Here is a 57,467-nt window from a genome sequence, read left to right as displayed (position 1 = left end):
GATGGCACCGATCAGGTAGGACTGCGCGCGGTCGAGGTGGCCGTCGTTGAACAGGGCCATGCCGATCGCCCGCATCGCCCGGGCCGCCCACCACGTCTCGCCCAGGTCGGTGAAGATCTCCAGCGCCTGCTCGGCGCCCACCCGGCCCTGCTCGTGCCCGCCGAGACCGCCCTGCACGGCCGCGCGGTCGAGCAACGCGATGCCCAGGGCGCGCCGGTCGCCGGTGTGCCGCGCGGCCTCGCAGCCCGCCTCGGCCACGGCGTGCCAGTCGGTCCAGTAGGCGCGCAGCGAGTGGCACAGCGAGCAGAACGCCCTGGCCAGCCCCGAGGTCAGCTCCCACAGCTCCAGATTCCTGGCCAGGTTGATCATGGCGAGCAGCGAGAGCCGCTCGGCGTTGAGCCAGTCGCCCGCGTGCGTCTGCCCCTCGATGCCGGAGCTGCGCCCGCCGCGGCTCCAGTCCTGCGGCCAGCGTTCCTGGGCCGCCTCCTCCGCGCGGCGGCGGTAGCCGTACAGCACCCGCTCGATCGCGGCCCGGCGCCGGCCCTGGTCGTCCTCCTCAGCCAACTCGGTGGCGAACAGCCGGACCAGGTCGTGCAGGCGGTAGCGCATGGCGCCGGTCTGGTCGACGCCCGAGCTCTCGGCGAGCTGCGCGTCGATCAGCGCCTCCAGCTGGTCGGCGCCGTCGAGCCCGGAGATGTCGAGCAGCTCGCCCGCCACCCAGCCGGGCACGTCTGGCGAGGTGAGCGCGGACAGCAGACGCAGCAGGCGACGCTGCATGCCGGTGCAGTCGTCGTAGCTGAGCTGCACGGAGGCGCGCACGCTCTTGTCGACGGTCTGCGCGAGTTCGAGCTGGTCGAGACGGCGGCGCTCATCGGCCAGCCGATCGGCCATCTCGCGCAGCGCCCAGTGCTCGCGGGTGGCCAGCCGGCCGCCGCAGATGTTGATCGCCAGCGGCAGGTAGTCGCAGATCCGGACGATCTCCTTGGCCGAGGCGAGGTCGTCGACCACCCGGTCGCCGCCGGCCAGCCTGGCCAGCAGCTCCACACCGTGGGCCTCGCTGAACACGCCCAGCTGGGTGTCGTGGGTGCCGTTGAGGAACAGCGGCTGGCGCGAGGTGACCAGCACGGCGCAGCCCGGCTCGGCCGGGATCAGCGGCTTGACCTGGTCGGCGCCGTGCGCGTTGTCGAGGCCGATGAGGATCCTGCGGTCCTTGGTCCAGGTCAGCCAGAGCTTGCGCAGCTCGTCGAGACCGCCGGGATCGGTGGTCAGCCGGACGCCCAGCGCGCGCAGGAACCCGATCAGCACCTCCTCCGGGCGCACCGGGGCGTCGACGCCGCCCCGCAGGTCCGCGTAGAGGCGCCCGTCGGGGAACGCGCCGGCGACCTCCTGCCCGAACCTGGCCGTCAGCGCCGACTTGCCGACGCCGCCCCGGCCGTACACGGAGACGACCAGCGGCGGTGAGACATCTCCGGCCTTGGACTTGCGCCGCTCGCCGAAGACCGTCCGCAGCTCGGCGAGCGACTCGACGCGCCCGGTGAAGTGCTCGGGCACGGGCGGCCACTGGTCCGGCGGACGCGAGGACGGCTCGGCCGTGATCTCGCGCTTGGGCCGCGCCTCGGTCGTGGCCCAGGTGGTGAGCCCGACGAGGAGCGCCGCGATCATCGTCACGCCCACCTTCGCGACGGGCGGGATGTCCCAGTCGACGGAAGCGGCCAGGACGCTGGCCGCCGCGGCCGCGATGCCGGCCGAGACCGGCGCGGCCCATGGAACCCTCCTACGCCGCGAACGCGGCTTCTCCGGCAGCTGCCCTGTCAAGGACCACCTCCGGGGGTGATTCAAGCGGATGGGGTACGGCCTGCGCCAGCCGTACCCCGTCCTTAAGCTAAAGGCCGATCACCGGGCAGGTGGCCGTCACCGTCTTGGCCGGGTCGCTCTCCGACGTCGCGGTGAGCTTGACCTTGCCGAGCCGGTCACCACCCGAGGCGCGCACGGCGTTGACCGTGACCACCTCCTGCTTGCCGAAGTCGACTGCGGCCAGGGCGTTGGGCAGCTGGGCGGTCCAGCCCTTGCCCTGCACCTCGGCCTTGAGCCGGTAGACGTCGGAGTTGAGGTAGGCGCTGACGTCCTCGGGGTGCTGCCCCTGCGCCGAGGCCGCCTTACCGGTGTTGAACAGCGGGAACTTACAGGTCGTCACGCCCTTGCCGGCCGGGATCCCGGCCGCGGGCAGCAGCTTGACGCCGCGCTTCTGCGGGCCCGCGCCGTCGAGCGAGCGGATCGCGACCGTGTACGACAGCGTGCCCTCGCGGTCGCGCTTCAGGTCGGTCACGTAGAAGTGCAGGCGGTTGGCCTGGTCGACGTACTCGTACTGGCTGCCGGAGCCGGTGCCCGCGTGGAAGAGCGCGTCGGACAGCTGGCGGTAGTCGCCGATCGTGATCGGCACCTTGGTCCCGTCGGGCATGACGTAGTCGGTCATCCCGATGTCCTGCGGGTTGGCGTCGATCACCCACTCGAACGGAGAGCGGTCCTGGTTCTTGGTCTTGGCCACGAGCACGCCGGAGTCGGGGGTGAAGGAGTCGGTGCCGACCCGGTCGACGACCTCGACCGTGTAGTTCTCGTAGCCGCCGCCGTCGCAGAGCGGGCTGGTCTGCGTGCTGCAGGCCGGGCCCTTGTCGCCGGTGTCGAAGGAGATGTTGACGCCCGACAGCTCGTTCTGGCCCGGCTGCACCTCGCGGGCGATGACCCTGGCCTTGACCAGGCCCGACTCGTCGAGGGCCTCACGTGACAGGCGCAGCACGTTCTGCTCGTCGACCATCGCCAGCTTGATCTTGTTGCGCAGCATGTGCTGGGCGCCCATGGAGGCGCCGGAGGTCGGCGGGATCAGCCAGCGGGAGTGCGGGCCGCCGGGGCCGTTGAAGCTGCCCCGGCTGAGCATCTCCCAGATGCCGGTGTAGGCGCGGCGGGCCGGGACGCCGTAGGGGTTGTTGTAGTTGTCCGCTACACCGAGGATGTGGCTGAACTCGTGGGCGTACACGGCCATGCCGGAGCTCTCGGCCTGGACGGAGTCGACGCCGAGGTTGGCGTTGGGCCAGAAGGTGGAGCCGGCCTGCCAGGAGGTCCAGTCGACGTAGCGGGTCTCGGCCCAGTTCGGCAGGGCGGGGTCGGGCGGACCCCACTCGTCGGTCACATCCTCCTTGGTAGGAAATTTCATCATCCCGAACTCCTGCCAGGTGGACGACTCGTCCTGGCCGGCGCTCACGTAGAAGATGAAGTCGAACTGCTTGGCCGCCTCTTCGCCGATCGCGCCGATGAACGCGGCGTGACCGTCGGTACGCAGGTTCTTGTCGCACGAGTCGCCCGCCGGGCAGGCGGTGCCGCCCTGGAACTCCATGGCGTACTCGTGGTCCTTGCCCGGCATGGTGTACGGGCCGAAGCCGGTCAGCTCGACCCCGTAACGCCCACCGGAGTCCTCCATCCAGTACTCGTGGATGGTGTGACCCTTGTTGAGGTCGTTCGGGGTGTTGAGGAAGTCCTGGTAGAACTTCGCCACCTGGTCACGCGGGATGTCGTGGGCCTCGGCGCTCGGGTTCTTGAAGATCGTCGAGCCCTTGGGCTGGGTGACCACGAACGGCTGGTTCGGATAGTCCAGGAGCACCAGCGCGCCCTTGAAGGTGCGCTTGGAGCCCTTGACGGCCGGGTCGTTCCAGCGGGTGCCCGGCACCTTCTTGTAGTCCGCCCACGTCATGTGGTCGGGGTTCTCCCAGTTCTGCGGGTCGATGGGCGCGATGCCGCCCACCGAGCGGCTACGCAGCGACTGGGCGTCCGAGGGCGCGTCCTGTTGCCAGGGCTGGGTCTGCGGCCAGTGGTTCTGCCGCCAGGGGTACTCGGGATCGTCTGTGGGGGGTGCTGCGGAAGCCGGGGTCGCCACAAGGCTCATCGGAATCAGCACGAGGGCCGCCAGCAGACCTTTCAGCAGCTTCTTGGGGGCAATCACGGATCGACGTTATAGACGAAGTTGACGGAGATCACCGATCAGTTGTAGGGAAGACTTGTGGCGTGTCCTCCTACAAATGACGAAATATCCAGGTGACGTGGTGGCGGATCTCCAGCGGACCGTGGACGAGCTGGCCGCTCGCCTTGACAGACCGCTGTTGCTGGAGGACCGCGTGCAACGCGTCGTCGTCTACAGCGAGCAGAACGGCGCCATGGACGACGTCCGCCGCGAGTCGATCCTGCGCCGGCACTCCACCCCCGAGGTGCGCCAGTGGGTGCGGTCGGCTGGGATCCACGAAGCCACTGGGCCGTTACGCATCCCGGGCGCGCCGCACCTGGGCCTGCTCCCCCGGGTCTGCGTTCCGGTGCGGCACGAGGCCGGGCTGCTGGGCTTCCTCTGGTTCATCGACTCCGGCCCGGCCATGTCCGGCGCGCGGATGGCCGAGGCCGCCGCGGCGGCGCCCGCCCTGGCCCTGACGCTCTACCACGAGAGCCTGGCCACCGGGCTGGCCTCGCACCGGGAGCTGGAGGCGGTCACCGGCCTGCTGCTCGGTGAGCGGGACTCGGCCAGGCAGCTGATCGAGGCCGGCGCCTTCCCGCAGGCTCAGCCGGTGACCGTACTGGTGGCCAGACCGCTGTCGGACGAGCCGGACGAGGCGCTGCGGCTCGCGCTGGAGCAGGGCCTGCTCGCGCTGCGGCGGCGGCTGAGCGGGCACCACCCCCTGCACCTGGTCCGCTACGACCACGCCGTGCTGCTGACCGCGGGCGGCGCGATGGCGGCCGACGAGCTGCACGCGGCGATGTCGATCCCGGTGGTGGTCGGGATCGGGCGGGCCAGGCCGGCGCTCGCCGAGGCCGCCGAGTCGTACACGGAGGCGCGGCACGCGGCCGAGGTGGCCGCCCGGGTGCCCGATCTCGGGCGATCGGTGGAGTGGGCCCGGCTCGGCGTCTACCGGATGCTCACCCATCTTCCGCACCACGAGCTGCATCCGGGGCTGGCGGAGCTGCTCGCCGACGAGCAGTATCTGCCGCTGCTGGAGACGCTGGAGACGTACCTGGATCTGGCGGGCAGCGCGGTGGCCACGTCGCGGGCGCTGCGCCTGCACCGCACCTCCCTGTACTACCGGCTGCAGCGGCTGGAGGAACTGGCCCGCACCGATCTGAAGGACGGCGGCGAGCGGCTGGCCCTGCATCTCAGCCTCAAGCTCGCCCGGCTCTCCGGCAGCTACCGGCCCAGGGAGGCGCGGCCCGGCACGTGATTGCATGCCCGGCCCAGCTCACGTTTAATGCCCAGAAGGAAAGCCCCCGCAGGTAAAGACCAGAAGGTTTAAGCCCAGCGGGTAAATCCAGCAGGTCATCCGACGGGAGGTCCTCTTGCCGTCCGCGAAGCGTGCCACATCTGGCCGAGCGCCGAAACTCGGCAGGCGCACGCCCGCGCCCATCGTCCTCCACTCCGCCCCGCTGGTGCTGCCGATCGGCGCCGACCCGCTGCGCGGCGCCGCGATCGCGGTCCGGGGCGAACGCGTCCTCCAGGTGGGGCTCCGGGAGGAGCTGCTCGCCTACTTCCCCGTCACCCGGGAGCAACGCTGGCCGGGGATGATCGTGGCGGGGCTGGTGGACGCCTGCGCCACGGCGGCCGTGCCGCCGCCCGGGGTGACCGCGAGAGCCGGCGTCGCCGCCGACCCGGCCGAGCCGGCCCGGCTGCCCGGCGTCTCCTACGTCGAGGTGTCGTACGAGTCCGAGCAGGTCTGGGAGGAGACCGGGCGCGACGCGGTCATCACCGCCATCCGCGAGGTCGATCGGCCGCGTACGGTGGGCATCGCCGCCTACACGCCCGACCCGCAGGTCCTGGAGGACGTGGCGGTGCTGGCCAGGACGTTCGGCCTGCGGCTGCTGGCCGACCTGGACCGCCATTCGCCCGCGGCGCTCGACGAGGCGGGCATCCTGGGGCCGCACTGCCACGTGGCCTGCGACCGGCCGCTGGATCCCGGCGAGCGCAAGCTGCTGCGGCTGCGCAAGAGCGTGGTCGCCCTCTGCCCGTCGCCGCCCGACGACCTGCCGGCGCTCCTGGACGAGGGCAACCGCGTCGCCTTCGGCACCCGCGCCCCCGCCCCGGTGGCCGATCTGCTCACCCTGGCCAGATCCATCAGGCAGTACGCCAAGGGGCGCGGGCTGCGATCCCCGGGCCTGGACCGCAGGCTGGTCGAGGCCGCCACGCTGGGTGGGGCGCGGGCGCTCGGCATGTCGAGTGGGGCGGGCCGGATCGGGGCGCTGGGGCCGGGCAGCCGGGCCGACTTCGCGGTGTTCGACGCCCGCGGCCGTTACCCGTACGCCGCCCTGCTGAGCGGGGCACCCTGCCTCGCCACAGTCGTCGGCGGCGCGGTCATCGGTGGCGCGGTCGTCGGTGGCGCGGTCGTCGGTGGTACCGTCGAAGACGGCGCGGTCGGCGAGAGCTGAGTGGCGCCTAGCGTGGCTGGCCGTCGACCACCCCGAGCAGCTCCTTGAGCTGGTCGCGCTGGTCATCGGACAGGACCGCGAACAGGTCCTGACCCGCCTGTCTGCGCGCCTCTCGCGACCGCTCCTGCATCTCGCGGCCCGTCGGCGTGATCACGACCAGCGTGGAGCGCCGGTTGGCCGGGTCGATCTCCCTGCGCACCAGGCCCGCCCGCTCCAGGGTGTCGATGACCGGCGTGACCGAGCGCGGCACGATCCTCAGCTCATCGGCGAGCTGCACCATCCTGAGCGGCCGGTCGGCGTCGGCGAGCGCGCGCAGCGCCCGCGCCTGCCCCGGGTTCACGCCGAGGGGGGCGAGGCGATGCGCGTAACCGTGCCGCAGGCGGCGGCTGACCCGGTGCAGGAGCTCCGACAGCTCCACGTCCTCCATGCCGGATAGCTTAGCCGGAATAAGTATGAGTTAACCTCTGTTTGAGGGAGCATCTGATTAGGAGGCCTACTTGGCCGAGGAACCACGCGCGCCCTTGCGGCGCATCATCAAACTCTTCCGCGCCTACCGGGGGCGGCTGGCCGTGGTCGGCGCCCTCATCCTGCTGTCGTCACTGGTCTCACTGGCCTCGCCGTTCCTGCTGCGCGAGGTGCTGGACGTGGCGATCCCCTCCCGCGACGCCATGCTGCTCGCGCTGCTGGCCCTGGGCATGATCCTGGTCGCGATCATCACCAGTGTGTTCGACGTACTGCAGACGCTGGTGTCCACCACGGTCGGCCAGCGGGTCATGCACGACCTGCGTACCGCCGTCTACGGCCACCTGCAGCGCATGTCGCTAGCCTTCTTCACCCGCACCAAGACCGGTGAGGTCCAGTCCCGCATCGCCAACGACATCGGCGGCATGCAGTCGGTGGTCACCTCCACCGCCACCTCGCTCATCTCGAACCTGACCACCGTGATCGCCACGGTCGTGGCCATGCTGGCGCTCGACTGGCGGCTGACCCTGATCTCGCTCCTGCTGCTGCCGGTGTTCGTGGGGATCAGCCGCAAGGTCGGCGAGGAGCGCCGCCGCATCACCACCGAGCGGCAGCGGAAGCTGGCCGTGATCTCGTCGATGGTGCAGGAGTCACTGTCGATCAGCGGCATCCTGCTCGGCCGTACGATGGGCCGCTCGCCCGCGCTCACCGAGCGCTTCGCCGACGCCTCCGACGAGCTGGCCGAGCTGGGCGTGCGGTCCAGCATGGCGGGGCGCTGGCGGCAGTCGTCGATCCAGATCGTCATGGCCGCGATGCCCGCGCTGGTCTACTGGGCGGTCGGCTACACCGGCGTGATCTCCGTCGGCACGCTGGTGGCGTTCACGACGTTGCAGGTCAGCCTGTTCAGGCCGGCGGTGTCGCTGCTGCGGCTCGGGGTCGAGGTGCAGAGCTCGCTCGCGCTGTTCGGGCGCATCTTCGAGTATCTGGACCTGTCGATCGACATCCACCCGGGCACGCGTACGCTGAGCGACGTCCGCGGCGAGGTCCGCTACGAGCGGGTCGACTTCTCCTACGACTCCCACGACGAGGAGCCCACGCTCAGCGACGTGGACATCACCGTGCCGCCGGGCACCAGCCTGGCCGTCGTCGGCGAGACCGGCTCCGGCAAGACGACGCTCAGCTACCTGCTGCCCCGGCTCTACGACGTGACGGGCGGCCAGGTGACCATCGACGGGGTGGACGTCCGCGACCTCACCTTCGAGACGCTGGCCGAGACGGTCGGCGTGGTCTCCCAGGAGACGTACCTGTTCCACGCCACGATCGCCGAGAACCTGCGCTTCGCCCGCCCGTCGGCCACGGACGAGGAGCTGGCGGAGGCGGCCAGAGCGGCGCGCATCCACGACCACATCGCCTCGCTGCCCGACGGCTACGAGACGCTGGTGGGCGAGCGCGGCTACCGGTTCTCCGGGGGTGAGAAGCAGCGGCTGGCCATCGCCCGCACCCTGCTGCGCAACCCGCCGGTGCTCGTGCTCGACGAGGCGACCAGCGCTCTCGACACGCAGACGGAGCGGGCCGTACAGGAGGCGCTGGACACGCTCGCCGAGGGCCGTACCACGATCATGATCGCGCATCGCCTCTCCACGGTCCGCGACGCGGACCAGATCGTCGTCCTGGACGGCGGCCGGGTCGTCGAGCGCGGCACGCACGACACGCTGATGTCGCTGGAGGGCCACTACGCGGCCCTGGTGGACCGGGACCGCCCACTCGAACCGGTCTGACCTTCTTTCACCGGGCACCCGCCCGCAGTGCCCGCGCTGGACCGCAGCGCCTCCATCTGGCCGCTGAACTCCGGCCGGCCGGCGTCCATCCCTGGAGAACGCCTGACGGCACACCGTAATCTCGGACAGGTGCACACCACCAGATACGCCCCCAACGGCATGGTGTCCAGCGTCGACCACCTCGCCTCCTCCGCCGGAGTGGCGGCGCTGGAGCGCGGCGGGTCGGCCGCCGACGCGGCCATCGCCGCCAACGCCGTCCTGGCCGTAACGGCGCCGCACATGTGCGGGCTCGGCGGGGACCTGTTCGCCCTGATCCACGATGGTTCGGGATCGGTCAACCCCGGGCAGGCGGGCGTAGTCGGCCCTAGGAAGGCGGGCGCGGTCGGCCCTGGGCAGGCGGGCGCGGTGAGCGCGCTCAACGCGTCCGGGAGGGCCGGCTCGGGCGCCGACCCGGACCGGCTGCGCGCCGAGGGACACCGGCGCATGCCGCACCAGCACGACATCCGCTCCGTGCCGGTGCCCGGCTGCGTCGACGGCTGGCTCGCGCTGCACGCCAGGCACGGCCGCCTTCCGCTCGCCGACCTGCTCGAACCGGCGATCCGCCTGGCCCGCGACGGCTTCCCCGCCTCCCCGCTGATGCTCGCGGGCGCGCGCGTGGCGTCCCAGAGCCCCGGCAGTGGCGACTTCGCGACCGTACGCAGGGCGGGCGACCGCGTGTCGCGACCCGGTGTCGCCCGTACGCTCAAGGCCATCGCCGCGTCGGGACGCGAGGGCTTCTACGGCGGCGAGTTCGGCGCGGGGCTGCTCGAAATCGGCGGCGGCGAGTACGCGGAGTCCGATCTGTCCAGCCCGCTCGCCGACTGGGTCGAGCCGCTGAAGGTGCGCGCCTTCGGCCACGACGTCTGGTCGATGCCGCCGAACTCCCAGGGCTACCTCCTCCTGATGTCGCTCGGCATCGTCGAAGGGCTGGGCCTGCCGGTCTCACCGGGCCACGCCGCCTGGGCCCATCTGCTGGCCGAGGCCGCGCGCATCGCCGGGCACGACCGTCTCGACGTACTCCATGAGAGCGCGAAGGACCTGCTCACCCCCGATGAGATCGCCCGGCGGCGCTCACTGATCGACCCGGCGGCGCCGCTGAGCGTGCGGGCCCCGAGCGCCGACGGCGACACGACCTATCTGTGCGCGGTGGACGGCGACGGCGTGGGCGTGTCCTTGATCCAGTCGAACGCGGCCGGGTTCGGCAGCCTGCTGTTCGAGCCACGCACCGGGATCAACCTCCACAACCGGGGCATCGGCTTCTCGCTCACGCCCGGCCATCCCGCCGAGTACGCTCCCGGCCGCCGCCCGCCCCACACCCTCGCGCCCGCGCTGATCACCCGCCCGGACGGCTCACTCCGCTCGGTCGTCGGGACGATGGGCGGCGACGCGCAGCCGCAGATCCTGCTCCAGATCATCACCCGGCTGCTCAGGTACGGGGAGACGCCCGGTCAGGCCGTCTCCGCGCCCAGATGGCGGTTGAGCCCCGGCGACACCGGCTTCGACACCTGGGCCGCCCCGGCCGACCCGGTCATCGACCTGGAAGAGGGCGCCACCTGGGCGGACGGCCTGTCGGCGCTCGGACATCAGGTGTCCGCCCGGCCGTACGGGAGCCTGTTCGGGCACGCGCACGTCATCGACGTACGCCCGGACGGGATGCTGGCGGGGGCGGCCGATCCACGCTCACTCATCGGCGCCGCGCTCGGCCGGTAACGGTATTACCAGGGGCAGGGTTCGGGGCGTGGCGCTGGGTAGGAGAGCGCGTATGACCGAACAACCTCCGGACAGGTACGGCTTGAGCGACGAGCAGCGGATCGAGGTCGACGAATGGACTGACGACCTCGGCCTCAGCCACGACATAGAAGAGGACGACCCCGCGCACGAGGACACGCTCGACGAGCGACTGCGGCGCGAGGCGCCCGACCGGGAACGCGCCCCCCGCCCCTCGCACCGGCTCACCCAGCCCGACGAGGGGCTGGCACCCGACACGGAGAGCGAGGAGTGGGGCGAGGATTGGGGGCAGGACGACGGCGACCTCTCCGCCGAGGAACGCGCGGTCCGCGTCGACCCCGATGACGAGCTGAGGTGAGCCGCTCCAGCGCGGACGGCAGACCGTCGTGACGAACTCAGGCGAGCCGTTCCGGCGCGGGTGGTCGGGCGGGATGAGGAACTCAGGCGAGCCGCTCCAACGCGGGCAGCAGGGCGGGCAGATCGTCGACGATCATGTCGGCGGCCCGCGCCTGCGGCCGCTCGGCGTGCAGATACCCCCAAGGGCCCCGGCGCAGCAACGCCGTGCGCATGCCCGCCCGAGAAGCGGGGAGCACGTCGTTGTCCAGCCGGTCCCCCACATAGAGGATCTCGGCGGGCTCCCGCCCGGCGATGGCCGCCACCTTGGCGAAGAACTCGGGAGCGGGCTTGGACACCCCCCAGCCCTCAGAGGTGTGCACCGAGTCCACGGGTAGGTCCATGGCGACCAGCGCGCCATAGGCCCTGGCCGGCTGGTTGCCCGCGACGATCACCTGGAATCCCGCCTCACGCAGGGCCTTGAAGGCCGCGCGGACGTCGGGGTAGAGATCGTCGGCGTCGAAGTGGTTGCGCAGGCTGTGGGGCTCGTCCCGCTCCCAGGCCGCCATCTCGGCCTCGATGTCGAGGCCGGGCCGTACGAGCTGGAACGCCTCGCTGTGGGAGCGGTCGAGCGCGGCCATTCCGCCGAGCGCGCCCATCAGCACAAAACTGCTCACGCCGAGCCGGTCGGCCCAGCGGGACCAGATGCGGGTCTCGTCGATGAGCGTCTCACCGACGTCGAACACCACTGCCTTGATCATCAAGCCTCCTGGATAGTCCCCCTAACTGTACGGATTCCTCATCGATCTCCAGCAAAGGGACATGTCATCCGTGAAACGGGCGACGCCAAGGACCGGCAACTCGAAGAGCACCGGGCGCCGACGTGTCAGGGACGTCTCGGGACTGAGGGGCTTGAGCTTCCTGGGTTTTGGAGTGTGTTCGAGTCGGGCACGTGGAATACTTAGCGTGCCCGTTCGAATACGAAGGGACAGATTCGCATGGTCGCCATGGCTATTCGGGACGACGAAGACACCGAGCAGGAACAGGTCAGCAACAGCCTTCTGCCGTCTACCGCCCGAGAGTTGTTCGATGCCCTCCCCGAACTCCCCGGCCTCCGGGCAGAAGTCATCGAAGGGAACTTGATCGTGAGCCCAGTAGGCAGCCCTGAACACAGCTGGATCGGCTCCGACCTCTTTGTAGCCCTCCTGCCGCTCAGAGATGAACGCGGCTGGCGAGCCTCTCTGGGCACCCTGAACATCTGCATCGACGGTTCACGAGACTCTCTTGTGCCGGACTACGTGCTAGCACCCCGCGATTGCCCGCGCTGGGGTACCTACGAACTGCAGTCTCAGCACCTCTTCATGGTGGCGGAAGTCGTCTCGCCGAGCAGCGTTCATCGAGATCACCATGAGAAGCCGCAGATCTATGCACAAGGCGGAGTGCCGGTCTACCTGTTGATCGATCCGATCGCCGCTCAACCAGCCGCCACCGTGTTCAGCGAGATCAAGGATGGCGTCTACCAGCAAGCGGCCAGAGCAGTCATGGGGGCTCCACTGCACCTGCCCAAACCGATCGACTTCGAGCTCGACACCTCCATCTTCAAGGCCTAAGCCGCTCCAGACAGAGGGACGAACTCAACGGTGACCGCCTCTCGCACGCCACACGCGAAATTTCACTGGATCGGCGATCAGCGCATGCCCGCGACCGCGCGGGAGATGTTCGACGCCCTCCCCGAACTCCCCGGTTTCCGGGCCGAGGTCATCGACGGGAACCTGATCTTGACTCGCGTTGGGACTCCCGAGCACGCCGACTGCGCGATGGCGCTCTTCCGGACGCTCATACCTGTCCTGGACGAGCATGGTTGGGAAGTATTTACCGGCAACGTCGATGTGTGCATCGAGGGGCCACAAGATCCCGTCGAGCCCGACTTCGTCCTGGCTCCAGTCGACTGCCCCCGCTGGGACGAAAGAGAACTGCTGTCCTCAGGCCTGATCATGGTCGCCGAGGTCGTCTCCACCAGCAGCGCCCGAAGAGACCGAGAAGACAAGCCCCCGCTCTACGCGACCGGCGGCGTGCCGATCTACCTGCTGATCGACACCATCGCCAAACCACCGTCCGTCACCGTCTACAGCGGCATCGACGACGGCGTCTACCGGACCACGGCCACCGTGCCCGTCGGGACCCCGCTCCGGCTGCCGGCCCCGATCGACGTCGAGCTCGACACCTCCATCTTCAAGGCGTGAGCCGCTCGCTCAATCTTCAAGGCGTGAGCCGCTCCATCTATCTCAAAGCGTGAGCTTCTCCATCGCCTTGGCGATGCGCTTCTCCGACACCGGCGTGGGCGTGCCCAGCGTCTGGGCGAAGAAGCTGACCCTCAGCTCCTCGATCATCCAGCGGATCTCCAGCACGTCCGGATCTGAGCGTCGCGCCGGGTGGAGCCGGGCCAGCAGGTCCTCATAGGCGTCCTCCACCTTGTGCACCCGGTCCATCCACTCCTCGTCCCGCCACGGCTCCTCGGGGAGCTTGGTCAGGCGGCGTTCGATGGCTCGGATATAGCGGAGTATGTCGGGTAGGCGGCGATAGCCCGTCGCGGTGATGAAGCCCGCGAAGACGAGTTTGCCCAGTTGGTCGCGGACGTCCGAGGTGGAGGCGCTCTGCCGTAGGGCGTCGAGACGGGTGCCGATCGCGTGCCACACGGTCAAGATCTGCTCCGTGCGCCCCAGCACCTCGGCCGAGGTCTCGTGCACGTGCGCGCGTACGTGCTGATAGAGCCGGTCGAACGAGACCGGGTCCCAGGCGGGGCCACCCAGGTCGAGCATCAGCTTGTCGATCGCCGCGTTGACCACGTCGTCGAAGAGCGCCACGGCGCCCCCGTGCGGGCTGCGCGAGAGGGCCAGTTTGGCCTGGTTGGACAGGCCGCCCAGCAGTGACTTGGCCGGGTTGGTGACGTTGAGCAGGAGCAGGCGGCGGGTGCCGGGCCAGTGGGAGCGGCGCTGCTCGGCCTCCGTCTCGAAGATCTTGATCGACACGGAGTCGCCGTCGTCCACCAGCGCCGGGTAGCCCTTCATGCGGCCCTGCTCGAAGACCTTGGGCAGGGTGCCGAAGCTCCAGGTGTGCAGGCCCGACTGCTCCAGGTCGTCGGCGGCGGCCGAGAGCGTCTTCCGCAGGCGCGGCGCCAGGCGCCGCTTAAGGGCGTCGAGGTCCTTGTCCTCGGCGATCGTGCGCTTGCGCTCGTCGATCACCCGGTAGGTGATGCGCAGGTGGTCGGGGACCTGGTCGAGCTGCCAGGCGTCGTGCGGCACGCGTACGCCGGTCAGCCGCAGCAGCTCCCGCTCCACGGCCTCCAGCAGGGGTTCGCCGCCTTGGCGTACGCCTTCGAGCACCTGCTTGGCGTAGTTGGGGGCGGGGACGAAGTTGCGGCGCAGGTGCTTGGGTAGCGACCTGATCAGAGCGGTGATCAGCTCGTCGCGCAGGCCGGGGATCTGCCAGTCGAACCCGTCGGAGCTGACCTGGTTGAGCACCTGCAGCGGTACGTGCACCGTGACGCCGTCGGCGTCGGCGCCGGGCTCGAACTGGTAGGTCAGCTTCATCCGCTGGCCGAGCTGCCGCCAGGCGTCGGGGTAGTCGTGGACGCTGACGTCGGCGCCCTCGTTGACCAGCATCTCGGGCGAGTAGGTCAGCAGGTCGGGCTCGGTGGTCCTGACCTTCTTCCACCAGGAGTCGAAGTGGCGCGCGGACACGACATCGGCGGGGACGCGCTGGTCGTAGAAGTCGAACAGGGCCTCGTCGTCGACCATGATGTCGCGCCGGCGGGCCCGGTTCTCCAGCTCCTCGACCTCTTCGAGCAGCTTCCGGTTGTCCTGGAGGAAGCGGTGGTGACTGTCCCAGTCGCCTTCGACGAGCGCGTGCCTGATGAACAGCTCGCGTGACAGGTCAGGGTCGATGCGGCCGTAGTTGACCTTCCGCCCGGTCACCAGCGGCACCCCGTACAGGGTGACCTTCTCCAATGCGATCACCGCGCCCTGGTTCTTCTCCCAGTGCGGCTCGGAGTAGGTACGTTTGACCAGGTGCTGGGCGAGCGGCTCGACCCAGTCGGGTTCGATCTTGGCGTTGACCCTGGCCCACAGCCGGGAGGTCTCGACGAGCTCGGCCGACATCACCCACTGGGGCTGCTTCTTGGCCAGCGCGGAGCCGGGGAAGATGGCGAACCGGGCGTTGCGGGCGCCGATGTACTCCTGGATCGGGCGGCGCCCGTCGGGGGCCCGCTTCTCCATGACGTCCTTGACGCCGATGTGCGACAGCAGGCCCACCAGCAGCGCGGCGTGCACCTGCTGCGGGTCGGCCTGCTGGCTCCCCGGCTGGGCGCCGAGGGACTGGCGGATCTGGCTGTAGATGTCCTGCCACTCGCGTACGCGCAGGTAGTTGAGGAACTCCGACTTGCACAGGCGGCGGAAGGCGCTGGAGGACAGCTCGCGCTGTTTGTCCCGCAGGTGGTTCCACAGGTTGAGATAGGACAGGAAGTCGGACTCCGGGTCGGCGAAGCGGCGGTGCTTCTCGTCGGCCTGCTGCTGCTTGTCGACGGGCCGCTCGCGCGGGTCCTGGATGGACAGCGCGGCGGCGATGACCATGACCTCGCGCAGGCAGCCGTTCTTCTCAGCCTCCAGGACCATCCGGCCCAGGCGCGGGTCGACGGGCAGCCCGGCCAGCTTGCGTCCGATGCCCGTGATGCCGCCCTGGCCGTCGAAGGCGCCCAGCTCGTGCAGCAGGCTCACGCCGTCGCGTACCTGGCGGCGGTCCGGCGGCTCGACGAACGGGAACGCCTCGATGTCGCCCAGCCCGATCGAGGTCATCTGCAGGATGACCGAGGCGAGGTTGGTGCGCAGGATCTCCGGGTCGGTGAACTCCGGCCGCTTGAGGAAGTCCTCCTCCTCGTAGAGCCGGATGCAGACGCCGTCGGAGGTACGGCCCGAGCGGCCCTTGCGTTGGTTGGCGCTCGCCTGCGAGATGGCCTCGATCGGCAGGCGCTGCACCTTGGTGCGGTGGCTGTAGCGGGAGATGCGCGCGTAGCCCGGATCGACGACGTATTTGATGCCCGGGACGGTCAGCGACGTCTCGGCCACGTTGGTGGCCAGCACGATGCGGCGGCCGGTGTGGCGCTGGAACACGCGGTGCTGCTCGGCGGCGCTGAGCCGGGCGTACAGCGGCAGCACCTCGGTGTTGCGGAAGTCGGCCTTGTCGAGCGCGTCGGCGGCGTCGCGGATCTCCCGCTCGCCCGACAGGAACACCAGGATGTCGCCGGGACCCTCGGTGACCAGCTCGCGGCAGGCGTCGACGATGCCCTGCGTCTGGTCGTCGTCCTCGTCGAGCGGCCGGTAGCGCACCTCGACGGGGTAGGTGCGGCCCGAGACCTCGACGATCGGGGCGTCGTCGAAGTGGCGGGAGAATCGCTCCGGGTCGATCGTGGCGCTGGTGATGATCAGCTTGAGGTCGGGGCGCTTGGGCAGCAGCTGCTTGAGGTAGCCGAGGATGAAGTCGATGTTGAGGCTGCGCTCGTGCGCCTCGTCGATGATCAGCGTGTCGTACTGCTCCAGCAGCCGGTCGTTCTGCAGCTCGGCCAGCAGGATGCCGTCGGTCATCAGCTTGACCAGGGTGCGGTCGCTCGCCTGGTCGGTGAAGCGCACCTTGTAGCCGACCGCCTGGCCCAGCTCGGTGCCCAGCTCTTCGGCGATGCGCTCGGCCACCGTACGGGCGGCGATGCGGCGCGGCTGGGTGTGGCCGACCAGGCCCCTGACACCGCGGCCCAGCTCCAGGCAGATCTTCGGGATCTGGGTGGTCTTGCCGGATCCGGTCTCCCCGGCGATGATCACGACCTGGTGGTCGCGGATGGCCGCGAGGATGTCGTCCTTGCGCTGGGATACGGGGAGATTTTCCGGATAGCTAATTTCTGGTACGGCTTCGCGGCGCCGGGCGAGGCGTCGCTCGGCGCGTTCCACGTCGGCGAGGATCTCCGCGGTGATCTTGTCCCGGGCCTCGCGGGAGCGTACCCGGCGCACGCCGTCGAGCCTGCGCCGCAATCGCCGCTGGTCGCGCGGCATCAACTCGGGCAGGCGGGACTGAAGCTCGGTGAGTGGAGAGGACAACGCAGAGGTTCCCATACTGCTATCAGGATATTTGAGCTCCGCGTCCCCGGAGCCAACCCACCATGCTGCCCGACGGCGCCGGTGTCCGCATCCGAATATCCGTCGACGGTGATCGCCCAGGTAGGGCCCGCGCTCGCTGGTTGACCGTGATCGCCCAAGACGGGCCCACTCTCCCCAGAGTTGTCGCCTTGGACGACCACGGTCACTAATGAGACTCCCGAGAAGCCCATCAGGTTGCGCTCCGGACCAACCTTTCTTGATCACCCAGGTCGGAGCGTTGCGAAGAAGACGGTCTCACCGTCTCGTACCGGCGCCCGGCCTGCTCCACCGGAGGAGCGTCTCCCTGGACAGACGCCAGCCACGGGCGGCGGGTGGGGCTCACCGTGCCGTGCCGTAAAAAATAGCTATTTGACGGCGAGAGCCGCTCCTATGATGCCCGCTTCGTTGCGCAGGCGAGCGGGAACGACGGCGGTGTCCACGTGCACGTACGGAAGGAACTTGTCCGCCTTCTTGCTCACCCCGCCGCCGATGACGAACAGCGACGGCGAGAAGAGCATCTCCACGTGCCGCAGGTACTCCTCCACCCGCCCGGCCCACTTCTCCCACCCGAGGTCGTGCTCCTCACGGGCGTGATCGGAGGCGCGGCGCTCGGCGTCCTTGCCGTGGAGCTCCAGGTGCCCCAGCTCGGTGTTGGGTACCAGGACGCCGTCGACGAACACCGCGCTGCCGATGCCCGTCCCGAACGTCAGCATGATGACGGTCCCCATCCGGTCCCGGCCCTCGCCGAACCTCATCTCCGCGACGCCGGCCGCGTCGGCGTCGTTGAGTACGGTCGCGCCGTCGAAGAGCTTCCTCGCGTCGACGCCGATCCAGGAGCGGTCGACGTTCGCGGCCGTCATGATCACGCCGTCCACGACCACACCGGGGAACGTGACGCCGACCGGGCCCGTCCAGTCGAAGTGCTTGACGATCTCCACCACGACCTCGGCCACCTCACGCGGCTTGGCCGGCTGCGGCGTGGGGATGCGCAGGCGCTCCTCCGTCAGCCGCCCCGACGCGGTGTCCACGGGGGCGCCCTTGATCCCGGATCCGCCGATGTCAATGCCCAAAACTTCCATGTACCTCAACTCCCCAGGAAAACGCCCGATTGACGTCCAAGGCCAATATTTCTGACCGTTACTGAACCGCACTTGCGTCCCCCACGTATCTCCGGCCACAAGCGCTAACAAGGAGGCACGGATGCGGCTCCGCATCATCACACTCTGCGCTGGTGCGGTCGTCTTGAGCACGACCCTCACCGCCCCCGCACAGGCAGCGACGAATACCAAGTTTGACGTCGTGAATCTCATTTCCGACATCCAGGGGAAGGCAGCAGTCCACGATCCTAAACTGGTCAACCCGTGGGGACTGGCCATGGGCAAGACCCTGTGGGTCTCCGACACGGGCACCGGCACCGCGACCGTCTACTCCGGAGCGGGCAGGAAGGAGGCGACCGAGGTGGCCATTCCCGGTGGCGCTCCGACCGGCCAGGTGTTCAACTCGGGCGAGGGCTTCACCGTCAAGGGCAAGCCCGCCACGTTCATCTTCGCCAGCCCGAGTGGCGCGATCACCGGCTGGAACGCCGAGGTGGACCCGAAGAACGCGATCATCGCGGCCTTCACCCGGGGCGCCGACTACAAGGGCCTCGCGATGGTGAACACCGACGACGGCGACTTCCTGCTGGCCGCCGACTTCGCCAACGGGCGCCTCGCCGCGTGGAACTCGGAGTTCGAGAAGATCAACCTGTCCCGCAGGGCGTTCAGGGACCCCTCGGTCCCCTCCAACTACCACCCGTACAACGTGACGTTCAGCGGCGGCAGCGTATGGGTCGCCTATGCCCTGCGGGACTCGCAGACCGGCAAGTCCATCGCGGGCTCCGGCAAGGGTTTCGTCAGCCGCTATAACGTGAACGGGCGCCTGGTCGGGCGCATCGCGCGTACCGGGCTCAACGCCCCTTGGGCCGTGACCGCCGCGCCGAAGCAGTTCGGCGCGTTCGCCGGATCGGTCCTGGTCGGCAACTTCGGCGACGGGACGATCCACGCCTACCGCGGCAACCGCCACCTGGGCGCGCTGCGCGATGGCAACGGCAGGACGGTCCAGTTGCCGGGCCTGTGGGACCTCGAGCCGGGCACCGCCGCCACCGGCGGCGAGAACGCCCTGTGGTTCTCCGCCGGCATCGACAAGGCCCAGCACGGCCTGGTGGGCGTGCTCCGGCCCGCCGGCACGGGATCGCAGGTGAGCACGCCTTCGTCGAGCCCCACGCCGACTAACCACTCGTCGCACAAGCCGTCGACGACGTCCAGTCAGTCTCCGTACGGGAGTTACTGACCGGACCCGCTGAACGTTTCCGGCACGGCAGGCGCGAGCCGTGCCGGAAACAAGCTCTTGTTTTTGTACGAGTTATGTAGGTCGTTTATGCGGCTTGGACGGGATAACACGCATCCCGTGCAAGTCCATATGCATTTATGATCATTCTTCCCAACGGACCGTCTCCTTCCACTCGGCCGAAGGGGGTTTCGCTCCAAGAGACCTCAGCCACGACGGGACGTTTCCCTTTCGCTCCCCCGGAGGGGGCATCCCTCGCAAGAACCCCAGCCACCACCGGTCGGCACAGGGATCGAGACGGTCGTGTGACGAACCCCCCGGGGAACCTCGGTCGCTAGTCGAAGAGCCCGGTGAGCGCGGGAGTCAGGTCGGCGATGCTCCGGTAGTGCACACCGGTCATCCCCAGGGCCGTGGCGCCCGCCACGTTCTCCAGCCGGTCGTCGACGAACAGGCAGCGCTCCGGCGCGACGCCCGCCAGCTCTGCCGCGAGCTCGTAGATCCGCCGGTCGGGCTTGGCCACCCCCACCCGGGCACTGCTGACCACCGCGTCCGCGAAGTAGGCCAGCCCGAGCCGCTCCAGGTGCTCCTCCAGCGTGTCCATGGCGTTGGTGACCAGCACCACGGGCACCCGCCCCTGCGTCCGCGCCAGCAGCCCCCTGACCTCCTCGTCCACCCAGAACGGCACCGCCGCGAACTCGGCGGCGGCCCGGCGGGCGCGCTCGTCGCCGCCCAGCGCCACAGCGATGGACTCGACCCACTGGGCCTCGGTGATGTGACCGAGCGTGGCGGGGCCGATCAGGTCCGGGTCGAAGGCGGTCTTGCGCAGGGGCAGGCCATAACGGGCCTCAATGTCGGCCTGAACCGCGTGGTCGAAATGGCGGAGCACTCCATCGAGATCACAGAGAACCGCGTCAAAGGGGGTCACAGCCACCCATTGTGCCGTGCCAGCTGGGCGGCCTCGATCCTGTTGCGGGTGTTCGTCTTGCCGATGGCGGACGACAAGTGGTTGCGTACCGTGCTCTCCGAGAGGTGCAGCCGCGCCGCCACGTCCGCGATCGTGGAGCCGTCGAGCGCCGCGGTCAGTACGTCGCGCTCGCGATCCGTGAGCGGGCTGGGCCCGGCGTTCAGCGCGGCGGCGGCCAGGGCAGGATCGAGGATCCGCTCCCCCGCCACCGCCCGCCGGATCGCCGCGGCCAGCTCCTCAACCGGCCCGTCCTTGACCAGGAACCCCGCCGCCCCCGCCTCCATCGCCCGCCGCAGGTAGCCCGGCCTGGCGAACGTCGTCAGAATCAGCACCACGCACTCCGGCAGCGCGGCACGCAGTACGGGCAGCACGTCGAGCCCGCTGCGGCCGGGCAGCTCGATGTCGAGCAGCGCCACGTCGGGCCGGTGCTCCGTGGCGGCCGGCACGATCGCGTCGCCGGAGGAGACCTGGGCGACGATCTCCAGGTCGTCCTCCAGCCCGAGCAGCAGCGCCAGGGCGTCGCGCATCATCCCCTGATCCTCGGCGATCATGACCCTGATCACGACGCCTCCCCTCGCGCTGCGCGCCTACTTCCAGAAGGCCAGCTGGTGCTCGGCAGCGTAGTCGACCGGCCGGACGGCCCCCGGCGCCAGGGACAGGGTGCCGGACGAGACTCGCGGCCAGGCGGGCAGCCCGCGGCCGTTCGGGTCGCCGGTGCGGGCGAAGTTCGTCCAGTAGCTCATCATCTGCCCGGACAGCTTCTCCTGGGCGGGCGACAGCTTGGCCTTGGTCTCCGGGAAGATGTACGGCAGGTCGCCGGCGTGGTAGGCGCCCCAGTCGAAGTCCGCCTCCAGCGGCAGGAACATCGGCGCCTTCCGGTCGGCGAACTCGTAGCCGTAGACCGGCGCCTTCTTGGCCAGCAGGGCGTTCTGCTCATGGGTGGCCCGGGCCCACATACGATCGGTCAACACGGTAGCCCAAGCAATACTTGGCGACTTATAGCGATTTACCGGATATTTCCGGGCAATTCTCTCAGCCTTCGCCCCGAACGCATCTTTTAGCAATTTCCGGTAATCCGGAGAGGTGCCCTGGACGTCGTAATTCATCCCGACAAAGATCCGGTGTTCGTCCTTCGTCGTCCCGGCCAGGACCGGCATCGGGCTGGTGTGCCCCTTCCGCATCGCGTCGGCCGGCGACTCGGGCAGGACGTCGTTGCCGTACGCGTACGACTGAAAGGCGTTCATGATCTGCGGGACCTCAAGGATCTTCTTGACCGGCAGCGCGCGCAGGCACGCCAGGTCCGAGCAGCCGAGCTGCTTGGCGTACACCTCTCCTATAGCGCTCACCTGTGCGGCGGGCCGCCACGCGAAGGACGGCAGGGCGGGCACGCCCGGCACCATGCTGTTGGCGGGCATGTCCATCAGGGTCTCGCCGCTCTGCATGATCGCGCGCTGGAACAGGCCCTTCGCGCCCGGCGAGGATAGCTGGCCGCCGATCGACAGCGCGCCGTAGGAGACGCCGAAGGCGGTCACGTTGCCGGGGTCGCCGCCGAAGACCGCCGCGTTCCGCTTGACCCAGCGCAGCGCCTCCTGCTGGTCCTGCAGGCCGTACGTGCCCGAGTCGCGCAGCCCCGGATAGCCGAACCCGCTGAACACGCCGAGCCGGTAGTTGATCGTCACGACCACCACACCCTTGGCGGCCAGCTTCCGCGCGTCGGAGAAGTGGCCCGCGCCGACCGCGCCGTCGCCGTGGATCCACACCATGACCGGCCGGCCCTTCCCGGGGACGGCGGGCGTCGTGACGTTCAGGAACAGGCAGTCCTCGTTGTCGCTGCTGGTCGGCGCGTAGACGGTGCCGACCTGCGGGCACATGGCGCCCGGCTTGGTGGCCGCCCGCACTCCCTGCCACGCGGGCGCGGGCTTCGGCGCCTCCCAGCGCGCCGCCGTGGCGTACTTGATGCCCTGGAACAGGCGGTTCGTCGTGGTCACCGTGCCGCGCACGGTTCCCGACGCGGTCTCGACGACCGCCGGATCCGCGACGGGCCCGGGTTCGCCGACGGACGTTTCGGCGCACCCCGTGAGGAGTACGGCCAGCGCTAGCAGAATCTTCATGCCTCCACGGTCTCGAGGCCGGGGCGCCGGCAGAAGATTCGCCTGTACGGGATCGCCCAGGACAAAAGTCCTGACGCAACGGTCGGCATTACCATCTCCGAGACAGGATTCGGTACTGAAACGGTGGGCATGAACGATCACCAGCTGCCACGTGAGGTGTGCCAGCTGTTCGCCGACGGCGGCAGAGGGCGGCTCCTGCCGGTCGGTCTGCCCGAGGGCGACGTCGTGTGGCCCGACCCCGGCTACACGCACCAGGGCGAGGCGTCCAGGCCCGCGTTCTGGATGAGCGACGAGGCCGTGACGGGCGACGACTGGGCTCGGTTCCGGGCCGCCCACGCGCGCAGCGGTCTGTGGCCCGTTCTGCTGGACGAGTCCGCGCAACCCTGGTCGATCGGGCAGATCGTGCCGGACGAGGCGCTGATGATAGATCACTTCACGGCCGAGGGGTTCATGGCCGAGGTGTGGCAGGAGTGGGTCTCCCAGATGCCGCCGGACGCCCTGGCGGAGCTGGAGCCGTTCGGAGCGCTCTGTCCGGGTCCTGCCCCGCCGGGCGTGCTGATAGCCGATCCGGGGGCCGTCGCCGACTGGTACGCCCGTGAGCTGTCAGCCAGGGGCCTGCCGCTCGGCCTGGTCGCCGCGCATCGGGGTGCCGACGCGCTGGCCGTGATGGGCTGGCAGGGGGCTTTGCACCACAACGAGTGGATGGTGCCGATGGCGGCGGTGGTGCGCAGCTGGGAGGACCGGTTCGGGATCCGGGTGGTGGGGGTCGGCTTCAACACGCTGGAGCTGAGCGTCGCCGCGCCGCCGGTCGAGCCCGAGCACGCGCTGCATGTGGCGGCCGAGCACTGGACCTTCTGCCCGGACAACGTCGTCCAGGGGCCGGGGGATCTCCAGAGTTACGCGGAGCAGATCATCGGGCGGCATTACTGGTCGTTCTGGTGGGACTAGGCGGGGGTTCGTCACGCGACCGTCTCGATCTCTGTGACGGTCTGCGGTGGCTGATGTCCTTAGGAGGGAAACCCCCTCCGGGGGAGCGAAAGAGAAACGGCCTGCGGTGGCTAGGGTCCTTCGGGAGGGACACCCCTCCGAGGGGAAAGAAGGAGCCGGTCCGTCATGGCTGGGATCCCCAGGGAGGGATACCCCCTCCGGGGAGCGGAAGGAAACGGCCTGCGGTGGCGGAGATCCCTAGCGAGGGACGCCCTTGCGGGGGAGGAGGAAAACGGTCCGAGGGTCCGGCCGGTTTGGCGGGCCGGACCCTTGGGTGCGGGCGTCCGTGTGACGGCCGCGCGGGCGCCGTGGCCGGCGGATCAGGGAAGGCGGGCCACGGCGCCGTAATTGCCCGACGAGCTCGGCTGGTCCGCGCACACGGAGTCGCCGTCGGGCCGCCAGAGCGGGACCCACACCAGGCCCGGTTCCAGCAGCTCGAGCCCGTCCAGGAGGGTCGCCACCTCCGCACGTGAGCGGATCACGTGTCCAGGCAGCGTCATCGCGAGCAGGTCGTTGATGGCGGGCAGCAGTTCGGCGGGGATTCCGTCGAAGGTGGTCTGCAGGATCGCCAGGTAGCTGCCGTCCACGACGGCGTGGCGCAGGCGTTTGATCACGAAGGAGGCAAGCTCGTCGTCGGTGAGGCTGTGGGTCGACAGAAGCAGCACGCCAACGGGCCGCTCCCAGTCGATGAACCGGGCCACGACCTCGTCGGCGAGCATCTCGTCGATCTGTCGTATGTCGCCCTCCACCACCCGTACGAGGTCGTTGAGCGGCTCAATGGTGACGCGGGCACTGGCCAGTATCAAAGGGTCGTTCTCGACATAGACGACGCGCACATCGGACGCGGCGGACGCGCCACGGGCGACGTCGTGTAACTGACGTCCGGGCGGCAGCGCGCTGGGCACGCCACTGCCGATGATCAGGAACTGGTCGATGCCGGAGCCGGCCAGGTGGGCGACCACCCGCGCCAGGTAAAGCAGAACTGCTCGCGCGGCGGAACCGGTGACCGGAACCGCCTCGTCGTAACGGCGCACCGCATCACTGTCAACCTCGAAGTGGTTCTTCCCTCCCGCGGCGGCGTCGAGTATTCGGGTGACACTCGCGCGGGTGGTGTCAAGGTTGGTCAGATTTCGGATGGCACGCTGACGCATTTGAGTGTTGCCCCTTTCCCCTCGCCGTATCTCACGGGAAAGTCGGTCCCACTGACCCCACTCAATTTGGCCCAACAATACCAATGATCCATCAACCTCAGGATCTGACAATACGAAGAACAATATTTGTTGGGAAATATCCATTTCCCGTTTTTCGTGCTAGGGAGTGTCAGATCACCGATGGCTCAGACGGTCACGGTGCGCGTACAGCAGCTCGTGCGTCTCGTCGCCCATGGTGGTGGAGACCGACAGCTTGGTGAACGCCTGGTGGTAGGCCTCTACCGCGGTCGCGTCGGTGATCACTTCGTCCGATTCGATGGCGTGGGCGCAGGCCACATCGGGCTCGAAAGCCTCCGGGAAGCGCCACATCGTGAACGGACCGCAACGGGGCAGGAAGATCGGATCGTCGATCGGCACCACGTGCAAGGAGATGTTGGGCCGCTTCGCGTACTCGATCAGCCGGTCGAGCTGAGCGGCCTGCGTCTCGGGGTCGGCGATCGAGCGCAGCAGGACGCTCTCGTCGATCACCGCCCACAGCACGGGTCCGTCGCCGTGGTTCAGCAGGGCCTGGCGGGAGCGCATCAGGCGCACCGCCGCGTCGGCCGACGCCTGGCCGAGACCGGCGCTGCCCGACACCTCGATGGCGGCCCGCGCGTAGGCCTCGGTCTGCAGCAGCGGGGGGACGATCTGGGTCTGGTACGTGCGGATCAGCGACGCCCGCTGCTCCAGGGCGTAGGTGGCGGCCATCCAGACGGGCACTGAGCCGGCGTCGTACCAGGAGGGCGGGCGTTCGCCGCGGGCCAGCGACAGGACGTATTCGCGGGTGGGCAGGGCGCTCACGCCGTAGAGGGTGAGCAGGCGCTCGACCGTGACGGGCGCGGGCGCGACGCGGCCCTCCTCTATCGCGCCGATGGCGGCGGCCCCTCTGCCCAGGGAGGTCTCGACCTCCTCCGGCGACATGCGCGCGATCAGCCGCAGGTTGCGCAGGCGGTCGCCGAGCGCCTCACGCTGCGGCGCGGTCAGCGGCGCCGCCGCCTCAGGGATCTCGGCAGTAGCGGGGGGCTGGTCGGGCAGCCCCTCGGCCGCGCGCGCGAGCTCGATCACGCCGCGCAGTACGGTCAGCGACCCGTCGGACAGCCCGGAGACCGACGCGCCGATGGCGGCGGCCCGCAGCTGGAGCTCCTCGACCGCGCCCGAGTCCGTGGCGTCCTCGCCCAGCAGCCAGCCCACGCTCACCTGTAGGCAGGCGGCCAGGGCGCGCAGCACCTGGAGGGTCGGGTTGGTCTGCTTGCCCGTGCGCAACTGGCTGACGTAGGCGCGGGTGATCGGGATGCCGGCTTCGGTGAGGGCCGCGGCGAGTTGCGCCCCCGTGAACCCGCGCTTGCTCATAGCGAGACCGAGTCGCTCGGCGAAGTTCGCCACTCGTACCTCCCAGCCGCCAGGAGCCTCCAGCGTAAAGGAAGCCTGGCTCGCCGTCCCCTGCCCTGCGGGGCGCGAAACTCCGCAGGGGGAGGTCAACATATACGAAAACTGTCAGTTGACACAACGAGCTGGGTACACCCACTATCGTACTGATCGTGGTAAGTGAGACTTGACAGCCGGAGGGTTCTGGAGAGTCTCCGGCGAGGAGGTGGCCGGACGTGACCGTCGATTCCGTCGATTCCAAGGTCCGTTCCTGGTTCTCGAAGAATCCGGCTCCCCCCGCGCAGGCCAGCGTGATCAGACGCGTCTGCGCTCGGGCGGCCCCTGAAAGGAACGTGATCCATGTAGCAGAGCTGCCACTCGGCGGCGTACAGGTCTGGGTGGAGGACACCCCTGACCGCTGGAGCGTGCAACACCGGATGGCCCGCGAGCTGAGGCTCGCCGGATGGCACACGGAGGCGAGCGCCGATCGCCTGCTGGTGCTCGGCTGGAGCGCCGACTGCCTCCACCACCGCGCCCGCATGCTCGCCTCGGCGCTGCGGGGCCGGCTGGCCGACTTCGACCAGACCGCGGTCATGGCGGTCATGATCGCCAACCCGCTGAAGGACCGGGACCTGTCCATCGACGAGATCGTCCTCGAGGTGGAGGAGCAGCTCAGCAGGTCGCTGCGCTGGCCCGACCGGCTCGCCGATCTCGACGGCCTCGAACGCACCGCGACCGTGGAGTCGCTGCGGCTCCGGCTGGCGCAGATCGCCGGTCTGGAGGCCAAGGTGGCCCGCCGCTGTGCCGAGCACCTGAGCCTGGCCACGCAGGTCGCCCTCACGCTGGCCGGCGGCGAGGTGCCGACCAGGATCCGCGAGAACGGCCGCGACGTCGGCCTGTCCGAGCGGGTCGTGGCCGCGAGCGTGCCGAACAACAGTCCGGCGCCGGTTCCCGCCGAACCCGCCCCTGCCCCCGTCGAGCCCGAACTCAGCTACGCGGAGTCGACGCGATGACCCTGACGCCCATCCGCGAGGGCGTCGCCGGTCCCACGATGGTGCCCGCGATGCCGACCGCTCGCCGGTTCCGGGGGCGATTCGCCGTACTGCGGCTGGTCGCCTCCGGGGTGGTGGTCGCGATCATGGCGGACAGCACCGCGACGACGCTGGCGATCCCCGTGCTCAGCCGCGACCCGCTGGCGGCCGCCATGCCGCTGTCCGAGGTCACCTGGGTGAGCACGGTCAACTTCGCCGCCGTCGCCGCATTGCTCGCCACCGCCGGACGCTTCGCCGACCTGCTGGGCAGGCGCAGCGTGCTCGCGCTCGGCCTGGCCCTGTACGGGCTGGGCGCCACGACGGTCATCGCCGCCCCCTCCTGGACCCTGCTCCTGGCCGGACGGGTGGCGCAGGGAGTGGGCGCGGCGCTGATGTTCCCCGCCTCGCTGGCGCTGCTGCTCGGCGAGCTGCCCGCCAACCGCCGTGCCGGCGCCATCGCGCTGTGGAGCGCGTCGTCCGGCATCGGGGCCTTAGCCCTGCAGGCGGGCGGTGGCTGGCTGCTGACCGAGTACGGCTGGCGCGGCCTGTACCTGCCCGGCGCGGGGCTCGCGGCGGCACTGCTGATGCTCACTCCGGCATTGCCCCGCAACCGCGGCACCAGGCAGGGCGTACCCGACCTGTTCGGCGCGGTCCTGCTGATCGGCGCGGTCGCGGGAGCGGTGCTGGCCATCTCCCAGGGCAGCCTGTGGGGCTGGACCTCCGTGCGCACGCTGGCGTGCGCGGGAGGCGGCGGGCTGCTCCTGGCCCTGGCCATCGCGATCTCGTGGCGGCATCGCGCCGGAGCGATCGACATGAGCCTGTGGCGGCGTCCCGGCTTCCTGTGGGCCGGTGCCACCTCCTGCATGTACGGAGCCGCGTCCTTCGTCGTGCTGGCCATGGGGCCGCTCTACCTGCGCAACGCCGAGTTCGACGCCAGCACCATCGGCCTCTGGCTCACCCCGATCTCCATCGCCATGATCGTGTCGAGCCCGATGGCCGCGCCCATCAGCCGGCGCATCGGCGTCAACGCCGTCATCTACAGCGGTGCCCTCATCCTCGGAACGGGCTGCGCGCTGATGCTGGCCCAGCCGTCCCCGAACCTGTGGTGCCTGCTGGGCGCCGTCATGCTGGGCGCCGGGTTCGGCTTCCTGTCCACCGGAACGTTCATGGTCGGCTCGATGGCCGCCGACCCCAGCCAGTACGCCTCGGCGGTCGGCGCGATCAACACCGCGCGCATGCTCGGCGGAGCCATCGGCGTGGCCGGCGCCTCGGTGCTGGTCGACCATCCCATGCTGGCCGGACCGATGCCGGGCTTCTCCACGGTGCTGGTGGCCTGCCTGGCGGTGGCGGTGCTGCTCGGCGTCGCGGCGCTGATCCGCGTAGCCCTCGCGGCCACCAGCAGCCGGCCACGCCGTCCCTCGCTGCGCGAAGCGGAGGCGGAGCTGGTCGTGTTGCGCGGCCTGCTCGCCGAGCTCCGCGACAGCTTCGTCCAGGTCCGCAGCGAGGCCGAGCACGAGCTGGCCCGCTTCGGAGTCCGCGATCCGTCCGAGTTCCGGGCCCTTGACCAGCGCTGACAGGAGTGATCATGCTCGCGAACGAGACCCGCAGGCCGTACCCGCACCCCTATGAAGTGCGTTCGCCCAGGCAGGTACTGCCGTCCAGTGCGGCGCCCGATACAGACGACACACAGCCCGCGAGGATCCCACGCCAGAGCATCCCAGCACAGACGATCCCTCGACAGGCCATTCCTACGCAGGCCATACCTACGCAGAGCATCCCCACCCAGGCGGCCTCCGTGCCGCCGCAGACCCCGCCCGAGTTGACGGCCCGCACCGTCCACCGTCTTCGTCACATACGGCAGGTGTCGGACCAGGCGATCAGCGTGATCGACCAGGTTCTTCACCACGTGCCCTGAACCCCCCAGGCTCCTTCGCAGGAGGAACTCATGCTCACCATCCAGGTCGAATCCCCAGCAGGACTGGCAGTCGACAGACAACGGGAGTTCGCCGATACCGTGATCGGGGCAGCGGTGGATCTCCTAGGCGTGGAGCGCGGCGAGATACAGCTCGTCCTCACCGACTGGGACGAGGCACGGGCGCGTCGAGAGGCGGCTTTCTGGGCCGCGGCTTGGTCGGGTTGCTGATGCCGGCCACCCTTACCCGCCGGACGACCGCCGGCGAGGGCGGAAACGTTCTGGGGGTGTCGTTCCGCTGCCCTTACGGTTCCAGAAGGGTCCCCACGGTGCCCGTGCCGGTGCCGCCTACCGTCCCCGTCGTACAAGCACTGAAGCACAAGGCGAACGCCGTAGCGGACGCCGAACTCGGCCGGCTGGCCTCCCGTGCCCCCAGCCTGGACGCCGCCGCCCGCGCCGAGATCAGGGACGCCGTCCAGCGAGTGGTCGACGCCTTCCTGTACGAGCCGATCAACCGGGTGACCAGCTACGCCGACTCCCCTCTGGGAGAGAGCTACGCGGATGCCTTACGTGAGCTGTTCTCCCTGGAACTGCCCGCCTTCGGTCCGGCCGGGAGCGCGGGATGAGCCGGGGCCGGGTCGGCGTGTTCGTACCGCCGGCGAACCCATCGGTGGAGCCCGAACTGGCGCGCCTGTTCGGGTCCCGCGCCGACATGTACGTCAGCCGCTTCCCGGTACGCCCCGGCCTCACCCTGGCGGAGCGGCTGGAGAGCTACAACGAGGTCCTGCCCGCGATGATCTGCTCGTTCGGCAACCTGCCGCTCGACGCGCTGGTCATGGCCTGCAGCGGCTCGCGATATCTGTTCGCACCCGAGGAAGATCGCGCGAGGTGCGACAAGCTGAGCGGTGAGGCGGGCATCCCGTTCGCCTCGGCGACCCTGGCGACGCGGGAGGCGCTGGAGCACATCGGGGCGCAGGAGTTCGTGCTCGTCTCGCCGTATCAGCCCTGGCTCACCGAACTCGCCGAGCGCTTTTGGGCCGCGGCCGGTCTGCACGTCTCCCGCGTGATACCGGTCAGGGCGCAGGGCGGCTTCTCACCGTACGACGTCACGCCGAACGAGCTGGTCGAGCAGGTGGAGCAGGCAGGACTGCCGTCCGACGCAGTGGTGCTGTTCAGCGGCACCGGGATGTCCACGCTGCCCGCGCTGGGCCCCCTGGGCGCCGGAAACGACCGGGTCCTGCTCACCTCGAACCTGTGCAGCGCCTGGTGGGCGCTGGCGCACGCGACCGGTCAGCCGGTCACGCTCAGCCGGGTGCCGCACCGCCCGGTGGCACAGGGCCGGCCGTCATGAACGGCGTCACCGTGGTCGGCGCGGGCCCGGTCGGACTGACCGCGGCACTCACCCTGGCCCGCGCCGGAGTGCCGGTGATGGTGCTGGAACGGGAGCCGGGCCTCAACCACCAGTCGCGCGCCTCGACCTTCCACCCGGCCACACTCGACCTGCTGGAGGAGCTCGGGATCGCTACCCCGCTGATCGCCCGCGGCCGGGTGGTGGAGCGGGTGCAATGGCGTGACCGGTCGGGCCGGGTGCTGGCCGAGATGCTGATGGGCAGCCTCGACGGCCTGACCGAGCACCCGTTTCGGCTGCACGCCGAGCAGTCCACGCTCACCGCGCTGCTGCTGGAGGCGCTGTCGGCCTACCCGGAGGCGGACGTGCGCTTCGGCACCCCGGTCGACGGGGTGGCCGAGGGCGGCACGGGCGTCCGGCTGCGCATCGGCCGTACGTGGGCGCGGGCCCGCTACGTGGTCGCGGCGGACGGCGCGCACAGCACCATCCGCAGCTCGCTCGGCCTGCCGTTCCCCCGCTCGGAGTATCCGACGCAGGCACTGCGGATCTTCACCGACTCACCGCTCGACGCGCTGCTGCCCGGCCTGGCGCCGCTGACCTACATCCGCGACTCCCGGCAGTCGTGCAGCCTGCTGGCGCTGCCCGATCACTGGCGGATCATCATCAGGATCCCGCACGACACCCGCGACCCGCTCAATCCCCAGAACGTGGCCAAGCTGCTGTTCCGTGCCCTGCCCACCGAGCAGGCGCCGATCCGGGTGATCGGGGCCGACCGCTACAGCCTGGCCCGCGGCGTGCTGGGCGACTACCGGTGCGGGCGGGTGCTGTTCGCCGGGGACGCCGCCCACCTGACCTCCACCGCCGGCGGCCTGAACATGAACGCCGGCATCCACGACGCCGTCGAGATCGGCCAGGTGCTCGCGGCCGTGCTCGGCGGGTTCACCGCACCCGCCGCGCTGGACGCCTGGGCCTGGCGGCGGCGCACCGTACTGGTCAACCGGGTGATCCCGCGCAGTGAGGCGCGGGTGGCCGGCGTACAGGACCGGGACAACACCAAGCTGGCGGCGGCCATGGCGGGACTGCGCGCCATCGCCGGCGATCCGGAGTCCACCCGCGCCTACTTGGCGCAAGCCTCGATGCTCGACACCGTTCCATCTGGCCCGACCCCCCATCACGTGAGGCACGGCTGACATGCGCATCTGGTTCCAGAAACACACCGTCGAGGGTCGTTCCGCGCTGCTGGACAAGCTCTACGCCGAGCATTTATCCAAGATCACCGAACCCGGCACCGAGGTGGAGATCCACACGCTGCCGGCCGACACATACGGCACCGACCTGCCCGAGCACCTGGTCGGATACGGGCAGCTGGGACTGCTGTTCGGCAACTACTTCGCGCAGACGGCCGTGGCGGCCGAACGCGACGGGTGCGTGGCCTGGATCAGCGGCGCGGGGCAGGACCCCGGGCTGGCCGCCGCCCGCTCGCGCGTGTCGATCCCCGTGGTCGGCTACGGCGACGCCGTCTGGCAGGCGGCGCGCATGGAACGCCACCGGCTGGGCCTGATCGGCTTCATCCCGCATCTGGCCGAGCCCATCACCGACAACATCCGGGCGGCGGGCGCCGACCTGGCCTCCTATCAGGTGGTAGAGGACGGCACCACCCTCGTCCAACGGGCCCTGGCCGAGGACTTCGGGCCGCTGCTGGCCGCCTACACGAAGGCCGCCAAACGGGCGGCGGACGCGGGGGCGCAGTGGCTGGTCCCCGCCGAAGGCATCCCGAACGAGATCCTCGTCCACCTCGGCGTGCACGAACTGCACGGCCTGCCGGTGATCGACCCGGACGGGCTGGCGGTCAAGACGGCCGAACACCTGTGCCAGCTGCGCCGGCTCAACATCACCGCGCGCAGCACCTCCGGCTACTGGTTCCGGCTCCCGCCCGCGGACGCCGTCAGGCACGCGGAACGTGTTTTCCTCGGCAAGGTAATCGGAGGCTAGAACCCATGAGCTTCCCCGCAGACCGTCCCCGCCGCCTGCGGCGCACCTCCGCCCTGCGTGGCCTGGTCGCCGAAACCCGGCTGCACCCGGCCGACCTGATCCAGCCCTTGTTCGTCCGCGAAGGACTGGAGGAACCCCGGGAGATCCCCAGCATGCCGGGCCAGGTCCAGCACAGCCGCGACAGCCTGCGCAAGGCCGCCTCGGCCGCGGCCACCGCCGGCGTCGGCGGCCTGCTGATCTTCGGTATCCCGGCCGCCAAGGACCCCGAGGGGTACGGCGCCTGGGACCCGTACGGCATCGCGCAACTGGCCATCGCCGACGTCGCCGCCGAGGTCGGCGACGCCACCGTGGTGATCAGCGACATCAACCTGGACGAATACACCGAACACGGCCAGGTCGGCATCCTCGACGCGACCGGCGACGTCGACAACGACGCCACCCTGCGCGCCTACGCCCAGGTCGCCATCGCCCAGGCCAACGCCGGCGCCCAGGTGGTGGCCCCGAGCGGCATGATGGACGGCCAGGTCGCCGCCGTCCGGCAGGCGCTCGACCAGGCCGGTCACCATCGGGTGGCGATCCTGGCCTACGCCGCCAAGTACGACTCCGCCTTCTACGGCCCGTTCCGCGACGCCGTCGAATCGCGGCTGACCGGCACTCGCTCCACCGCCCAGCAGGACCCCGCCAACAGCCGCGAGGCGCTGCGCGAGGTGCTCCTGGACATCGAGGAGGGGGCCGACATGGTGATGGTCAAGCCGGCGGGCCACTACCTGGACATCGTCCGCATGGTGGCTGACACGGTCCGCGTGCCGGTCGCCGCCTACCAGACCTCCGGCGAGTACGCGGCGATCGAGGCCGCCGCCGCCCAGGGATGGCTCATGCGCGACCGGGCCATCCGGGAGAGCCTCATGGCGATCCGCCGGGCCGGCGCCGGGAGCGTGATCACCTACTGGGCTACGGAGATCGCGGAGCAGTTACCCGGCTGAGGCTTCTGTTTCGGTGACGGGTACGACCTTTAAGGAGGTGGCACGGGTGATGTGGCGGACGCTGACCGACGACGTACGCGAGGAAATCCGCGAGCTGTGCGACGAGTACGGATCCCACCTCTATGACTACTGCCGCACGGAACTCGCCCAGAGCGAGGCCGAGCTGGCGGTCGCCGGGGCGCTGCTGTCGGCGTACGGCCACACGCACCGGGTCGTCGACTCCTCCCTGGTGCGGCCGTGGCTCTATGGGCTGGCCCGGGCGCATCGCGCGGCCGTGGCCGGTCCGGCGAGCATCGGCTCGTGGTCGCGTTCCGGCCGGATGCCGGACCTGCTGCCCGAGGCCCTGCGCGCGCTGGACGGCCCGCAGCGGGAGCTGCTGGACCTGTCCGTACGGCACGGCCTCGCGCATCAGGAGATCGCCGTGATCTTCGATGTGACGCCTCCGGACGTGGATGTCATCGTGACCGAGGCGGCCCGCGGGGTGGAGCGCTGGTTCTCCGCCGTCATCGCCGCCCGGTCCGCCAACGGCTGTGGCCAGCTCGCGGCCAAGGTGACGGCCTGGGCGACGACGCCCACGCGGCGCAACCGGGCCCGCATCAGCCGCCACATCCCCACCTGCCCCACGTGCCGGGCGGCGCCCCGGGCCGTGGTGGCGGCCACACTGCTGCGCGAGCTGCCCATCGCCACCGCTCCCCCCACGCTGCGCGACCGCCTGACGTGGGCTCAGCCGCTTCCGGACGCGGGCGAGCTGTGGCGGGTGGACGGGTTCCCCGTGCAGGTTCGGGGGCTGGTCGAGGCCGCCCCGATGTTGATCTCCCCGATCGCCGACCCCACGGCGGCGATCAGGGGTAGCGCCTGGCCGGCGGCGGGCGCGGCTGCCGCCGGCCAGGAACGCAAACCCCACAGGAGCCACCGCGCCCCCACCCCGCCCCGCTCCAGCACCCCGACATCCGCCCCGCCCCGATCCGGCTCCCCCGCCGCTGCCCCATCCCGCAGCGACGCCCCGGCCGCCATTCCGCACCAGCGGTCCGATCCGGATGCGATCGCGGCGGCTCTCGACCACGAGACCACCATTCCGCTCGCCCGGAAGCCCGCCGCCGGGGTCCTCCCGCGACGTACTCCGGCCACCGGCCCGTCCGCGCCCGGCCTCCTGGCCGCCCCCGTCTGCGAGTTGCCTGCCGCTGGGCCGGTCTCGTCTCCGTCGGAGCCGGTCCTGCGGCTGCCCGGGCTGGTCATCGGCGGGCCGCCCGTGCTGAGCGCCCCCGTCAGCGACCCGCCCGTGCGCGACGCGTCGAACGGCCAGGCACCTCCGGACAGGTCGAACGGCCAAGCACCGCCCGACACCTCGAACGTCCATGTGCCGCCCGACGCGGCCGATCGTGGCCCGGCCGGTGCCGGTCCGCGTGGTCGTCACCCCTTCGGGGATCGCCAGCGGGACGTCCTGGTGGCCACCGCCCGCGACCGGCAGGGCGTCTTCGTCGCGGCCAGCGGCACCCGCCGGGACACCCCCGCCACCAGGAGCCGCCCTGCCCCGTCAGCCCCGGGCAGCCGCCGGGACGCCACCACCACGAGCCCGCACCGGGACGCGGCCGCCCCCGCCAACCGCCGGGGTGCCCCCGAGACCCATCGGGACGCCCAGACCACCACCGGTGACGCCCAACGAAGCGGACAGCTCGCCAGCGCAGACACCAGCCGAAACGGACAGTTCGCCAGCGCAGACACCGGCCGAAACGGACAGTTCGCCACGACAAGCATCCGTTCCGGCGTCCAGAGCGCGAGCCCGACTACGGACGCCCTGATCGCGGGCGCCCAACGGGACGCCCTGATCACCACCCCCGGCACCCGCTGGGACGCGCCGTTCCCCACGACGGACACCCACGCGGGCACCCACATGGGCACCCAGGCGGACGCCCGCGCGGAGGCCCTGTTCACGACGGCGGCCACGCTCCGAGACGCCCTGATCATGGCCACCGGCGAGCACCGAGACCTACTGGTCGCGACCCAGAGCACCGACGGCGACACAGACGACGACGGGCCGGACGGTCCGGGGTCGGAGTTCTGGCGTAACGGTCAGGACGACCAGCAGACCGAGTTCTGGCGCAACCGCCCGGGCGAGTACGAGTCCGACGGCCGGTTCTCCATCCGGTCCATAGCCACAGTGGGGCTGCTCGTCGGCGCCGGGATGCTGGTGGCGAGCCTCGCCTGGTCCGGCATCCAGAGCCGCCACCAGCCCGAGGTGCCCGAGCCGCAGACCAAGCTGTCGGGCCCCGGCAGCGCCCCGGCCGTACCGCCGGGGAGCGGGAGCACCCCCAACCTCATGCTCAACCCCACAGTGGTCCCACCGCCCACGGACGTGCCTGCGGCCCCGACGGCCAACCCGGACTCCAAGATGAGCGACACCGCCACCGGCGAGGTCCGGCCGCAGAAGGTGAGTCTGCCCGGCCCCAGGCCGCCGGTCGCGAGGCTGTCGCCGTCGTCGATCAACCTGGGCACCCGCCGTACCGGATCATTCGGGCTGGTCTGTCCGGGAAGCTGCAAGATCACCACGGTGTCCGGGACGAAGGGGATCGCGGTCTCCGCGCACGCGTTCCGCGTCCAGGCGCCCGCGTCGCGGCCCGGCTGCCCGGGGCCGCCCGCCACCGAGTTCGGCAAGGTCACCGTACGGTGGACCGGCACGTCCAGCGGCAACGGCCAGAGCACCACGGGCCTCGTGCGCGGCAGCGGGACCCTCACCCTGCGCCTGTCCTGGACCGTGGCCAACGCCAAGGGATCGTACGTGTCCGACGGCAAGGGCAGCGGCTACTGGACGAACTGCGGCTGGCCCGCCACCGGCGGCGAGGGCGCCCAGCACCAGCCGCTGCCCGGCTCCGGATGAACCTCCATGTGGTGGCGGGCGTACCCGCCACCACAGAGCGAACTTAGAACGCGAACGCTAGAAGAAGGAGTTCTCCGGCTCCGGCAGGTCGATCCGCGCCGGTCCGCGGAACTGGGTCGTGTCCTTCGGCACGTCCACCAGCGGCGCCCCCTGCGTGAACGGCACGATCACACTGCTCCTGGCCAGGTCGAGCGTGACGTTCGCGCCCGTGCCCGCCTCAGAGGTGTAGGTCGTGTCGGTGCCCGCGACCACCAGGGCGATCCGGTGTCCCTTCCGGAAGGTGTAGTCGTGCGGCAGCGTCTGCCACTTGACCCTGCCCCACGTCCCGACCGGCAGCGGCGACGGCGCGCTGAGCGAGTCGCGGTTCTGCACGTCGATCCAGCCGCGGGCGACGATCTCGGCGGGCCGCGTCACGGTGTTCGTGGTCACCTTGCGGTAGCAGGCGTCGTCGGCGGCGGTGCTGTCGCCGTGGCAGTCCTCCTCGGCGAGCGTGGTGATGCCCTGGCCGCGCCCCCAGTCGACGCGGTTCGCCTCGCCGAAGTCGACGAGCAGGGCGGTCAGGTTGGCGGCCGGCTTGTCGAGCTTGACCCGCAGGTCGGCCGTGGGCGTGCCGGACAGGCGCAGGTCGAGCGGGAGCGCGCCGCTGGTGAACGCCACCCGGCCCGGCTTGGCCGTACCGACGTCGGCGATCATCTCCTCCTCGTCGAGCGGCACGTCCGTGAAGGACGCGCTGGCGTCGCGCCTGGCGGCGGCGAGGCCGAGCGAGCCGTCGGCGGCCGGGCGGAGCGGGACGTTCGTCGCGAACGGCGCCGGCCAGTCGCGCTGGGTGATCCACTGCGTCGGGCCAGTCTGCACGTCGGCGCGCGGGGCGTTCATGATCCCGTTGCGCACGCCCTGCAGCCAGTAGTCGAACCAGCCGTGCAGCGTGTCCACCCACACGTCCCTGCGGCCCTCGAAGTCGAACGGGTCCACGTGCTGGTACTGGCCCACCCAGATCTTGCGCGGTACGTTCCGCTTGGCCAGGGCCTGCCACCAGGTGGAGAAGTTGTCCGGCTTGACGTTCAGGTCGTTGGCGGTGTGCACCACGAAGACGCTGGCCCTGACCTTGGAGGCATCGCCGAGCAGGCCGTTGACGTAGTCGCGCTCGGCCCAGAAGGCGTTGTAGTCGCCCGTGTCGTCGCCGTCCTCGGCGTCCATGCGATCCCGTACGGCCTGGCACTTGGCCTCGGGGTCGGTGTCGACGTAGTTGGCCAGCCAGGAGGCGTAGTCGTAGTTGTAGACCACGCCGTTCGAGCGCTGGTACCTGTACCAGGAGCTGATCGCCGAGATCGGCACGATCGTCTCCAGGCCGCGTACGCCGGTGGCGGCGACGGCGTTGGCCAGCGTGCCGTCGTAGGACTTGCCGATCATTCCGGCCTTGCCGGTGGTCCAGTCGGCCACGGCCTGGGTGCCGTCCGCGCGGTAGGCCTTGGCCCGGCCGTTCAGCCAGTCCACGACGGCCTTGCCGCCCAGGACGTCCGCCTTGCCGCCGATGTCCGGGCAGCCCTCGGACTTGGTGGTGCCGAGCATGTCGACGTTCAGGACGGCGTAGCCGCGCGGCACGAAATAGTTGTCATAGAAGAGCGGAAATTTCGTGACATTCCCGGCGGCGTCGTAGACCTTCCGCTCCGCCTCGTTGCCACGTCCAGAATTGTCGTAGTACGGACTCTCGTCGATGATCACCGGCACCTTGAGCCGGGGACCGGACTCCTTGGGCCTAATGATGTCGACGCGTACCCTGTCCAGCCGGCCGTCGGAATCGCCGTCGACGCTCGACTCGACGTAGACGTATTCGCGGACTGCGTCCGCGTAGGAGAAGACCGGCTGCGTACGGCCGTTATCAACGGTGATCCTGGGTCCGGCGGCCGCTTGCGCGGGACTCGCGATCGCCATGGTCAGGGCGACGGCGATGAGGGCCGGGCGTAATTGAGGCACGCGTGTCCTCCGAGACGATGGGCGCCAAAGTACCCGCAATCTCTCACCCGGCAGGGGGCCTGACAAGATCCGGTGCACCTACGTGCAGGGGCGTGTCGGGCGGATATGGCCGCATCCGGCCAGTGACGTGAGTGCACCTACGTGAACGACGGGGCGTCCTCTCCAGTCTCTAACCGATCCACCCCGATCCCATGGAGGGCCCATGCGCGTCATCAGCCTCACCGCCGTCGTCCTGCTCGCCGTTCCCGCTCCCGCGTACGCCGCCGGACCTCCCGCCGGAGTGCCGAAGGGCGCGATGAGCGTACGCGTGGCCAAGATCGTGAACGGCGACACGATCGACGTCACGACCGGCGGCGGCAAGAAGGCGCGCGTCATGTTCCTGGAGTCGGACGCTCCCGAGCGCGGCCAGTGCTGGGGCAAGGCCGCGACCCAGCGCACGGCGGCGCTGCTGCCGGTCGGCCGGCTCGCGTACGTCGTCGCCGACAAGAAGCCCGTGGACGGCTTCGGCCGCCGGCTGTTCTACGTGTGGAACGCCAAGGGCGTGCACGTCAACCGCAACCTCGTCCGGTACGGCTACGCGAAGGCGGTCCTGGTCAAACCGAATGATCGCTACATCAAGGTGATGCGGAGCGAGGAGGCCGTGGCCAAGCGGCAGAAGCTGCGCATCTGGTCCGGCAAGTGCGACACCGGCACGACGACCCCCACCCCGACTCCCACTCCGACTTCTGGCGCCAACGACCCGCGCTACCGGACCTGTGGTGACGCCAACGCCGCCGGGTACGGCCCGTACCGGAAGGGCGTTGACCCCGAGTACGCCTGGTACCAGGACCGCGACGGCGACGGCCTCGTCTGCGAGCGCTGACCCCGGCCGATGACCGATCACCTGACGGCCGCTTAGGATACGGTTTCCTTTAGGCAATCACTGAGAATCGGCGAACGGCTCATGCGAAACGTGGCGCGGACCTCCCTCGTGGACGCCGCGATCGAGGAGCTCCGGGGGGAGATCACCAGCGGCGCGTGGCCGGTGGGGACCAAGATCCCGTCCGAGCTCCGGCTCGCGGAGACCCTCGGCATGAGCCGGCTCTCGGTGCGGGAGGCCGTACGCGTGCTGGCCCACTCCGGGCTGCTGACCACTCGCCAGGGCGACGGCACCTACGTCACGGCGGTCGACGAGTCGCAGGTCGCGCTGGGCAGGCGGCTGGCCAAGGCGGCCGCGATGGACATCATCGACGTGCGACGTGGCCTCGACATGGTGGCCGCCCGGCTGGCCGCCGGGAAGCGGACCGAGCAGGACCTCACCGGCCTGCGGGAGGCGCTCGTACGCCGGGACGCGGCCGGACGGGCGGGCGACGTGGACGCGTTCGCCGACGCGGACGTCGACTTCCACCTGCGAGTGGCGGACGCGGCGCACAACCCGCTGCTCGGCGACCTCTACCGGAGCATGAGCGAGGCGTTGCGCGACAGCGTCCGCCACATGGAGCAGGCGGCGCTGGTGCTCGACGGGTCGCACGAGGAGTTGCTGCGGGCGATCGAGGACGGCGATCCCGGCGCCGCCGTGGCGATCTCCGTCGCCATCCTCGACCAGCAGGAACGCGACCTCTAGGGTCTGCGGGCCAGGCCGAGAACGTGGGTCAGGGCCGGCGACCCCGGTGTAGCCCGATGGACGAACCGGTCGGAGTCTTCGATCACGAACCCCGCCTCCCGGATCGCCGCCCCGGTGTCCCGGTTGGGCCGGCAGTCTCCGGCCATCAGCCGCCACAGCGGAGTGATGAGATCCTGCAGCACGCCCCGGACCGGGTTCGCCGAGCGTACGTGCTCGAAGAAGCGCAACTCGCCACCCGGCCTGAGCGCCCTGCGCAACTCGGCCAGCAGTACGGCCGAGTCGGGGACGGAGCACAGCACCAGCGACACCACGGCCGCGTCGAACGACCCGGCCTCGTACGGCAACGAACCGCCATGCCCCCGCACCACCGTGACGGGCACCGGCGCCAGGGCCGCGGCCCGCTCCCCCAGGGCGCGCAGCCGGTCCTCCGGCTCGATGGCGACGACCTCGGAGACCCGCGGGGGATAGTGCGGGAAGTTCAGCCCGTTTCCGGCGCCCACCTCCACCACCCGGCCGCTGAGCCCGGACAGCAACCGGCGCCGCAGCCCGGTCATGCCGTGCCGCTCGGCCTCGGCGCTGAGCCGCTCGTACATGCGGGCGAAGCGCGGATGCTGAAACGCCGAAAGATCCTGCATGCCCCCACGCTAATTCGCCCTAAGGCCCACCGCGCATGGCCATGGCCGCCACTGTGGCGGCCATGGTCTCGCTGGGGGCTGGTTCCGTCAGGGGCTTACGAGCGCTGACCCGGCCCGCTCACTGCGACACGGTGTTGTTGATGTAGCGCTCGATCTTCCACTCGCCGCCGGACTTCTTGAGAAGGAAGAACTCCCGATACTTCTCGCTGCCCTCGGTGCTGGTGGTCCGGACGAAGGCCACATCGCCCATCATGCGTGTCTCGTCGATGGTGTGCGTGGCGATCATCTTCGCCTTGAACAGCTCCTTGAACAGTGTGGTCAGCGCGTCGGTGCCCTGTGCGGTCGGCTTGCCCTCCACGGCCGCCATTCCGTCGGTGGCGAACGCCTCGACGGCCTTGTCCGGCTCTCCGGCCTTGGCGGCGTCGAAGAACGCCATTACGGCCGCGCGTGGCGTGGTCATCGGCGCCATCGACGCGCTCTCGGATGGTTCGGGGCTCATGTTGCCCGACTCGGATGGCATCGGGCTCATGGTGCCCGACTCCGATTCGTACGGTGAGGGGCCCGATTCGGAGGGCATCGGCGATGCCGCCGCGCCCATGAGTCGCATATCGTTACCGCCCGCGGCACAGCCCGTGACGAGCAACGCCGGGACGACTGCCGCCAGCAGGAGTGCTCTGGCCTGGGATTTTGTGCTCATAGCGGGGTGATTCCCCGCAAAAGCCGTCACGAATGCGCCATTTGTCCACTCCGGACGACCCCTTTACCAGCTGCCGCCTCAGCCCCTGGGATTGCTCACAGTAACCTTCACAGGAGTTGATGAGATCGTTCAGAGGTTGGATCGTTGCCGGGCCGCGACCAAACGGCCGCCGCCTCGCCGATAGCGTCCAACGAGTGCCGCACCTGGAGACCATCCTGAGCACTACCCCCGAACCCGAGCCCCTGCCGCAACGCGACGACGCGGAGCGCTGCGACAGCGTCGACTCCGACCGGCGCTGTGTCCTGCCGGTGGGACATCAGGCAGCCCACGTGTACCCACCGGCGGACGTATTGGCCGAACCATAGAAGCGACCCTGGCGCCCGCTAGGCGCCCGTACCCACCTGTACCAGCCCGGCCTCCACCCGTATCGGATAGACCGGAACAGAGAACTCCGGCTCATCCAGACACACCCCGCTCACCAGCGAGAACACCTGCTTGTGCAGGGGCGACGCCACAGTCGGCTCCCCCTGCCGGGTGCCGACGATACCCCGCGACAGCACCTGCGCCCCACTGAACGGGTCCAGGTTGCCGATCGCGTGGACGGTGCCGTCGAACGTACGGAAGACGGCCACCTGCCGTCCGTCCACCAGAGCGCACACCCCGCGCTCCGGCAGCAGTCCCTGATAGCCACAGACTGGGATCCAACCACTCATCGGGCAGCCACCTCCACGGGCTTGATCTGGTCGCGTTCGGTCTCGAAGACGATGGACGGGTCAGGGACCCCGGGCGCGTTGACGAAGCTCACGAACCTGCCGAGCTTGTCCGGGTCATCGATGGTCGTCTGCCACTCGTCCACGTACGTGGCGACGTGGTGCTCCATCTGGGCGTCCAGCTCGGCGCAGATCCCCAGGGAGTCGTCGATGATCACCTGTCGCAGGTAGTCGAGCCCGCCATCGAGCGACTCCAGCCAGGCGGCGGTGCGCTGCAGCCGGTCGGCCGTCCGTATGTAGAACATGACGAACCGGTCGATCGTCCTGATCAGCTCCTCGGTGGTCAGATCCGCCGCCAGCAGATCGGCGTGGCGCGGCTTGAAGCCGCCGTTGCCGCCGACGTACAGGTTCCAGCCCTGCTCGGTGGCGATGACCCCGAAGTCCTTCGAGCGGGCCTCCGCGCACTCACGGGCGCAGCCGGACACGGCCGACTTGAGCTTGTGCGGCGCGCGCAGGCCGCGGTAACGCAGCTCCAGGTCGATGGCCAGGCCGACGGAGTCCTGGACGCCGTAGCGGCACCAAGCCGAGCCGACGCACGACTTCACCGTCCGCAGCGCCTTGCCGTAGGCGTGGCCCGATTCGAACCCGGCGTCCACGAGCCGCCGCCAGATCTGCGGCAACTGCTCGACGCGGGCCCCGAACAGGTCGATCCGCTGCCCTCCAGTGATCTTGGTGTAGAGGCCGAAGTCGCGGGCCACCTCGCCGATCACGATGAGCTTGTCCGGCGTGATCTCGCCGCCGGGGATACGCGGGACGACCGAGTAGGTGCCGTTCTTCTGGATGTTGGCCAGGAAGGCGTCGTTGGTGTCCTGCAGGGCCGCCCGCTCGCCGTCCAGGACGTGCCCGTTGTGCAGCGAGGCCAGGATCGAGGCCACGGCCGGCTTGCAGATGTCGCAGCCCCTGCCCTGCCCGTGCGCGGAGACCAGCTCCGAGAAGGTGCTGATGCCGCGCACCCTGACGATGTCGTACAGCTCGGCCCTGGAGTAGGCGAAGTGCTCGCACAGCGCCTTGCTCAGCTCGACCCCGGACTTCTCCAGGAGCTGCTTGAGCATCGGCACGCAGCTCCCGCAGGTGGTGCCCGCCCGCGTGCACGCCTTGACCCCGGGCACGTCGGTGAGCGCCTTGTCGGCGATGGCGGTGCGGACCGTCCCCGCGCTGACGTTGTTGCACGAGCACACCTGCGCGTCGTCGGGCAGCTCCAGCTCCGCCCCCGACCCGGTGAACAGCAGGTCGGACGGCGCCGCGGGCAGCGGCTTGCCGACGAAGGGCCGCAGCGACCCGTACGGCGAGGCGTCGCCGACGCAGATGCCGCCGAGCAGCGTCTTGGCGTCGTCGCTGATGAACAGCCTCTTGTAGACGCCGGCCACCGGGTCCATGTAGGTGACGTCGAGCGCCCCGTCCATCGCGCCGAACTGCGCCACCTCGACACCGAGCAGCTTCAGCTTGGTGGACATGTCGGCCCCGTCGAAGGTGGCGGCCCCGCCCAGGATGCGGTCCGCGGCCACCTCCGCCATGGTGAAGCACGGCCCGACCAGCCCGTACACCATGCCGCCCGCCAGCGCGCACTCGCCGATCGCGTAGATCGCCGGGTCCGAGGTGCGCATCCCGGCGTCCACCGTGATGCCGCCGCGCTCGCCGACCTCCAGCCCGCTCGCGCGGGCGAGCTCGTCGCGCGGCCTGATCCCGGCGGAGAAGACGACGATCTGGGCGTCGAGCAGCGTTCCGTCGGGCTTGCGCAGGCCGGTGACGCCGCGCTCGCCCGCGACGATCTCCTTGACGCCCGCGCCCGCGTGCACGCTGAGCCCGAGCCCTTCGATGTGGCTCTTGAGCACCGAGCCGCCGCCCTCGTCGACCTGCCGGGGCATCAGCCAGGGGCTCATCTCCACGATGTGCGTCTTGAGTCCCAGCCCGCGCAGCGCGTCGGCGGCCTCCAGGCCGAGCAGCCCGCCGCCGACCACCACGCCCTCGGTCGCGTCCTTGGCGGCCATCCTGATCGCGTCGAGGTCGTCGATCGTCCGGTAGACGTAGGCGTGCTCCGCGCCAGGCACCGGCGGCACGAACGGCGCCGACCCGGTCGCCAGCACGAGCACGTCGTACGACTCGGCTGATCCGTCGGCCAGCGTGACCGTACGGGCCGCGCGGTCGATCCCGGTGACGCGCCCGCCGAGCCTGGTCACCGTGCCCGGCGGCACCGGGTAGGTGAGGTCCTCGACGCTGGTCCCCGACAGGTAGGAGGTCAGCGCCACCCGGTCGTAGGCGGGGCGGGGCTCCTCGCCGATCACCGTGACCTGGCCGCCGAAGCCCCGCTCGTGCAGCGTTTCGACGAGCCGGTGGGCGGTGGGTCCGTAACCGACGACAACGATCTTGCTCATGCCGAGATCCCTTCCTGCTCACACAGCCAGCCGACGATGCCCTCCACGGCATCCCGGCACGTCCCACACCCGGTCGTGGCCCTGGTCGCGGCCGCCACTCCGGCCACGTCCCGCGCGCCGGCCTCCCAGCACGCCCTGATCTGGCCCTTGGTCACGTTGTTGCACTGGCAGACCTTCGCCGCGTCGGGCATCAGCACCGGGCTGTCGGCCACGGTGACCGCCCCCAGGCCGGGGAACAGCAGCCCGGCCCGATCACCCGGCAGCGGCCCGCCGCGGTCGAACAGCTGAGTGAGCGTGCCGACGGCGTCGGTGTCACCCAGCAGGATCGCGCCGACCAGCCGGCCGTCGCGGATGACGAGTTTGCGGTACGTACCGCGGGCCCGGTGGGTGAAGCGCACCACCTCGGCGTGCTCCTCGGTGAGGTGGGTCTCGCCCATCGCGGCCAGCTCGACACTCCTGGCCTTGAGCCTGGTCACCAGCCGCGAGCCCCGGTAGAGCGCCTTGCCGCCGGTGATGATCTCGGCGGCGACGGCCGCCTGCTCCCAGGCGGGGGCGACCAGGCCGTAGACGGTGCCCTCGTGCTCGGCGCACTCGCCGATGGCGAACACCGCCGGGTCCTCGGTACGCATCTCGTCGTCCACGACGATGCCCCGCCGGACGTTCAGGCCCGACTCCTTGGCCAGGGCCGTCATGGGCCGCACGCCGCAGGCCAGCACGACGAGGTCGCCCTCGACCAGTTCGCCGTCGGACAGCCGTACGCCCTCCTCCAGGATGGCCTCGGCCGTCACGCCGGTGCGGATGTCCACGCCCAGCCCGGTGAGCGTCTCGCCGAGCACCAGCCCGGCCTCGGCGTCCAGCTGCCGCTCCATCAGATGGCCGGCCAGGTGCAGCAGCGTCACTGGCAGGCCGCGCCCGGCGAGCCCGCGCGCGGCCTCGATGCCGAGCAGGCCGCCGCCGACCACCACCGCTCTGCGTCCGTGCTCGGCCGCCGCCAGGATGCGGTGGCAGTCGTCGAGCGTGCGGAACGGGATCGCCAGCTCGGCTCCCGGCACCGGCGGAACGATCGCCTCGCTGCCGGTGGCCAGGACCAGCACGTCGTACGGTGTGCTCCGCCCGTCGGCGGTGATCACCGTCTGGGCGTTCCTGTCGACGCGCACCACCTCGGTGCCGAAGACGGCCTCGACGTCGTGTGTGGCGTACCAGCTCGGGTCGAGCAGCCGCACCTGGTCGGGACCCGAGCTCCCGGCCAGGACGTTGGACAGCAGCACCCGGTTGTAGGGCTGCCAGGTCTCGGCGCCGAACACGGTGACCGGCATGTGCGGATCACGTGCCCGCACCTCACCGACCAGCCGCGACCCGGCCATTCCGTTCCCCACTACGACGAGCCTCATGCGACCTTCTCCACCCTGACGGCGCAGACCTTGAACTCCGGCATCCGCGATGACGGATCGAGCGCGGGATTGGTCAGACGGTTGGCTCCCTCCCAGTGGAACGGCATGAAGACGGTGTCGCGCCTGATCGAGTCGCTGACCCTGGCGACCCCCGTGCTCTCGCCCCGCCGGCTGAGCACCCGTACGACGTCTCCGGCGGTGATGGCCAGCTGCTCGGCGAGGTCGGGATGGAGCTCGACGAACGGCTCCGGCGCGGCCTTGGACAGGGCGGCGATCCTGCGGGTCTGCGCGCCGCTCTGGTACTGGGCGAGTACGCGGCCCGTGGTCAGGTAGACCGGGTAGTCGTCGTCGGGCTCCTCGGCCGCGGGCCGGTGCTCGACGGGCACGAACCTGGCGCGCCCGTCGGGAGTGGCGAAGGAGTCGAGGAACGGACGCGGCCGGCCGGGGTCGTCCGGCGACGGACACGGCCAGAACACGCCGGTCTCCTCGGTGATCCGCTCGTAGGTGATGCCCGCGTAGTCGGCCACCCCGCCCGCGCTGGCGCGGCCCAGCTCCTCGAACACCTCCCGCGGCTCGGCCGAGAACCGGTGGCCGAGCCGGCCGGCCAGCTCCCGGACGATCTCCAGGTCGCTCCTGACCCCTTCGGGAGCGGGTACGGCCTGACGGCGCAGCAGGACCCGGCCCTCGAGGTTCGTCATCGTGCCGGTCTCCTCGGCCCACTGCGTCACGGGGAAGACCACGTCGGCCCGTGCGGCCGTCTCCGACAGCACGATGTCGCAGACCACCAGCAGGTCCAGCGCGTCCAGCCGCTCGGTCACGTGCGCGGAGCGCGGCGCGGAGACCACCGGGTTGGAGCCGAAGACCAGCAGGGCGCGCGGCCCCTGGGGCGTCCCTAGCGCGTCGAGCAGCTCGTACGCCGAGCGTCCCGGGCCGGGCAGCTCTTCGGGTCGTACGCCCCAGATCGCGGCGACGTGCTCGCGGGCGGCCGGGTCGTCGATCTTGCGGTAGCCGGGCAGCTGGTCGGCCTTCTGACCGTGCTCCCTGCCGCCCTGGCCGTTGCCCTGGCCGGTCAGGCAGCCGTACCCGGAGCCGGGGCGGCCGGGCAGCCCCAGCGCCAGGGCCAGGTTGATGAACGCGGTGACGGTGTCGGTGCCCTTGGCGTGCTGCTCGGCTCCCCGCCCGGTGAGCACGGCGGCCCGTCCGGCCGAGGCGAGCGCGCGTACGGCCTCGCGCATCCTGGCCACCGGCACGCCGGTGACGCGTTCGACCCGCTCGGGCCACCAGGACGCGAGCGACGTACGGACCTGCTCGAAGCCCGAAGTCCTGGCGGCGACGTAGTCCTCGTCGACGAGCCCTTCGGCGATGACCAGGTGCAGCAGCCCGAGGGCGAGCGCCAGGTCGGTGCCCGGCGTGGGCTGCAGGTGCAGCCAGGCCAGCTTGGCCGTCGCGGTGCGGCGGGGGTCGATAACGATGAGCCGCGGCCCGGTCAGGTGGCGGACGAAGGGCGGCATGGTCTCGGCGACGTTCCCGCCGGCCAGCAGCACGACGTCGGTCTCGGCCAGGTCGGTGATGGGGAACGGCAGGCCGCGGTCCAGCCCGAACGCCCTGAGCGAGGCGGCCGCGGCCGACGACATGCAGAAGCGGCCGTTGTAGTCGATCTGGCTGGTGCCGAGCGCGACCCTGGCGAACTTGCCGAGCTGGTAGGCCTTCTCGTTGGTCAGCCCGCCGCCGCCGAACACGGCCACTCCGTCGGGGCCGTGCACGGCGCGTATGGCGGTCAGCCGGTCGGCGACGTAGTCGAGGGCGGTGCCCCAGGCCACGGGCCGGCCGTGGAGCAGCGGCGTGGTCAGGCGCTCGCCGTTGGTCAGCAGGTCGGCCGCCGTCCAGCCCTTCTGGCACAGGGCCCCGCCGGAGTTGGCCGGTACGTCGGTGCGCGGGGTGATCGTGATGTCGGTCCCCGTGGCGGTGATCGTCATGCCGCACTGGAGGGCGCAGTACGGGCAGTGGGTCGCGGTCACCACGGCGTCCTCAGACACGGGCGTGGGCCAGACTGCCGACCAGCGAGACGCCGACCTTGCGCGTGTAGCACCACCAGGTGAGCGCGAAACAGGCCACGTAGAAGGCGCCGAACCCGACGAACGCGGTGGCCGGGCTCCCCGTCTCGGCGAACGACATCCCGAACGCGCGGTTGATGAGGAAGCCGCCGAGCGCCCCGACCGCGGAGATGATCCCGATGGCGGCCGACGCCTGCCGCTTGCCGTACATCAGGGCCTCCTCGCCGGTGCCGCGCTCGGCCACCGCCTTGGCCTGGAAGATCGCGGGGATCATCCGGTAGGTGGAGCCGTTGCCGACGCCCGCCGTGAGGAAGAGCATCTGGAAGGCCAGGAAGAACAGCCAGAAGTCGCCCGAGGTGCTGCCGAGCCAGACCAGGACCACACCGACGCCCATGGCGGCGAAGTTCCACAGGGTCACCGGCGCGCCGCCCATCTTGTCGGCCAGCCAGCCGCCCACCGGCCTGATCAGCGAGCCGAGCAGCGGGCCGACGAAGGCCACCGCCGCCCACGGCGAGCCGGGGAACAGGCTCTTGGCCAGCAGCGGGAAGGCCGTCGAGTAGCCGATGAACGAGCCGAACGTACCGATGTACAGGAACGACATGATCCACGTCTGCGCCCGCCCGGCCACCGCCAGCTGCTCACGCGGCTTGGCCCTGGCGCTCGACAGGTTGTCCATGAAGAACCACGCGCAGGCGGCGGCCACGACGGCCAGCGGCACCCAGAACCACCCGGCGGCCGCCAGCCCGAACCCGCCGATCACCAGCGGCATGACCAGCTGCACGGAGCTGACCCCGATGTTGCCACCGGCCGCGTTCAGCCCGAGCGCCACGCCTTGCCGCGAGCGCGGGTAGAAGTAGGTGATGTTCGCCATACTGGAAGCGAAGTTGCCGCCGCCGACCCCGGCCAGCGCCGCGATCACCAGGAACATCCAGTACGGCGTGCCCGGATCGCTGACCGCCAGCCCGAGCAGCACCGCCGGTATGACCAGCAGCAACGCGCTGACCGTGGTGAACGTGGCGCCACCGAACCTGGCCGGCCCGAAGGTGTAGGGGACGCGCAGCACGGAGCCGATGAGGTTGGGCAGCGCCACCAGCCAGAAGAGCTGGTCGGTGGAGAAGTCGTAGGCGCCCATCTTGGCGGCCACGATGCTCCACAGCGTCCACACCGTGAACCCGAGATGCTCGGCCAGGATCGAGAAGGCGAGGTTGCGCCGGGCGATCCGCTTGCCGGTGCTCTCCCAGAAAGCCTTGTCGTCGGGGTGCCACTCGGCGATCCAGCGCGCCATCGTTCCTCCTACACTCGGCCCACTTGGCCAACTCGGCCGTTCGGCGGCCAGAACCCGAATGTAGGAATCGCGCGTTACGCACTTTGACGATCCGTGGCTGTGCGTTCGTTACATGTAACTCACTGGCGTAACGAGCAATCAACATGTGTCACGGCGGAAACCTGCTGTTAATCCAGACTTTTGCTGGTGTAGGCGGCGACTAGTCCAGGTTCTTGCCGATGTAGGCGGCGACCAGCTCGGCGAACTCCTCAGGGGTGACGATCCGCACCCCGAGCTGCTCGGCTTTGGCCCGCTTCGACCCTGCCTTCTCCCCGGCTACCAGGAGTGACGTCCGGGCTGAGACGCTCGACGACGACTTGCCGCCGGCACGCTCGACCAGCTCGTTGACCTCGTTGCGGGTCAGCTCCGCCAGCGGCCCGCTCATGGCTCCGGTCACCACCACCGACATCCCGTCCAGCGGCCGCGCCTCCTTCGTCTCGCCAGTCGGCTCCTCGCCCGCCGGCAGACGCGTGGCGCCCCCGGGCTCGGTCATGTTGACCCCCGCGGCCACCAGCTTGTCGATCAGGTCGGTGAGCTCGGCCAGCTCGGCGACCAGCAGCGTGGCCTTCTCCGGCCCGACGCCCTCCACCTCCTGCACCCCGTCGGCCCCGGCGGCGCGGATGGCGTCCATCATGCCGAAGTGCCGGGCGATGCGGCGGGACATGGACCGCCCGGTGCCGCGCACACCCAGCGCGCAGAACACCCTGCTCAGCGGCTGGGCCTTGGCCCGCTCGATGGCGGCCAGGAGATTGTCGGTGCTGATCTCGCCCATCCGCTCCAGGCCGAGCAACTGCTCGCGGGTCAAGGTGAACAGGTCGGCGAAGTCGACGATCAGCCCGGCGTCGAGCATCTGCTGGATCCGGTTTTCCGCGAGCCCCTCGATGTCGAGGGTGTCACGGCCGACGGCGTAGGCGATGGAGGCGATCGCCCGGCACTGGCGCCCGCGCACGCATCGCCAGCGCTCCTGCGAGGCGTCGATGGCGTCACCGCACGACGGGCAGACCTGGGGAATCTCGATCGGCTGCTCGTCGCCGGTGCGCAGGTGCACCACCGGGGCCTCCACGCGCGGGATGACGTCGCCCGCCTTGTAGACGGTCACGCTGTCGCCGAGCATCAGGCCGCGGCGGGTGATGTCGGCGACGTTGTGCAGGGTGGCGTAGGTGACGGTGCTGCCGTCGAGCTCCACCGGCTCCAGCACGGCCCGGGGGGCGATGATGCCGGTGCGGCCGGTGTTCCACTCCACGCCGATCAGCTTGGTGATCTTCTCGGTGGCGGGTAGCTTGTAGGCGATCGCCCAGCGCGGCGCTCGTGAGCTGAACCCGGCCGCCACCTGGTCGACCGCCAGATCACACTTGATCACGATGCCGTCGATGCCGAACGGCAGCTCCGGACGGACGGCGGCGATCTTTTCGACGCGCTCCTGAACCTGCTCCAGCGACTCGGCCACGATGCCCGCGACCGGCGTGGCCGCCGTGGTCTGCACTCCCTGCCCGGCCACCCACGCCATGACCTCGCTGTGCGGCAGCTCGCGCAGGCGCACGGCCGGCTCGGAGCCGTCATCGGGGTGGGGCAGCGCGCCGTAGCCGAAGAACGTCAGCTCGCACACATACGGCCGGTCCTGTGCCCGCAGCGTGCCCGCCGCCGCGCTGCGCGGATTGGCGAACGTGGTGCCGTCATGCGCCTGCCGCTTGGCGCAGGCGTCCTCGAACTGCGAGGCCGTCATCATCACCTCACCGCGCAGCTCCACCGTGACCGCCTCGGCCAGCCGGTCGGGCAGGCCGACGATCGTGCCGATGGCGTGGGAGACATCCTCGCCGGCGACGCCGTCTCCCCGGGTCACGAGCTGCGTCAGGCGGCCGTGCCGGTAGCGCGCCGAGATCGCCAGGCCGTCGAGCTTGGGCTCCACGCTCCAGGCGGCCACCGCCCGCCCCAGCCTCCGCTCCAGCCCGGCGGCCCATTCAGCCAGTTGCTCAGCACCGAACACGTTGTCCAGACTCAGCATGGGCACGGTATGCGGCACATCCCCGACCACCGCCCCGCCGGCCACCTTCCCGGTCGGCGAGTTGGGCAGCACCTGGTCGGGGTGCTTGGCCTCATATGCCTCGATGCCACGGACCAGCCGGTCGTAGGTGTCGTCGTCGCGGGTGGAGGTGCCGTCGGTGTAGTAGGCGGCGGCGGAGTCGACAGCAAGCTGCACGGCTTCGGCGTAGGCCGTTTCGTCGGCCAGGACGGTGATGGGGGGCTCGTCGGTCATAGGGCCATCATGCCTGTTGGCACCGACAGTTCTGCGCCGGACATCTGGGGCTTGAGCTGCGCTTGAACCGGCCCACCCGCCCGGCTCATCGGCGCCGTGCCGCGCCCGATCGGGCCCGTGACCCTCGCGGACGCTACGACTCCGCTCAGTTCGGGACAGCCGAGCCCACCACCGAACAAGCCTGCCCGTCCGCTCAGTTCGGGACAGCCGAACCCACCGTTCGGTTCGGGACGGCCGAGCCCACCACTCAGTCCGAGACGGCCAAGCCGACCGCCGAGCCGGTCCGCGTGTGCATCCGGCCCGCGGGCAGGTCGCGCAGGCGCCGCAGCGGGCTCGCCAGCAGGATGAGGCCGCTCAGCGCGAAGACACCCAGCATCACCCACAGGGCCGCGCGCACGGAGAACGCCTCGGCCAGCGTGCCCGCCACCAGGGCGCCGAGCGGGATGGCGCCGAAGTTGACCACCTGGATACTGGTGCTCACCCTGCCCATCAGCTCGCCGGGCACGTACGACTGCGTGAACCCGCTGAAGATCACGTTCCCGGCGACGATCCCCCCGATGATCGTGATGCTGGCCGCCACGAACAGCACCAACCCGACGCCGCGATCCGCGCACGCGATCAGCAGGCCCAGCGGCGCCAGGCCGGCCTTGCCGAGCAGGACGGCCCGCGCGCTGCCCAGCCGGGCCGCCAGCGGTCGGGCGGCGAAGGCGCCGGCGACGCCTCCCGCGCTGGTGGCCGCGAGCAGCGCGCCTGTCGTGCCCGCGGACAGGCCGATGTCGCCGACCAGGAAGACGACGAGCAGCGACTGGTAGCCGGTCAGCGCCAGGTTGGCCACGCAGCCGTAGAACATGTTGCCGCGCAGCAGCGGGTCGCCCACCACCGTGCGCAGCCCGTCCCTGATCTCGCTGCGCAGCCGTCGCCGGGGCCGCGGCTCCACGATCTCGACGTGCCTGACGCGCATCAGGCAGAGCGCCGAGACGGCGAAGCTCACCGCGTCCACCACCAGACCGCCGAGCGCGGAGGCGAGCTGGGCGAGGAGCCCGGCCACGCCAGGCCCTGTCAGGTTGGCCACCTGCTCGCTGCCCTGCAGCTTCGCGTTGGCCTCCAGCAGGTCGCGGTCCTCGACCAGCGACGGCAGGTACGCCCGGTAGGCGGTCGCGAAGAACACCTTCGCCGTCCCGGCGACCAGCGCGACCGCGACGAGCTGGCCGGTGGTCAGAACGCCGAGCAGGGCCGCGGCCGGAACGCTGAGGAAGGCCGCCATCGACACCCAGTCGGCGGCGAGCATCACCCTGCGCCGGGAGAGCCGATCGACCCAGGCCCCCGCGGGCAGGCCGACCAGCAGCCACGGCAGCCAGACGGCCGCCGCCAGCACGCTGACGGCGAACGGGGAGGCGTGCAGCACGGTCACCGCGACCATGGGCAGCGCGACTCCGGTGACCGCGCTGCCCAGGCTGCTGGCGCTCTCGCCGATCCACAGCAGCCGGAAGTCACGCTTCCGGAGCAGGCCGAACCTGGGCTTGGTAAGCGTCTCGGCCGTCATGGCCGCCCCGGAACGCCACGGGCGAAGGTGAAGACGGTGGCGCGTTCCTGGCCATCGTCGGGGATGTCTCGCTCGGCCCATTTGTCCATGACGGCGATGATCTCGGCGGCGAACTGCGCCAGCTCGTCGTCGGTCGCCTGGATCCAGGTCTCGGTGGAGAACGGGCCACGCTGCCAGCGTTCATGCTCGGATTGGGGCTGGTCGGCCCAGCGCCGTACGTGGCCGACCTGCCGTTCCAGGTTGAGCGACTCAAGGGCGCGGGCGATGGCCTCGCCCGCCGCGTCCTCGGCGAAGTCCGTGGAGGACCAGCACAACTTCTCCGAGGTGCGCCGCCACCAGCGCTCGCGCCGGTCGCGGGCCAGCTCGGGCGCCTCCTCGATCAGCCCGGCGCCGGCCAGGGCGCGCAGGTGGTGGCTGACATTGCCCACCGCCTCGCCCGTGCGCTGCGCCAGCGCGCTCGCGGTGCCGGGGCCGTGGATCTTCAACAGGTCGAGCAGGCGCCGGCGCACCGGGTGCGCCATGGCCGCGAGCACCCTGGAGTCGGTGATCTGGGACATGACGCCACCCTAAATACACAAGAGCCATTGTGCAACATCTCTTGTGCTTTAGACGGCACCGACCGGCGTCTGCCAGGGCTCATCAAGGGTGTCCCGTTCATCGAGGTGGAGGGCGGCCCGCACAACATCGGCCGGACCTTCCCCGAAGAGGTCGACCGCGCCCTGCTCGACTTCATCTGAGAAATTTCGCGCTCCCCTGTCGATCCGGGCCATCGCGATTCGTGTGAAGGGTGAGACGCCGGCACGAGAACGACGCCAAATCCGACAGGAGAAGCTCGCCATGAAGATTGTCGTGACCAGCAGCGTGACGCTCGACGGGGTGGCGCAGGCGCCGGGCCGCCCGGACGAGGACCCGCGCGGCGGCTTCAGCCACGGCGGCTGGGCCCTGCCCTACAGCGACCACATCATGGGCGCGGTCATGGGGCGGCGGATGGCCGAGGAGGGCAGCCTGCTGCTGGGCCGCCGCACGTACGAGGACTTGTTCGGCTACTGGCCCGAACAGAACGACGGCAACCCGTTCACCGAGGTGCTCAACCGGACACACAAGTACGTGGCATCGCGGACGCCGTCCCAGCCGTTGCCGTGGGCCAACTCGACCCTGCTGGACGGCGACGCGGTCGAGGCCGTGGCCGGGCTGCGGGCGCAGCCCGGCCCGACCCTGGGCGTCATCGGCAGCCTGGACCTGGTCAGACAGCTAGCTCGCCGTGATCTGATCGACGAGTACGTCCTGCTGACGCATCCGCTGGTGCTGGGCACCGGCAGCCGGCTGTTCGCCGACGACGGCGCCTCCCGCCCGCTGCGGCTGACGGACAGCGTAACGACCACCACCGGCGTAGTGATCGCCACCTACCAGAGGGAGACCCGATGACCGAGTACCTGCTCAGTGTGTACCAGCCGGACGGGCCACCACCGGCCCCGCCGATCCTCGCCAAGATCATGGACGACCTCGAAGCACTGAACCAGGAGCTGCGGGCCGCCGGTGCGTGGGTCTTCAGCGTGGGTCTATACCCACCGACCACGGCCACGGTGCTCCGCGCCCAGAACGGCGACGTACTGATGACCGACGGCCCTTTCACCGAGGGCAAGGAACACGTCGGCGGCTTCACCGTTGTCGAGGCCCCGGACCTGGACGCGGCCCTCATCTGGGCCGGCAAGATGGCCCAGGCCACCACCCTGCCCATAGAGGTCCGCCCAATCCGATGACCCCGGACCCGATCACGCCCGACCCAGCACCGCCCGATCCGGTGACGCCGAGTCAGACGCCACCCGACCCGTTGATGCCCGACCGGACCCTGCCCGACCCGACCACGCCTGACCGGACCCTGCCCGACCCGACACCGCCTGACCCGACCAGGCGGGACCCGATGGCAGCCGACCCGATGCCACCCGATCCGATGGAGCCGCATCCGATGGCGCCGGATATCGAGGGTGTGTTCCGGGAGGAGTACGGGCGGGCCGTGGCGGTCCTGGTGCGTGTCCTCGGCGACATCGATCTCGCCGAGGAGGCGGTCCAGGAGGCCTTCGCCGAGGCGGTCAAGCGGTGGCCGTCCACCGGTCTGCCGCCCAGCCCCGACGGTTGGATCATCACCACCGCCCGCAACCGGGCCATCGACCGGGTGCGCCGCGAGGCGAGCCGCGACCGGCGGTACGCCGAGGCCGCCAGGCTGCGCGTCCCCGATGAACCGGCCGAGGAGGGTCCCGTGCGTGACGACCGGCTGCGTCTGATCTTCACCTGCTGCCATCCCGCGCTGGCCACCACCGCCCAGGTCGCCCTCACCCTGCGACTGCTGGGCGGCCTGTCCACCGCGGAGATCGCCCGCGCCTTCCTGGTCCCCGAGCCGACCATGGCCCAGCGCCTGGTCCGAGCCAAAGGCAAGATCCGCGACGCCCGCATCCCCTATCGCGTACCCGCCGACGCCGACCTCCCGGCCCGGCTGCGATCCGTGCTGGCCGTGGTGTATCTGATCTTCAACGAGGGCTACACCGCGAGCTCCGGCGATCGGCTGACCCGCGAGGACCTCGCCGCCGAGGCGATCCGGCTGGGCCGCCTGCTGGCCGCGCTGATGCCCGACGAGCCCGAGGTCCTCGGATTGCTCGCGCTGATGCTGCTGATCGAGTCGCGGCGAGCCACCCGCACCACCCCGGACGGCGACCTGGTGCTCCTGGCCGACCAGGACCGGGCCCGCTGGGAGCACTCCCTGATCGCGGAAGGCCAGGCCATCGTCCGAGCCTGCCTGCGACGCGGCCGACCCGGGCCTTACCAGATCCAGGCCGCGATCAACGCGGTGCACAGTGACGCGCCGTCGGCGGCGGCCACCGATTGGGGGCAGATCCTCCAGTTGTACGACCAGCTCGCCGCCGTGGCCCCGAGCCCGGTGGTCGCGTTGAACCGGGCGGTGGCGGTGGCCGAGGTCAACGGGCCGTCAGCGGCACTCGCCCTGGTCGACGACCTCGACCTGGACGGCTTCTACCTCTATCACGCGATCCGCGCTGACCTGCTCCGCCGCCTGGGCCGTGGGGCGGAGGCGGCACAGGCGTATGAGGCGGCGATCGCCCGCAGCGGCAACGCGGCCGAACGCGCCTTCCTGCACCGTGCGGCTCTGGCGGTGAATCCGGCCTCAGACTGAACCGAGCGCCTTCTACCACTGATCGCGCCTGGTACGGGGATTCCTCATCTCCAGCGGCGCGGCGCTGGGCGCCAACCGCTCCTACTCCACAAAGTACGAGTCGTGCTTGTCGAAGAATGTGGCACGCTCCTCCTCCGAAGAGTGTGCCAGGTGCGACACCTGCTCGAAGTACTCCTCGCGCGGGGCTCCCGGGGTGAACAGCAGCAGCATGTCGGCCGGAGCGTCGGAGTCGTTCCGGAAGGCGTGTAGCCCGCCCTGGGGCACGTGCAGGAAGTCTCCCTTGCGGGCGTCGACCCACAGCACACCGTCGAACACGCGCACCATGCCGTCCAGGATGTAGAACGATTCCGAGATCCGCTTGTGGAAGTGCGTCTTAGGGCCGCCCGCCCTGGGCCGCATCTCCACCCGGTACAGCCCGAACTCACCCCGGGTGGTGCCGGTGGTCGCCAAATAGTGGAGGGCGTCCTTGCCGGTACCGCTCTCACCGATGTCCGGTGGTGCGGTGGCCGGACGGAAGACGGCGCTGACCTCACCGTCCTCACCCCAGTACTTCTGCTCCGGGTACGGGTACGACATGTCTTGATCCTTTCGTGTACGGCAGGACCGGCGGGCATCCACCGGTGTGGACGGCCGGGAGTCCCCCGCCGGGTCTCAATCGATGGTTTGGTGATGGGCGAAGCGGGACACCAGCGGCGGTTCCATCAGCCAGCTGTGGGTCCGACCGTGCGGCCGGTGCGAGGCCGCGGCGGTCCGCTGCAGCATGCCGAAGGCGATCGACGCACCGATGGCCACCAGGCCCGCGCACAGCGGCATGGCCCGGCTGAACGACGTATCGAAGGCTGCGTCCGAACGGTAGGCGTCCGGTCCCATCCCGACCAGTAGCGGCAGTGCCGCCACAGCCACTAGCCCGGCCGCCCGGGCCGCAGCGTTGTTGATGCCGCTGGCCAGCCCGGCGTTCGAGGCGCTCACCGAGGACAGCAGGGTCACGGTCAGCGGAGCGACCATGACCACCATGCCGGCTCCCATCACCAGCAGGGCGGGGAGGACGTCGGTCAGGTAGGACGCGCCCGGCCCGACCCGCAGCATCATCAGCATGCCCGCCCCGCACACCAGCGGGCCGATGGTGAGCGGGATCCGCGGCCCCAGACGCTGGGCGAGCACCCCGGAGCCGGAGGAGAACAGCAGCATCAGCAAGGTGTTGGGCAGCATCGCCGCACCCGCTGCCAGCGCCGAGTAGCCGACGACGATCTGCAGTTGCAGAGCGGTCAGGAAAAAGAACCCGCCCGTGCCCGCGTAGACGCACAGGGTGATCAGGTTGACGGCGGAGAACTGCCGGGACGAGAAGATGGCCGGCGGAATCATCGGGTCGACGCTGCGCCGTTCCACAGCGAGGAAGGTGGCACCCGCCACCACGCCGCCGACGGCCGCGATGACGGCCACCAGACCGCCGTGGCGCGCCTCGGTCAGCGCGTAGGTGGCCAGAGCGAGCGCCAGGGCGCCCAGGACGGCGCCGGGTACGTCGAAACCGAGCCGCCGTCGGACCTCCGCGCCGGCCGCGAAGATGGCGTCCGGGGGCGTGCCCACGGACTCGGGGACATGGCGCAGCGCGACGGGCAC

The 57,467-nt window shown here is 70.4% G+C and carries 49 protein-coding genes (2 of these 49 only partly in view); 25 read left to right on the top strand and 24 right to left on the bottom strand.

Annotated elements, in window-relative coordinates; translation table 11 throughout:
* Positions 1–1,815, bottom strand: the 5' portion of a protein-coding gene (locus AB0J16_RS29785; protein ID WP_358545249.1) for a tetratricopeptide repeat protein. It extends 714 nt beyond the left edge of the window; 1,815 of the gene's 2,529 nt are visible here — the first part of the coding sequence; the start codon lies at positions 1,813–1,815; its stop codon lies off the left edge, out of view.
* A gap of 67 nt (positions 1,816–1,882) precedes the next feature.
* A complete protein-coding gene (locus AB0J16_RS29780) occupies positions 1,883–3,991 on the bottom strand; it encodes a M6 family metalloprotease domain-containing protein (RefSeq protein WP_358545247.1) in 2,109 nt (702 codons plus the stop codon).
* Positions 3,992–4,067: 76 nt separating this feature from the next.
* On the opposite strand from AB0J16_RS29780, the gene AB0J16_RS29775 reads away from it, so the two are divergent.
* Entirely contained in the window at positions 4,068–5,249 is a 1,182-nt protein-coding gene (locus tag AB0J16_RS29775; protein WP_358545246.1) for a helix-turn-helix domain-containing protein, read from the top strand.
* A 115-nt stretch (positions 5,250–5,364) separates the two neighbouring features.
* Positions 5,365–6,447, top strand: a complete 1,083-nt coding sequence (locus tag AB0J16_RS29770; protein ID WP_358545244.1) for an amidohydrolase family protein — start codon at positions 5,365–5,367, stop codon at positions 6,445–6,447.
* 7 nt (positions 6,448–6,454) lie between these two features.
* Here AB0J16_RS29770 and AB0J16_RS29765 read toward each other — a convergent pair whose 3' ends face one another.
* Positions 6,455–6,874, bottom strand: coding sequence for a MarR family transcriptional regulator (locus AB0J16_RS29765; RefSeq protein WP_358545242.1), 420 nt, complete (start codon positions 6,872–6,874; stop codon positions 6,455–6,457).
* Positions 6,875–6,944: 70 nt separating this feature from the next.
* Between AB0J16_RS29765 and AB0J16_RS29760 the strand changes: the two genes are divergently transcribed.
* The 3 genes from AB0J16_RS29760 (at position 6,945) to AB0J16_RS29750 (ending at position 10,812) form a co-directional block, all read left to right on the top strand.
* On the top strand, positions 6,945–8,687 hold the full coding sequence (locus tag AB0J16_RS29760) for an ABC transporter ATP-binding protein (RefSeq protein WP_358545241.1): 1,743 nt from the start codon (positions 6,945–6,947) through the stop codon (positions 8,685–8,687).
* Between the two features lie 129 nt (positions 8,688–8,816).
* Complete coding sequence (locus tag AB0J16_RS29755; RefSeq protein ID WP_358545240.1) at positions 8,817–10,436, top strand: gamma-glutamyltransferase; 1,620 nt, start codon at positions 8,817–8,819, stop codon at positions 10,434–10,436.
* 52 nt (positions 10,437–10,488) lie between these two features.
* Positions 10,489–10,812 carry a DUF5709 domain-containing protein gene (locus AB0J16_RS29750; protein WP_358545239.1) on the top strand — a complete coding sequence of 108 codons (324 nt, stop codon included), beginning with the start codon at positions 10,489–10,491 and terminating at the stop codon, positions 10,810–10,812.
* An 82-nt stretch (positions 10,813–10,894) separates the two neighbouring features.
* Here the strand turns inward: AB0J16_RS29750 and AB0J16_RS29745 are convergent, their stop codons facing one another.
* Positions 10,895–11,548, bottom strand: a complete 654-nt coding sequence (locus tag AB0J16_RS29745; protein WP_358545237.1) for an HAD family hydrolase — start codon at positions 11,546–11,548, stop codon at positions 10,895–10,897.
* A gap of 237 nt (positions 11,549–11,785) precedes the next feature.
* Between AB0J16_RS29745 and AB0J16_RS29740 the strand changes: the two genes are divergently transcribed.
* Both AB0J16_RS29740 and AB0J16_RS29735 read left to right on the top strand, forming a co-directional pair.
* Positions 11,786–12,397 carry a Uma2 family endonuclease gene (locus AB0J16_RS29740; RefSeq protein WP_358545235.1) on the top strand — a complete coding sequence of 204 codons (612 nt, stop codon included), beginning with the start codon at positions 11,786–11,788 and terminating at the stop codon, positions 12,395–12,397.
* Between the two features lie 30 nt (positions 12,398–12,427).
* Positions 12,428–13,030, top strand: a complete 603-nt coding sequence (locus AB0J16_RS29735) for a Uma2 family endonuclease (RefSeq protein ID WP_358545233.1) — start codon at positions 12,428–12,430, stop codon at positions 13,028–13,030.
* 42 nt (positions 13,031–13,072) lie between these two features.
* On the opposite strand, the gene hrpA is transcribed toward AB0J16_RS29735, so the two are convergent.
* Entirely contained in the window at positions 13,073–16,942 is a 3,870-nt protein-coding gene (hrpA, locus tag AB0J16_RS29730; RefSeq protein WP_358545231.1) for an ATP-dependent RNA helicase HrpA, read from the bottom strand.
* Between the two features lie 389 nt (positions 16,943–17,331).
* On the bottom strand, positions 17,332–18,045 hold the full coding sequence (gene ppgK, locus AB0J16_RS29725; RefSeq protein WP_358545229.1) for a polyphosphate--glucose phosphotransferase: 714 nt from the start codon (positions 18,043–18,045) through the stop codon (positions 17,332–17,334).
* A 220-nt stretch (positions 18,046–18,265) separates the two neighbouring features.
* On the opposite strand from ppgK, the gene AB0J16_RS29720 reads away from it, so the two are divergent.
* Positions 18,266–19,294, top strand: coding sequence for a TIGR03118 family protein (locus tag AB0J16_RS29720; protein ID WP_358545227.1), 1,029 nt, complete (start codon positions 18,266–18,268; stop codon positions 19,292–19,294).
* A gap of 331 nt (positions 19,295–19,625) precedes the next feature.
* Here the strand turns inward: AB0J16_RS29720 and AB0J16_RS29715 are convergent, their stop codons facing one another.
* Genes AB0J16_RS29715 through AB0J16_RS29705 form a run of 3 tightly spaced genes read right to left on the bottom strand, consistent with a single transcriptional unit; the run spans position 19,626 to position 22,366 of the window.
* Positions 19,626–20,216 carry an HAD-IA family hydrolase gene (locus tag AB0J16_RS29715; RefSeq protein WP_358545225.1) on the bottom strand — a complete coding sequence of 197 codons (591 nt, stop codon included), beginning with the start codon at positions 20,214–20,216 and terminating at the stop codon, positions 19,626–19,628.
* Entirely contained in the window at positions 20,213–20,818 is a 606-nt protein-coding gene (locus AB0J16_RS29710; protein WP_358545223.1) for a response regulator transcription factor, read from the bottom strand. The genes AB0J16_RS29715 and AB0J16_RS29710 overlap by 4 nt, the downstream gene beginning before the upstream one ends.
* A 24-nt stretch (positions 20,819–20,842) precedes the next feature.
* Entirely contained in the window at positions 20,843–22,366 is a 1,524-nt protein-coding gene (locus AB0J16_RS29705) for a carboxylesterase family protein (protein ID WP_358545221.1), read from the bottom strand.
* A gap of 129 nt (positions 22,367–22,495) precedes the next feature.
* On the opposite strand from AB0J16_RS29705, the gene AB0J16_RS29700 reads away from it, so the two are divergent.
* A complete protein-coding gene (locus AB0J16_RS29700; RefSeq protein ID WP_358545219.1) occupies positions 22,496–23,314 on the top strand; it encodes a DUF4253 domain-containing protein in 819 nt (272 codons plus the stop codon).
* Positions 23,315–23,673: 359 nt separating this feature from the next.
* On the opposite strand, the gene AB0J16_RS29695 is transcribed toward AB0J16_RS29700, so the two are convergent.
* Entirely contained in the window at positions 23,674–24,504 is an 831-nt protein-coding gene (locus AB0J16_RS29695; RefSeq protein ID WP_358545217.1) for an SAM-dependent methyltransferase, read from the bottom strand.
* A gap of 174 nt (positions 24,505–24,678) precedes the next feature.
* Positions 24,679–25,926 carry a Scr1 family TA system antitoxin-like transcriptional regulator gene (locus tag AB0J16_RS29690; protein WP_358545215.1) on the bottom strand — a complete coding sequence of 416 codons (1,248 nt, stop codon included), beginning with the start codon at positions 25,924–25,926 and terminating at the stop codon, positions 24,679–24,681.
* Positions 25,927–26,261: 335 nt separating this feature from the next.
* On the opposite strand from AB0J16_RS29690, the gene AB0J16_RS29685 reads away from it, so the two are divergent.
* The 10 genes from AB0J16_RS29685 to AB0J16_RS29640 all read left to right on the top strand — a co-directional run bounded on the left by AB0J16_RS29685 (position 26,262) and on the right by AB0J16_RS29640 (position 36,049).
* Entirely contained in the window at positions 26,262–26,921 is a 660-nt protein-coding gene (locus AB0J16_RS29685; protein WP_358545213.1) for a hypothetical protein, read from the top strand.
* On the top strand, positions 26,918–28,513 hold the full coding sequence (locus tag AB0J16_RS29680; RefSeq protein WP_358545211.1) for an MFS transporter: 1,596 nt from the start codon (positions 26,918–26,920) through the stop codon (positions 28,511–28,513). The genes AB0J16_RS29685 and AB0J16_RS29680 overlap by 4 nt, the downstream gene beginning before the upstream one ends.
* Before the next feature lie 11 nt (positions 28,514–28,524).
* Positions 28,525–28,854, top strand: coding sequence for a hypothetical protein (locus tag AB0J16_RS29675; protein ID WP_358545209.1), 330 nt, complete (start codon positions 28,525–28,527; stop codon positions 28,852–28,854).
* 30 nt (positions 28,855–28,884) lie between these two features.
* Complete coding sequence (locus AB0J16_RS29670; RefSeq protein WP_357940570.1) at positions 28,885–29,082, top strand: hypothetical protein; 198 nt, start codon at positions 28,885–28,887, stop codon at positions 29,080–29,082.
* 110 nt (positions 29,083–29,192) lie between these two features.
* Positions 29,193–29,477, top strand: coding sequence for a hypothetical protein (locus AB0J16_RS29665; protein ID WP_358545207.1), 285 nt, complete (start codon positions 29,193–29,195; stop codon positions 29,475–29,477).
* Complete coding sequence (locus tag AB0J16_RS29660) at positions 29,474–30,202, top strand: hypothetical protein (RefSeq protein ID WP_358545205.1); 729 nt, start codon at positions 29,474–29,476, stop codon at positions 30,200–30,202. The genes AB0J16_RS29665 and AB0J16_RS29660 overlap by 4 nt, the downstream gene beginning before the upstream one ends.
* On the top strand, positions 30,199–31,389 hold the full coding sequence (locus AB0J16_RS29655) for an FAD-dependent oxidoreductase (RefSeq protein ID WP_358545203.1): 1,191 nt from the start codon (positions 30,199–30,201) through the stop codon (positions 31,387–31,389). Before AB0J16_RS29660 ends, AB0J16_RS29655 begins: the two co-directional genes overlap by 4 nt.
* Position 31,390: 1 nt before the next feature.
* Positions 31,391–32,191: an aspartate/glutamate racemase family protein gene (locus AB0J16_RS29650; RefSeq protein ID WP_358545201.1), complete on the top strand. Its 801-nt coding sequence runs from the start codon at positions 31,391–31,393 to the stop codon at positions 32,189–32,191.
* Positions 32,192–32,196: 5 nt separating this feature from the next.
* Positions 32,197–33,174, top strand: coding sequence for a porphobilinogen synthase (hemB, locus tag AB0J16_RS29645; RefSeq protein WP_358545199.1), 978 nt, complete (start codon positions 32,197–32,199; stop codon positions 33,172–33,174).
* A 37-nt stretch (positions 33,175–33,211) separates the two neighbouring features.
* Positions 33,212–36,049 carry a hypothetical protein gene (locus AB0J16_RS29640; protein ID WP_358545197.1) on the top strand — a complete coding sequence of 946 codons (2,838 nt, stop codon included), beginning with the start codon at positions 33,212–33,214 and terminating at the stop codon, positions 36,047–36,049.
* 57 nt (positions 36,050–36,106) lie between these two features.
* Here the strand turns inward: AB0J16_RS29640 and AB0J16_RS29635 are convergent, their stop codons facing one another.
* Positions 36,107–38,023 carry a Xaa-Pro dipeptidyl-peptidase gene (locus AB0J16_RS29635; RefSeq protein WP_358545195.1) on the bottom strand — a complete coding sequence of 639 codons (1,917 nt, stop codon included), beginning with the start codon at positions 38,021–38,023 and terminating at the stop codon, positions 36,107–36,109.
* Positions 38,024–38,225: 202 nt separating this feature from the next.
* On the opposite strand from AB0J16_RS29635, the gene AB0J16_RS29630 reads away from it, so the two are divergent.
* Together AB0J16_RS29630 and AB0J16_RS29625 are read left to right on the top strand one after the other, a co-directional pair.
* Positions 38,226–38,885: a thermonuclease family protein gene (locus AB0J16_RS29630; protein WP_358545194.1), complete on the top strand. Its 660-nt coding sequence runs from the start codon at positions 38,226–38,228 to the stop codon at positions 38,883–38,885.
* Between the two features lie 81 nt (positions 38,886–38,966).
* Positions 38,967–39,626: a FadR/GntR family transcriptional regulator gene (locus AB0J16_RS29625; RefSeq protein WP_358545192.1), complete on the top strand. Its 660-nt coding sequence runs from the start codon at positions 38,967–38,969 to the stop codon at positions 39,624–39,626.
* Here the strand turns inward: AB0J16_RS29625 and AB0J16_RS29620 are convergent.
* The 10 genes from AB0J16_RS29620 to AB0J16_RS29575 all read right to left on the bottom strand — a co-directional run bounded on the left by AB0J16_RS29620 (position 39,623) and on the right by AB0J16_RS29575 (position 53,223).
* A complete protein-coding gene (locus AB0J16_RS29620) occupies positions 39,623–40,261 on the bottom strand; it encodes a class I SAM-dependent methyltransferase (RefSeq protein ID WP_358545190.1) in 639 nt (212 codons plus the stop codon). The two genes, AB0J16_RS29625 and AB0J16_RS29620, sit on opposite strands and share 4 nt — an antisense overlap.
* A 118-nt stretch (positions 40,262–40,379) precedes the next feature.
* Positions 40,380–40,781 (bottom strand): nuclear transport factor 2 family protein, encoded by a 402-nt coding sequence (locus AB0J16_RS29615; RefSeq protein WP_358545188.1) that lies wholly within the window; start codon positions 40,779–40,781, stop codon positions 40,380–40,382.
* 560 nt (positions 40,782–41,341) lie between these two features.
* The gene (nirD, locus tag AB0J16_RS29610) at positions 41,342–41,671 is read right to left on the bottom strand and encodes a nitrite reductase small subunit NirD (RefSeq protein ID WP_225289070.1); all 330 of its coding nucleotides are present in this window, start codon (positions 41,669–41,671) and stop codon (positions 41,342–41,344) included.
* On the bottom strand, positions 41,668–44,100 hold the full coding sequence (gene nirB, locus AB0J16_RS29605; protein ID WP_358545186.1) for a nitrite reductase large subunit NirB: 2,433 nt from the start codon (positions 44,098–44,100) through the stop codon (positions 41,668–41,670). Before nirB ends, nirD begins: the two co-directional genes overlap by 4 nt.
* Positions 44,097–45,491: an FAD-dependent oxidoreductase gene (locus AB0J16_RS29600; RefSeq protein ID WP_358545184.1), complete on the bottom strand. Its 1,395-nt coding sequence runs from the start codon at positions 45,489–45,491 to the stop codon at positions 44,097–44,099. The genes nirB and AB0J16_RS29600 overlap by 4 nt, the downstream gene beginning before the upstream one ends.
* Positions 45,488–47,509 (bottom strand): molybdopterin-dependent oxidoreductase, encoded by a 2,022-nt coding sequence (locus AB0J16_RS29595; RefSeq protein WP_358545182.1) that lies wholly within the window; start codon positions 47,507–47,509, stop codon positions 45,488–45,490. The genes AB0J16_RS29600 and AB0J16_RS29595 overlap by 4 nt, the downstream gene beginning before the upstream one ends.
* A 10-nt stretch (positions 47,510–47,519) precedes the next feature.
* Positions 47,520–48,830, bottom strand: coding sequence for an MFS transporter (locus AB0J16_RS29590; protein WP_358545180.1), 1,311 nt, complete (start codon positions 48,828–48,830; stop codon positions 47,520–47,522).
* 199 nt (positions 48,831–49,029) lie between these two features.
* Positions 49,030–51,123 carry an NAD-dependent DNA ligase LigA gene (gene ligA, locus AB0J16_RS29585; RefSeq protein WP_358545178.1) on the bottom strand — a complete coding sequence of 698 codons (2,094 nt, stop codon included), beginning with the start codon at positions 51,121–51,123 and terminating at the stop codon, positions 49,030–49,032.
* Between the two features lie 247 nt (positions 51,124–51,370).
* On the bottom strand, positions 51,371–52,666 hold the full coding sequence (locus AB0J16_RS29580; RefSeq protein WP_358545176.1) for an MFS transporter: 1,296 nt from the start codon (positions 52,664–52,666) through the stop codon (positions 51,371–51,373).
* A complete protein-coding gene (locus AB0J16_RS29575; protein ID WP_358545174.1) occupies positions 52,663–53,223 on the bottom strand; it encodes a helix-turn-helix domain-containing protein in 561 nt (186 codons plus the stop codon). The genes AB0J16_RS29580 and AB0J16_RS29575 overlap by 4 nt, the downstream gene beginning before the upstream one ends.
* Before the next feature lie 27 nt (positions 53,224–53,250).
* On the opposite strand from AB0J16_RS29575, the gene AB0J16_RS29570 reads away from it, so the two are divergent.
* The 4 genes from AB0J16_RS29570 (at position 53,251) to AB0J16_RS29555 (ending at position 55,850) form a co-directional block, all read left to right on the top strand.
* Entirely contained in the window at positions 53,251–53,403 is a 153-nt protein-coding gene (locus AB0J16_RS29570) for a hypothetical protein (protein ID WP_358545173.1), read from the top strand.
* Positions 53,404–53,503: 100 nt separating this feature from the next.
* Complete coding sequence (locus AB0J16_RS29565; RefSeq protein WP_358545171.1) at positions 53,504–54,091, top strand: dihydrofolate reductase family protein; 588 nt, start codon at positions 53,504–53,506, stop codon at positions 54,089–54,091.
* The gene (locus tag AB0J16_RS29560; protein WP_358545170.1) at positions 54,088–54,426 is read left to right on the top strand and encodes a YciI family protein; all 339 of its coding nucleotides are present in this window, start codon (positions 54,088–54,090) and stop codon (positions 54,424–54,426) included. Before AB0J16_RS29565 ends, AB0J16_RS29560 begins: the two co-directional genes overlap by 4 nt.
* The gene (locus tag AB0J16_RS29555) at positions 54,423–55,850 is read left to right on the top strand and encodes a sigma-70 family RNA polymerase sigma factor (protein ID WP_358545168.1); all 1,428 of its coding nucleotides are present in this window, start codon (positions 54,423–54,425) and stop codon (positions 55,848–55,850) included. Before AB0J16_RS29560 ends, AB0J16_RS29555 begins: the two co-directional genes overlap by 4 nt.
* Positions 55,851–55,931: 81 nt before the next feature.
* Here the strand turns inward: AB0J16_RS29555 and AB0J16_RS29550 are convergent, their stop codons facing one another.
* Both AB0J16_RS29550 and AB0J16_RS29545 read right to left on the bottom strand, forming a co-directional pair.
* On the bottom strand, positions 55,932–56,426 hold the full coding sequence (locus AB0J16_RS29550) for a cupin domain-containing protein (RefSeq protein ID WP_358545166.1): 495 nt from the start codon (positions 56,424–56,426) through the stop codon (positions 55,932–55,934).
* A gap of 75 nt (positions 56,427–56,501) precedes the next feature.
* Positions 56,502–57,467: the 3' portion of an MFS transporter gene (locus AB0J16_RS29545; RefSeq protein WP_358545165.1), read on the bottom strand. The gene runs 567 nt beyond the window's last position; only the last 966 of its 1,533 coding nucleotides appear in the window; the start codon falls outside the window, past its right edge; the stop codon is at positions 56,502–56,504.

Origin of the sequence: Nonomuraea sp. NPDC049750 (assembly GCF_040659625.1) — a bacterium.
Classification (GTDB): domain Bacteria; phylum Actinomycetota; class Actinomycetes; order Streptosporangiales; family Streptosporangiaceae; genus Nonomuraea.
Note: the sequence above shows the minus strand (reverse complement) of the source record. Positions and strands in the feature narration are given on the sequence as shown.

Bases quoted from the DNA above. Each gene is read 5' to 3' on its own strand.
- AB0J16_RS29775 (WP_358545246.1), top strand. From the start codon at position 4,068: ATGACGAAATATCCAGGTGACGTGGTGGCGGATCTCCAGCGGACCGTG.
- AB0J16_RS29765 (WP_358545242.1), bottom strand. From the start codon at position 6,874: ATGGAGGACGTGGAGCTGTCGGAGCTCCTGCACCGGGTCAGCCGCCGC.
- AB0J16_RS29750 (WP_358545239.1), top strand. From the start codon at position 10,489: ATGACCGAACAACCTCCGGACAGGTACGGCTTGAGCGACGAGCAGCGG.
- AB0J16_RS29745 (WP_358545237.1), bottom strand. From the start codon at position 11,548: ATGATCAAGGCAGTGGTGTTCGACGTCGGTGAGACGCTCATCGACGAG.
- AB0J16_RS29740 (WP_358545235.1), top strand. From the start codon at position 11,786: ATGGTCGCCATGGCTATTCGGGACGACGAAGACACCGAGCAGGAACAG.
- hrpA (WP_358545231.1), bottom strand. From the start codon at position 16,942: ATGGGAACCTCTGCGTTGTCCTCTCCACTCACCGAGCTTCAGTCCCGC.
- ppgK (WP_358545229.1), bottom strand. From the start codon at position 18,045: ATGGAAGTTTTGGGCATTGACATCGGCGGATCCGGGATCAAGGGCGCC.
- AB0J16_RS29705 (WP_358545221.1), bottom strand. From the start codon at position 22,366: ATGAAGATTCTGCTAGCGCTGGCCGTACTCCTCACGGGGTGCGCCGAA.
- AB0J16_RS29700 (WP_358545219.1), top strand. From the start codon at position 22,496: ATGAACGATCACCAGCTGCCACGTGAGGTGTGCCAGCTGTTCGCCGAC.
- AB0J16_RS29695 (WP_358545217.1), bottom strand. From the start codon at position 24,504: ATGCGTCAGCGTGCCATCCGAAATCTGACCAACCTTGACACCACCCGC.
- AB0J16_RS29680 (WP_358545211.1), top strand. From the start codon at position 26,918: ATGACCCTGACGCCCATCCGCGAGGGCGTCGCCGGTCCCACGATGGTG.
- AB0J16_RS29675 (WP_358545209.1), top strand. From the start codon at position 28,525: ATGCTCGCGAACGAGACCCGCAGGCCGTACCCGCACCCCTATGAAGTG.
- AB0J16_RS29670 (WP_357940570.1), top strand. From the start codon at position 28,885: ATGCTCACCATCCAGGTCGAATCCCCAGCAGGACTGGCAGTCGACAGA.
- AB0J16_RS29660 (WP_358545205.1), top strand. From the start codon at position 29,474: ATGAGCCGGGGCCGGGTCGGCGTGTTCGTACCGCCGGCGAACCCATCG.
- AB0J16_RS29655 (WP_358545203.1), top strand. From the start codon at position 30,199: ATGAACGGCGTCACCGTGGTCGGCGCGGGCCCGGTCGGACTGACCGCG.
- AB0J16_RS29650 (WP_358545201.1), top strand. From the start codon at position 31,391: ATGCGCATCTGGTTCCAGAAACACACCGTCGAGGGTCGTTCCGCGCTG.
- hemB (WP_358545199.1), top strand. From the start codon at position 32,197: ATGAGCTTCCCCGCAGACCGTCCCCGCCGCCTGCGGCGCACCTCCGCC.
- AB0J16_RS29630 (WP_358545194.1), top strand. From the start codon at position 38,226: ATGCGCGTCATCAGCCTCACCGCCGTCGTCCTGCTCGCCGTTCCCGCT.
- AB0J16_RS29625 (WP_358545192.1), top strand. From the start codon at position 38,967: ATGCGAAACGTGGCGCGGACCTCCCTCGTGGACGCCGCGATCGAGGAG.
- AB0J16_RS29620 (WP_358545190.1), bottom strand. From the start codon at position 40,261: ATGCAGGATCTTTCGGCGTTTCAGCATCCGCGCTTCGCCCGCATGTAC.
- AB0J16_RS29615 (WP_358545188.1), bottom strand. From the start codon at position 40,781: ATGCCATCCGAGTCGGGCAACATGAGCCCCGAACCATCCGAGAGCGCG.
- nirD (WP_225289070.1), bottom strand. From the start codon at position 41,671: ATGAGTGGTTGGATCCCAGTCTGTGGCTATCAGGGACTGCTGCCGGAG.
- nirB (WP_358545186.1), bottom strand. From the start codon at position 44,100: ATGAGCAAGATCGTTGTCGTCGGTTACGGACCCACCGCCCACCGGCTC.
- AB0J16_RS29600 (WP_358545184.1), bottom strand. From the start codon at position 45,491: ATGAGGCTCGTCGTAGTGGGGAACGGAATGGCCGGGTCGCGGCTGGTC.
- AB0J16_RS29590 (WP_358545180.1), bottom strand. From the start codon at position 48,830: ATGGCGCGCTGGATCGCCGAGTGGCACCCCGACGACAAGGCTTTCTGG.
- ligA (WP_358545178.1), bottom strand. From the start codon at position 51,123: ATGACCGACGAGCCCCCCATCACCGTCCTGGCCGACGAAACGGCCTAC.
- AB0J16_RS29580 (WP_358545176.1), bottom strand. From the start codon at position 52,666: ATGACGGCCGAGACGCTTACCAAGCCCAGGTTCGGCCTGCTCCGGAAG.
- AB0J16_RS29575 (WP_358545174.1), bottom strand. From the start codon at position 53,223: ATGTCCCAGATCACCGACTCCAGGGTGCTCGCGGCCATGGCGCACCCG.
- AB0J16_RS29565 (WP_358545171.1), top strand. From the start codon at position 53,504: ATGAAGATTGTCGTGACCAGCAGCGTGACGCTCGACGGGGTGGCGCAG.
- AB0J16_RS29560 (WP_358545170.1), top strand. From the start codon at position 54,088: ATGACCGAGTACCTGCTCAGTGTGTACCAGCCGGACGGGCCACCACCG.
- AB0J16_RS29555 (WP_358545168.1), top strand. From the start codon at position 54,423: ATGACCCCGGACCCGATCACGCCCGACCCAGCACCGCCCGATCCGGTG.
- AB0J16_RS29550 (WP_358545166.1), bottom strand. From the start codon at position 56,426: ATGTCGTACCCGTACCCGGAGCAGAAGTACTGGGGTGAGGACGGTGAG.